Annotated in this window: 52 protein-coding genes, 2 tRNA genes and 1 pseudogene (2 of these 55 only partly in view); 34 read left to right on the top strand and 21 right to left on the bottom strand. The window is 62.3% G+C overall.

Features of this window, described 5'->3' with window-relative positions:
* Positions 1–118 carry the 3' portion of a LysR family transcriptional regulator gene (locus NKI41_RS06260; protein ID WP_352682001.1) on the top strand. It extends 797 nt beyond the left edge of the window, so the window shows 118 of its 915 coding nt (coding positions 798–915); its start codon lies beyond the left edge, outside the window; the stop codon is at positions 116–118.
* Between the two features lie 160 nt (positions 119–278).
* Here the strand turns inward: NKI41_RS06260 and NKI41_RS06255 are convergent, their stop codons facing one another.
* Positions 279–1,526: a cytochrome P450 gene (locus NKI41_RS06255; protein WP_352681999.1), complete on the bottom strand. Its 1,248-nt coding sequence runs from the start codon at positions 1,524–1,526 to the stop codon at positions 279–281.
* Positions 1,527–1,623: 97 nt separating this feature from the next.
* On the opposite strand from NKI41_RS06255, the gene NKI41_RS06250 reads away from it, so the two are divergent.
* On the top strand, positions 1,624–2,727 hold the full coding sequence (locus tag NKI41_RS06250; protein ID WP_352614130.1) for an NAD(P)/FAD-dependent oxidoreductase: 1,104 nt from the start codon (positions 1,624–1,626) through the stop codon (positions 2,725–2,727).
* 7 nt (positions 2,728–2,734) lie between these two features.
* On the opposite strand, the gene NKI41_RS06245 is transcribed toward NKI41_RS06250, so the two are convergent.
* Positions 2,735–3,325, bottom strand: a complete 591-nt coding sequence (locus NKI41_RS06245; RefSeq protein WP_352542611.1) for a hypothetical protein — start codon at positions 3,323–3,325, stop codon at positions 2,735–2,737.
* Positions 3,326–3,711: 386 nt separating this feature from the next.
* Here NKI41_RS06245 and NKI41_RS06240 point away from each other — a divergent pair, with 386 nt between their 5' ends.
* The 7 genes from NKI41_RS06240 to NKI41_RS06210 all read left to right on the top strand — a co-directional run bounded on the left by NKI41_RS06240 (position 3,712) and on the right by NKI41_RS06210 (position 13,105).
* Complete coding sequence (locus tag NKI41_RS06240; RefSeq protein WP_352681997.1) at positions 3,712–5,094, top strand: TackOD1 domain-containing metal-binding protein; 1,383 nt, start codon at positions 3,712–3,714, stop codon at positions 5,092–5,094.
* A complete protein-coding gene (locus NKI41_RS06235; protein WP_352681995.1) occupies positions 5,091–6,365 on the top strand; it encodes a glycosyltransferase family 2 protein in 1,275 nt (424 codons plus the stop codon). The genes NKI41_RS06240 and NKI41_RS06235 overlap by 4 nt, the downstream gene beginning before the upstream one ends.
* A 14-nt stretch (positions 6,366–6,379) precedes the next feature.
* Positions 6,380–7,390: an HlyD family secretion protein gene (locus NKI41_RS06230; protein ID WP_352681993.1), complete on the top strand. Its 1,011-nt coding sequence runs from the start codon at positions 6,380–6,382 to the stop codon at positions 7,388–7,390.
* 345 nt (positions 7,391–7,735) lie between these two features.
* The gene (locus NKI41_RS06225; protein ID WP_023674655.1) at positions 7,736–8,365 is read left to right on the top strand and encodes an ATP-dependent Clp protease proteolytic subunit; all 630 of its coding nucleotides are present in this window, start codon (positions 7,736–7,738) and stop codon (positions 8,363–8,365) included.
* Between the two features lie 304 nt (positions 8,366–8,669).
* Positions 8,670–9,944: an ATP-dependent Clp protease ATP-binding subunit ClpX gene (gene clpX / locus NKI41_RS06220; protein WP_006332719.1), complete on the top strand. Its 1,275-nt coding sequence runs from the start codon at positions 8,670–8,672 to the stop codon at positions 9,942–9,944.
* 280 nt (positions 9,945–10,224) lie between these two features.
* Positions 10,225–12,636: an endopeptidase La gene (lon, locus tag NKI41_RS06215; protein WP_352501552.1), complete on the top strand. Its 2,412-nt coding sequence runs from the start codon at positions 10,225–10,227 to the stop codon at positions 12,634–12,636.
* Positions 12,637–12,832: 196 nt separating this feature from the next.
* Entirely contained in the window at positions 12,833–13,105 is a 273-nt protein-coding gene (locus tag NKI41_RS06210) for an HU family DNA-binding protein (protein ID WP_006201846.1), read from the top strand.
* Between the two features lie 74 nt (positions 13,106–13,179).
* Here NKI41_RS06210 and NKI41_RS06205 read toward each other — a convergent pair whose 3' ends face one another.
* The gene (locus NKI41_RS06205) at positions 13,180–14,202 is read right to left on the bottom strand and encodes an aldo/keto reductase (RefSeq protein ID WP_352681991.1); all 1,023 of its coding nucleotides are present in this window, start codon (positions 14,200–14,202) and stop codon (positions 13,180–13,182) included.
* Between the two features lie 184 nt (positions 14,203–14,386).
* Here NKI41_RS06205 and hxlB point away from each other — a divergent pair, with 184 nt between their 5' ends.
* Both hxlB and NKI41_RS06195 read left to right on the top strand, forming a co-directional pair.
* Positions 14,387–14,953, top strand: a complete 567-nt coding sequence (gene hxlB / locus NKI41_RS06200; protein WP_352449352.1) for a 6-phospho-3-hexuloisomerase — start codon at positions 14,387–14,389, stop codon at positions 14,951–14,953.
* Positions 14,954–14,958: 5 nt separating this feature from the next.
* Entirely contained in the window at positions 14,959–15,702 is a 744-nt protein-coding gene (locus NKI41_RS06195; protein ID WP_352681989.1) for a creatininase family protein, read from the top strand.
* 48 nt (positions 15,703–15,750) lie between these two features.
* On the opposite strand, the gene NKI41_RS06190 is transcribed toward NKI41_RS06195, so the two are convergent.
* From NKI41_RS06190 to NKI41_RS06180, 3 genes are all read right to left on the bottom strand, one after another.
* Positions 15,751–16,668 carry a carbohydrate ABC transporter permease gene (locus NKI41_RS06190; protein WP_352614125.1) on the bottom strand — a complete coding sequence of 306 codons (918 nt, stop codon included), beginning with the start codon at positions 16,666–16,668 and terminating at the stop codon, positions 15,751–15,753.
* A 13-nt stretch (positions 16,669–16,681) separates the two neighbouring features.
* The gene (locus NKI41_RS06185; protein WP_352456633.1) at positions 16,682–17,803 is read right to left on the bottom strand and encodes a carbohydrate ABC transporter permease; all 1,122 of its coding nucleotides are present in this window, start codon (positions 17,801–17,803) and stop codon (positions 16,682–16,684) included.
* Positions 17,804–17,931: 128 nt separating this feature from the next.
* On the bottom strand, positions 17,932–19,596 hold the full coding sequence (locus NKI41_RS06180; RefSeq protein WP_023674663.1) for an ABC transporter substrate-binding protein: 1,665 nt from the start codon (positions 19,594–19,596) through the stop codon (positions 17,932–17,934).
* A gap of 293 nt (positions 19,597–19,889) precedes the next feature.
* On the opposite strand from NKI41_RS06180, the gene NKI41_RS06175 reads away from it, so the two are divergent.
* From NKI41_RS06175 to rbsK, 3 genes are read left to right on the top strand one after another with little or no spacing between them, the layout of a single operon-like run.
* Positions 19,890–20,948 (top strand): ABC transporter ATP-binding protein, encoded by a 1,059-nt coding sequence (locus tag NKI41_RS06175; RefSeq protein ID WP_352449436.1) that lies wholly within the window; start codon positions 19,890–19,892, stop codon positions 20,946–20,948.
* A gap of 31 nt (positions 20,949–20,979) precedes the next feature.
* The gene (locus tag NKI41_RS06170) at positions 20,980–21,432 is read left to right on the top strand and encodes an RbsD/FucU family protein (RefSeq protein WP_352471958.1); all 453 of its coding nucleotides are present in this window, start codon (positions 20,980–20,982) and stop codon (positions 21,430–21,432) included.
* A 4-nt stretch (positions 21,433–21,436) separates the two neighbouring features.
* A complete protein-coding gene (gene rbsK / locus NKI41_RS06165) occupies positions 21,437–22,378 on the top strand; it encodes a ribokinase (RefSeq protein ID WP_352681987.1) in 942 nt (313 codons plus the stop codon).
* A 93-nt stretch (positions 22,379–22,471) separates the two neighbouring features.
* Here rbsK and NKI41_RS06160 read toward each other — a convergent pair.
* Positions 22,472–22,548 (bottom strand) — tRNA-Asp (locus NKI41_RS06160).
* 217 nt (positions 22,549–22,765) lie between these two features.
* Here NKI41_RS06160 and NKI41_RS06155 point away from each other — a divergent pair.
* Both NKI41_RS06155 and NKI41_RS06150 read left to right on the top strand, forming a co-directional pair.
* Positions 22,766–22,841, top strand: a tRNA-Val gene (locus tag NKI41_RS06155).
* 20 nt (positions 22,842–22,861) lie between these two features.
* Positions 22,862–23,365 carry a hypothetical protein gene (locus tag NKI41_RS06150; RefSeq protein WP_352471956.1) on the top strand — a complete coding sequence of 168 codons (504 nt, stop codon included), beginning with the start codon at positions 22,862–22,864 and terminating at the stop codon, positions 23,363–23,365.
* Between the two features lie 198 nt (positions 23,366–23,563).
* Here the strand turns inward: NKI41_RS06150 and NKI41_RS06145 are convergent, their stop codons facing one another.
* The 6 genes from NKI41_RS06145 to NKI41_RS06120 form a co-directional block, all read right to left on the bottom strand.
* Positions 23,564–24,220, bottom strand: coding sequence for a GNAT family N-acetyltransferase (locus NKI41_RS06145; RefSeq protein WP_352681985.1), 657 nt, complete (start codon positions 24,218–24,220; stop codon positions 23,564–23,566).
* Positions 24,217–24,996 carry an SDR family NAD(P)-dependent oxidoreductase gene (locus tag NKI41_RS06140; protein WP_352542604.1) on the bottom strand — a complete coding sequence of 260 codons (780 nt, stop codon included), beginning with the start codon at positions 24,994–24,996 and terminating at the stop codon, positions 24,217–24,219. The genes NKI41_RS06145 and NKI41_RS06140 overlap by 4 nt, the downstream gene beginning before the upstream one ends.
* On the bottom strand, positions 24,993–25,988 hold the full coding sequence (locus tag NKI41_RS06135) for an ABC transporter permease (protein WP_352542603.1): 996 nt from the start codon (positions 25,986–25,988) through the stop codon (positions 24,993–24,995). The genes NKI41_RS06140 and NKI41_RS06135 overlap by 4 nt, the downstream gene beginning before the upstream one ends.
* Before the next feature lie 162 nt (positions 25,989–26,150).
* The gene (locus tag NKI41_RS06130) at positions 26,151–27,191 is read right to left on the bottom strand and encodes a sugar ABC transporter substrate-binding protein (protein WP_352681983.1); all 1,041 of its coding nucleotides are present in this window, start codon (positions 27,189–27,191) and stop codon (positions 26,151–26,153) included.
* A 39-nt stretch (positions 27,192–27,230) separates the two neighbouring features.
* Positions 27,231–27,995: an ATP-binding cassette domain-containing protein gene (locus NKI41_RS06125; protein WP_352681981.1), complete on the bottom strand. Its 765-nt coding sequence runs from the start codon at positions 27,993–27,995 to the stop codon at positions 27,231–27,233.
* The gene (locus tag NKI41_RS06120) at positions 27,992–29,158 is read right to left on the bottom strand and encodes an ROK family transcriptional regulator (protein ID WP_352471948.1); all 1,167 of its coding nucleotides are present in this window, start codon (positions 29,156–29,158) and stop codon (positions 27,992–27,994) included. Before NKI41_RS06120 ends, NKI41_RS06125 begins: the two co-directional genes overlap by 4 nt.
* Before the next feature lie 323 nt (positions 29,159–29,481).
* On the opposite strand from NKI41_RS06120, the gene NKI41_RS06115 reads away from it, so the two are divergent.
* A complete protein-coding gene (locus NKI41_RS06115; protein ID WP_352681979.1) occupies positions 29,482–30,273 on the top strand; it encodes an alpha/beta fold hydrolase in 792 nt (263 codons plus the stop codon).
* Between the two features lie 74 nt (positions 30,274–30,347).
* Here the strand turns inward: NKI41_RS06115 and NKI41_RS06110 are convergent, their stop codons facing one another.
* Positions 30,348–31,628 carry a M23 family metallopeptidase gene (locus tag NKI41_RS06110; RefSeq protein ID WP_352681977.1) on the bottom strand — a complete coding sequence of 427 codons (1,281 nt, stop codon included), beginning with the start codon at positions 31,626–31,628 and terminating at the stop codon, positions 30,348–30,350.
* A 137-nt stretch (positions 31,629–31,765) separates the two neighbouring features.
* Positions 31,766–32,233, bottom strand: a complete 468-nt coding sequence (locus NKI41_RS06105) for a peroxiredoxin (protein WP_352681975.1) — start codon at positions 32,231–32,233, stop codon at positions 31,766–31,768.
* Between the two features lie 96 nt (positions 32,234–32,329).
* Between NKI41_RS06105 and NKI41_RS06100 the strand changes: the two genes are divergently transcribed.
* Entirely contained in the window at positions 32,330–35,707 is a 3,378-nt protein-coding gene (locus tag NKI41_RS06100; protein ID WP_352681973.1) for a hypothetical protein, read from the top strand.
* A 428-nt stretch (positions 35,708–36,135) separates the two neighbouring features.
* On the opposite strand, the gene NKI41_RS06095 is transcribed toward NKI41_RS06100, so the two are convergent.
* On the bottom strand, positions 36,136–36,699 hold the full coding sequence (locus NKI41_RS06095; RefSeq protein WP_023674676.1) for a TetR/AcrR family transcriptional regulator: 564 nt from the start codon (positions 36,697–36,699) through the stop codon (positions 36,136–36,138).
* A gap of 111 nt (positions 36,700–36,810) precedes the next feature.
* Here NKI41_RS06095 and NKI41_RS06090 point away from each other — a divergent pair.
* Together NKI41_RS06090 and NKI41_RS06085 are read left to right on the top strand one after the other, a co-directional pair.
* Positions 36,811–37,598, top strand: a pseudogene (locus tag NKI41_RS06090) (SDR family NAD(P)-dependent oxidoreductase).
* A 58-nt stretch (positions 37,599–37,656) separates the two neighbouring features.
* Complete coding sequence (locus NKI41_RS06085) at positions 37,657–38,751, top strand: alkene reductase (RefSeq protein ID WP_352681971.1); 1,095 nt, start codon at positions 37,657–37,659, stop codon at positions 38,749–38,751.
* A gap of 547 nt (positions 38,752–39,298) precedes the next feature.
* Here NKI41_RS06085 and tyrS read toward each other — a convergent pair.
* Positions 39,299–40,552: a tyrosine--tRNA ligase gene (gene tyrS / locus NKI41_RS06080; RefSeq protein WP_352681969.1), complete on the bottom strand. Its 1,254-nt coding sequence runs from the start codon at positions 40,550–40,552 to the stop codon at positions 39,299–39,301.
* 380 nt (positions 40,553–40,932) lie between these two features.
* Here tyrS and NKI41_RS06075 point away from each other — a divergent pair, with 380 nt between their 5' ends.
* On the top strand, positions 40,933–41,661 hold the full coding sequence (locus NKI41_RS06075) for a glycosyltransferase family 2 protein (protein ID WP_352474713.1): 729 nt from the start codon (positions 40,933–40,935) through the stop codon (positions 41,659–41,661).
* Positions 41,654–41,986: a lipid-A-disaccharide synthase N-terminal domain-containing protein gene (locus NKI41_RS06070; RefSeq protein ID WP_023674681.1), complete on the top strand. Its 333-nt coding sequence runs from the start codon at positions 41,654–41,656 to the stop codon at positions 41,984–41,986. Before NKI41_RS06075 ends, NKI41_RS06070 begins: the two co-directional genes overlap by 8 nt.
* Positions 41,987–42,026: 40 nt before the next feature.
* Here NKI41_RS06070 and NKI41_RS06065 read toward each other — a convergent pair whose 3' ends face one another.
* Positions 42,027–42,677 (bottom strand): FMN-binding negative transcriptional regulator, encoded by a 651-nt coding sequence (locus NKI41_RS06065; protein WP_352614115.1) that lies wholly within the window; start codon positions 42,675–42,677, stop codon positions 42,027–42,029.
* 6 nt (positions 42,678–42,683) lie between these two features.
* Positions 42,684–43,358 (bottom strand): alpha/beta hydrolase, encoded by a 675-nt coding sequence (locus NKI41_RS06060; protein WP_023674683.1) that lies wholly within the window; start codon positions 43,356–43,358, stop codon positions 42,684–42,686.
* A 238-nt stretch (positions 43,359–43,596) separates the two neighbouring features.
* Here NKI41_RS06060 and NKI41_RS06055 point away from each other — a divergent pair, with 238 nt between their 5' ends.
* The 9 genes from NKI41_RS06055 to NKI41_RS06015 all read left to right on the top strand — a co-directional run bounded on the left by NKI41_RS06055 (position 43,597) and on the right by NKI41_RS06015 (position 51,822).
* Complete coding sequence (locus tag NKI41_RS06055; protein WP_352614114.1) at positions 43,597–44,775, top strand: cysteine desulfurase family protein; 1,179 nt, start codon at positions 43,597–43,599, stop codon at positions 44,773–44,775.
* Between the two features lie 188 nt (positions 44,776–44,963).
* Positions 44,964–46,481: a Fe-S cluster assembly protein SufB gene (gene sufB / locus NKI41_RS06050; protein ID WP_352681967.1), complete on the top strand. Its 1,518-nt coding sequence runs from the start codon at positions 44,964–44,966 to the stop codon at positions 46,479–46,481.
* Between the two features lie 10 nt (positions 46,482–46,491).
* Entirely contained in the window at positions 46,492–46,809 is a 318-nt protein-coding gene (locus NKI41_RS06045; RefSeq protein ID WP_352681965.1) for a hypothetical protein, read from the top strand.
* Positions 46,810–46,881: 72 nt separating this feature from the next.
* Positions 46,882–47,637, top strand: coding sequence for a Fe-S cluster assembly ATPase SufC (gene sufC / locus NKI41_RS06040; protein ID WP_352681963.1), 756 nt, complete (start codon positions 46,882–46,884; stop codon positions 47,635–47,637).
* A gap of 43 nt (positions 47,638–47,680) precedes the next feature.
* Positions 47,681–48,949, top strand: a complete 1,269-nt coding sequence (gene sufD, locus NKI41_RS06035) for a Fe-S cluster assembly protein SufD (protein WP_352681961.1) — start codon at positions 47,681–47,683, stop codon at positions 48,947–48,949.
* Between the two features lie 190 nt (positions 48,950–49,139).
* Positions 49,140–50,381 carry a cysteine desulfurase gene (locus NKI41_RS06030; RefSeq protein ID WP_352682159.1) on the top strand — a complete coding sequence of 414 codons (1,242 nt, stop codon included), beginning with the start codon at positions 49,140–49,142 and terminating at the stop codon, positions 50,379–50,381.
* A 5-nt stretch (positions 50,382–50,386) separates the two neighbouring features.
* Positions 50,387–50,779 carry an SUF system Fe-S cluster assembly protein gene (locus NKI41_RS06025; protein WP_352681959.1) on the top strand — a complete coding sequence of 131 codons (393 nt, stop codon included), beginning with the start codon at positions 50,387–50,389 and terminating at the stop codon, positions 50,777–50,779.
* Between the two features lie 111 nt (positions 50,780–50,890).
* On the top strand, positions 50,891–51,277 hold the full coding sequence (gene sufA, locus NKI41_RS06020; RefSeq protein WP_352681957.1) for a Fe-S cluster assembly scaffold SufA: 387 nt from the start codon (positions 50,891–50,893) through the stop codon (positions 51,275–51,277).
* An 11-nt stretch (positions 51,278–51,288) separates the two neighbouring features.
* A complete protein-coding gene (locus tag NKI41_RS06015; RefSeq protein ID WP_352681955.1) occupies positions 51,289–51,822 on the top strand; it encodes a DUF2199 domain-containing protein in 534 nt (177 codons plus the stop codon).
* Here the strand turns inward: NKI41_RS06015 and NKI41_RS06010 are convergent.
* Entirely contained in the window at positions 51,819–52,316 is a 498-nt protein-coding gene (locus NKI41_RS06010) for a GFA family protein (RefSeq protein ID WP_352458423.1), read from the bottom strand. The two genes, NKI41_RS06015 and NKI41_RS06010, sit on opposite strands and share 4 nt — an antisense overlap.
* 90 nt (positions 52,317–52,406) lie before the next feature.
* Between NKI41_RS06010 and NKI41_RS06005 the strand changes: the two genes are divergently transcribed.
* Complete coding sequence (locus NKI41_RS06005; protein WP_352681953.1) at positions 52,407–52,730, top strand: TfoX/Sxy family protein; 324 nt, start codon at positions 52,407–52,409, stop codon at positions 52,728–52,730.
* 34 nt (positions 52,731–52,764) lie between these two features.
* Here NKI41_RS06005 and NKI41_RS06000 read toward each other — a convergent pair whose 3' ends face one another.
* The gene (locus tag NKI41_RS06000; RefSeq protein WP_352681951.1) at positions 52,765–53,688 is read right to left on the bottom strand and encodes a PfkB family carbohydrate kinase; all 924 of its coding nucleotides are present in this window, start codon (positions 53,686–53,688) and stop codon (positions 52,765–52,767) included.
* Positions 53,689–53,964: 276 nt separating this feature from the next.
* On the opposite strand from NKI41_RS06000, the gene recA reads away from it, so the two are divergent.
* Together recA and alaS are read left to right on the top strand one after the other, a co-directional pair.
* Positions 53,965–55,062 carry a recombinase RecA gene (recA, locus tag NKI41_RS05995; protein ID WP_023674696.1) on the top strand — a complete coding sequence of 366 codons (1,098 nt, stop codon included), beginning with the start codon at positions 53,965–53,967 and terminating at the stop codon, positions 55,060–55,062.
* A gap of 259 nt (positions 55,063–55,321) precedes the next feature.
* On the top strand, positions 55,322–55,981 hold the start of the coding sequence (alaS, locus tag NKI41_RS05990; RefSeq protein ID WP_352681949.1) for an alanine--tRNA ligase. It continues 2,007 nt past the right edge of the window; 660 of the gene's 2,667 nt are visible here — the first part of the coding sequence; the start codon lies at positions 55,322–55,324; the stop codon falls past the right edge of the window.

Below are 55,981 nucleotides of genomic sequence, written 5' to 3'. Positions count from 1 at the left end.
CGACACTTCAATCATCTACCGGCATGAACAACCCTCGCCGGTGCTGAAGGCCTTCCTCGACATCGTCCGCGAGACGACGCAAAAAGATTCAAATCCCGTCTCTCTTCAAGCTTCATGACCGAATTTCTATAGGCATCCGGGATTGTTAGTGTGAGGTCCTGCTTCCGGTAGCTTCATCGTTCGATCAGCGATTATTTGGCACTCGCGGCCTTGAGATGTTACCTATTTGACCGGAATTCGCCGGAGCCGGCTTCGAAGCCTGTCGTCGGAAGCCGTCCTCAGATTCTGACGGCAAGCGTTTCCAGCCCGTGGAAATGATACGTGTCACGGAAGCGCGGCTGTTCGGCCATTTGGAGCCGCGGCAGGCGTTCGAACAAGGTTTTCAGCGACACCTGCAATTCGAGCCGAGCGAGCGGCGCGCCGATGCAGAAATGGATGCCGGCGCCGAACGATACGTTCTTCTGGTCGGCGCGGTCCGGCCTGAAGGCGAGGGGCTCGGCAAACGCAGTAGGGTCGCGATTGGCCATGCCGAGCAGCAGACCGATCGTTTCTGCCGGCTGGACGATGATCCCCGGCCCGGCCTCGACCTCCTGATAGGCGTAGCGCGTGAACATGTGCAGCGGCGCGTCGAAGCGCAGGCACTCTTCGACCGTCGCGGCTGTTGCTTCCGGTGAGGCGAAGAAGCGGCGCGGGTCGCCGCCTTGCGCAAGGATCGAGCGCACCGCATTGCCGGTCTGGTGGACAGTTGCTTCATGGCCGGCATTGAGCAAAAGGATGGCCGAGGATACCAGCTCGTCCTCCGACAGTTTCTGGCCGTCCTCCTGTGCCGCAATCAGCAGCGACAGAAGATCCTCGCCCGGCCTCTTTCGCCGCTCGGCGACGTAGCCGCGCAGAAAATCGGAAAAGTCGCGCGCGGCGCGATTGGCCGTGTCCTCCGTCCCGCGGGTGCGGCCATGCATGTACATGGCGACCATCCGATGCGACCAGTCGAGGAGCTGCGGCCCCATGTCGACCGGCACGCCGAGCATTTCCGCAATGATGGTGATCGGCAAGGGAGCTGCGAATGCCGGCAGCAGGTCGACTCCTCCTGGTTCGAAACGGTCGATCAGTTCGTTGGCCAGCGCCTCGACACGTGGCCTGAGCCGCTCGACCTGGCGCGAGACGAAGGCGCGGTTGACCAGCGTTCTGAGCCGTGTGTGGACAGGCGGCTCCAGCTCCAGCATCGAATTGGCCTCGATGCCGTCGAACGCGCTGAGGTGCGTGCGGTCCTGACCGATGCCTCGGCTGTCCGGAATGCCGGCCGGGTTCTGCCGGCCGAAGCGGCGATCGCGCAGCAGCCGGTTGACGTCGTCGAAGCCGCCAAAGCACCAGAAACCAAACTCCTCCCAGAAGAAGGCGTTCGATGCGCCATGCAGGAAGGCGTAGGCTTCGTACGGATTCTGGAAGAACGCCGGCTCGTGCGGATCGAGCCGCAGGCGACGCGTGGCTGGATCAAAAGCAAGGTAGGGCGGCTTCAATTCGGTCATGCCAGATCATTAGCGCGGCTTGCCAGTCTGGTGCCAGACCGTATGTTGGCCCTCCAGTGAGGTGAGCCGCCGAAGCGGTTGCGGAAGGACGGTTTTCATGAATGTGATCGTGGTCGGTGCAGGCATTGCCGGGCTATCCACGGCGTGGTCACTGGTCAGGGCCGGGCACCTCGTCTCGATCGTCGAGCAGGGACCGATCCCCAATCCGCTCGCCGCCTCGGGCGATCATCACCGCATCATCCGCCGCGCCTACCGGGCCGGAACGGGCTACGGCCGGCTGATCACCGAAGCCTATGAAGCCTGGGATGAGATGTGGGCCGATCTCGGCGAAAGCCATCTCGATCCGCGCGGCTTCATCTGCATTTCGCGCCAGCCGGGAGATGAGGCCGAGGAATACCGAGAAGGCATGGAAGCCGGGAACTACCCGTTCGAATTGTTCGAGCCGGATGCCGCGGTCGAACGCTGGCCGTTCCTGGAACCTGGTTCATTCCGCTATGCGTATTTTTCGCCGGACGGCGGCGCGCTGCACTGCCGCAAGATCGCCGCCGGCCTCGCCAGGTGGCTGCGCGCGAACGGCGCCAATGTCTACGAGAACAGCAAGGTGGTCGAGATCGACGCCGAGGCCGGGCATATCGTGCTGGCAGGCGGCGAAACGATGCAGGCCGACCGGATCGTCGTCGCTGCCGGCGCCTGGGTGCTGAAACTGTTCCCGGAGCTGGACGGCGAGCTGAAAACCTGGCGCACCGCGCTCGCCTATGTCGAACCGCCGGCGGATCTGCAGGCAGCCTGGCAGGCAGCGCCGGTTGTCCTCGACATTGGCGGCACTGTCGACGGCTACGCAATCCCGCCGACAGGCGGCGCCGGCATGAAATTCGGCTCGGGCCTGCACAGGGTGCCGACCAGCGATGCCGACTGGAACCGTCAGCCGGTGCCGGGCGAGGGTGAGGCGATCCGCAACCTGTTTTCGCCGCCGCTTGCCCGTATCGAGGAGTATAAGGTCACCGAGGTGGTCACCTGCGCCTACACATTCACCGCCGACGAGAAATTTCTGGCACACCAGAAAGGCAGATGCCTGGTCGTCTCGGCCTGCTCCGGCCACGGCTACAAGTTCGGCGCGGCAGTCGGCAGAAGGGTTGCGGCCTGCGTCGGCAATGGCGATGTCGACGGCCTGAAGAAATGGCTCAGGGCAGAGGTGGCCTGAGCGGCTGCTAGTACCGGCAGTGGCGTGGGATGTGCACGCGCCGCCAGCTGGATGAGCCCTCCCTGACCACCACGCGGCGAGCCACTGTCTGATAAGACGCCGGAATGTCGACGATGCGCTGTTGCTCCGGCCGCACGAGAACCTCTTCGGCGACGCTCTCGTATTCGGCGGGCAGGACAACGCGCCGCCGGCGTTCCGGCTCAATCACGACGATCTCGGCCACGCGTTCATAGCGCGCCTTGTGCCTGACCTTGCACAGCACCTTGCGGCCATTGATGATGCGCCATTCCCAGGAATAGCCGCCGTCATCGACCCTCACGGACCGGTAGATGGTGCGGGTGATGGCGGGCACGATCTCGTAGCTGACGCGCGCCGGCGCGATCTGCACCACGCGCTCGCGCGTCCCGTAGATTGGCGCCTCGTATTCCACCTGCTGGCCGGCTGGGCTGACGAGCACATCCTCGTAGACGGTGTCGTAGACGGCCGGCCGATTGACCTGCTCGTAGCATTCGACCGCGCGTCCGCCGGCCGCCGTTTCCGACATTGTGCCGAGCATGGTCAGGCCGGCAATGGCGAAGGAAGAAGCTTTCCTGGTCATGGAACTCCCCCTGTTCGAACCGCATGAAGCGGGTTCAACGTTGAACTGTAGGGAAAGCCATGTCGTGGAAAAGGCGATTCATCAAACTTCGTTAATTCGACTACCTGAGTCCGACAGACAAATTCTTGCTGCCAATTAAGCATCCGCTAACAATCAACGAATAACATTTGACGTATTCGAGTTGATTGACTTGGTCGCTGGTCAGGAACGTCGTGGGGGGACGTAGCTGGCCATCCGGTGTCGCATGCGATCCCGCGTTTTCCGCATATCTCGTCCTGCAATAATCCTTTCAGTAAATGTGACGTTGCCCTTGGATCCTCCACCCAGGCTGCAAGTCGTACCTGTGGCGGCGTTCCTTTGCGAGCGCCGGGCAAATGGAGGCCGACATGCCCGCAGAACTTGTTGCGAAATCCGTTGTGCAACTGCCGGCACCGACGGCTTCCACCGCAAGCCATGAACTCACCGACCTTTGCCTGGCACTCTGGGCCAGAATGGGATTGTCCTGGAAGCCTGCCGTCGAATGGTTCCCACGCGTGGTCGTTCTGCATTCGGCGATCTACCGCACGATGTTCGACTCCTCGTCGGAAGGGGACATCGATGCCGTTCTTCTGGCCGATGAGCGGCGTAACTCGCCGCTGGACAACCTGCGTGACCACATTCCGCTGGCGATGGTGCCTGTCATCGATCTGGGCGGCCGTGCCGGCCGGTTCGCGGATGTACATTTCGATCTGATGCAGCAAACGACTTGGGCGGAGACGGCAAAATGCATACTCGATTTTCGCCGCCGCCGCGAACAGCTTGCCGCGCACATCCGTTCGACAAATACGCCCGAAACGCGCTTTCTTGCGCATGCCTTCGTCGCCGGCAGAAGCATCGAAGCCAAGCGCTATCCGATGACGTCGGCCTCCATAAGCTATCCGGGCTTTCCGTCGGCGGCCAAGACGATCCCGATCGCCGAAGATCTCTCCCATCGCGGACTTCTGCTTAAGACCTTCTTCGACCGCGTGCATGAGTGCGGCGCCTGCGGGTCGCGGCGGCTTACCGTTCGCGAGGAATGTCCCTCCTGCCGTTCGGCCGATATGTTCGAGGCCGAGCTTATTCATCATTATCGTTGCGCGGCTCTTCGTCCTGAAGGCGATTTTCGGCAGGGAAGCGCACTGGTCTGCCCCAAATGCAGCCAGCAATTGCGTCACTATGGAAAGGACTATGACAAGCCCGGCCACTCGCAAATCTGCAGGAGGTGCAAGGATTCGACATCGGAGCCGGCTGTTGGATTCGTCTGCCAGGATTGTGATGCGCGGGCTGATGGCGACAGCGTTAAACGTATCGACTTTTTTTCCTACGCACTCACGGATCAGGCGCTGTCTCTGCTCACCAGTCCGGAGAAAAAGCTGCCAACGTCCTTGTTGGGGTTGCCGCCATCCCTGGTTCAGGAACTCGACCGCGCACGCATGACCGGAGCGAAGGGCCCGCCGTTGGCGGTCACGGAATTGCGTTACGGAGCACGAGAGTCGCTCATAAAATCAAAGGGCCAGGACGTCTTTGAGAAACTGCGCCGTCTCTTCATCGAAAACCTGAGCAATTACCTTGCGGAGACAGGATCGGTGCACAAAGGCGCCGCCGCCGACTATTTCATCATGACGGCGAAGGGCGACGAAACATTGTCGGAGCAGATATCGGCAATGCTTTCAATCTGCGAGGCGTCTTTGGGCGAAAAGCTTGATCCTCGCCCTCGGGTGGCGACCAAAACGGGGCAAGCCTCGCGTTGAATGATCTCGAACTCGGATTTGCGTTCCTGCTAGCTCAATCGACGGCGAGCCTGGCCTCCGTTTTCTGGTACACGCTGGTCTTTGAGTTCCCCCGCTACATCATTCCGTTCGTCGCGGCCGCTGTGACCATGCGTTCGGGTGATGCCGCGGGTTCGATTGACCATGAGCGTCCATTACGGCCCAATGTAAGCATCATTCTGGTTGGCCATAATGAGGCTGAGTCCATCGAAACCTGCGTCCGCTCGTTGCGGGAACAGTCTTTCAATGACTTCGAAGTTGTCATTGTCAGTGATGGTTCGACCGATCGGATGAGCAGGGTCTCGCAAGCTCTGGTCAAGAGAGGTTATGCCTCGCGCATCATTTCGACGGATCTGAGGGGCGGCAAGGCGAGCGGGATCAATCTGGCGTGCCGCGTAGCCAAAGGCGACATACTGATCAATGTCGATTGCGACTGTTCGTTTGATCGGTACGCGATCGAGAATATTCTCGGTCCCTTTTCGGATCCAGCGGTTGGAGCGGCATGCGGCGATATTGCACCGCGCAACGGCCACGCGAGTATCGTCGCCCAGTTTCAGGAGATCGAATATTTACAGTCGATTTCGGTCGGAAAGCGTATTGCTGGAGCTCTCGATCAGGTCGTTTGCATTTCGGGAGCGTTCAGCGCCTTCAGGCGCAAAGCCCTTTTGGGGGTTGGGGGATTCGACGTAGGCGGTGGCGAGGATCTGGATGTCACGCTGAGATTGCGGCGGGCGGGCTGGCGCATGGCCTATGTCCCGGATGCGATCTGCTATACGGACGTCCCGATAACCGCATACCAATATATCCGCCAGCGATTGCGCTGGGAGCGCGATGCCATTTGGCTACGCTTTCGCAAACACTACCGCCTGTTTCGTGTCTCGGACTCGGGTTTCCGGCTTCCGGAGGCCCTACACCAATGGGATTTCCTCCTTTTCAACGTCGTTGGTGCCGCGATATTCCCGCTCTATCTCGTCTGGCTTGCCCTCCAGTACGGCTCTTTCACGCCCGCGATCCTCATCGGCATGCAGTGCGGCCTCCTGGTTCTCGACGTGTTTGTGCTGGCGCTGGCCAGTTGGACCACCGAGCGACGGGGGTTCTGGCGAAGCATATGGTTCCTGCCCGGCTACTCCCTGTTCATGACCTATGTGATGAGACCCGTTCGATTGATCGCCTATATCGATGAATGGGTGTTCTCAGGTTCACATCGCGACAACTACACGCCGATCAAAGTTCGGCTAGAGCGGCCCTGGTAGAGAACGAGTTTCAGATGAAACACATTCGAAAACATGTCCGAGTGGACAATCTGGGAAAACAGCAGCGCGCGAGTGTGGGAAGTTGGGGTCGCATCGTTTACCTCGCTCTCCTCGGTTTGTTTTCCTCTTCGATCGTCTACTACCTCATTGGTGATGCGGTCGTCTTGTCAGCGGACGGTATTGTCCTGAAGGATCGGTATGCCGTCGATGCCGCCTATCCGGCCAAGGTAACGCATGTCTTTGTCAAGGCGGGAGACAAGGTCGAGCCCGGTACATTGCTCGTCGAGCTTCAATCGTTCGACATGGTCAAGGAGATCGCGGAGCTGCTGTTGCGACAGGGTGAACTCGCCGTTCGCGAGGGCCAGCTCCACAGCCGACACGAAGCGATCCAGTCCGTGATGCCGCTGGCCGAGCGGACAGCGCGTGAAACCAGGACGACACTTGCGAGAATCGACACCATCGTCACGGCAGGCATCGTCTCGACTTCGACGAAGGACGAAGCCGTTCGTGGCAGCTTCCAGGCCGCCGAACATCTGGCTGATCTGACCGGTCAATTGCAAGCGACCAAATCCGAACTCGCCCTGGTGGCGCAATTCCGTGCGAGATCGGGCGAGGCTATGGATGAGGTAAAGGCCATATATGACGGCGGGAACATCCGCTCGGTCACGGAGGGGGTCGTTGGCGCGAAGGTGCCGGTCCCTGGCCAGGTGCTGCGGTTCGGCGATCCGCTTCTACAGATCGACGGCGGCAAGTCCTACGTCCTCGCCTATCTGCCGGACAACTATCTGTTTTCGCTGCGCGAAGGAATGGCGGTCGACGTGGGTAACGGAACCGAGCGTGCAAGAGGAACAGTCGAAAAGATTCTGTCGGTCGCCGACGCGTTGCCGGACGAGTTTCAGAACATGTTCCGGCCCCGCGAGAGGTCAAGGCTGATCCGTATCGCACTCGATGAGGCGAATTCCTTCGCGGTCTCGCAAAAAGTATCAGTGAGTGGTTGCGCGTTCGGCTTCTGTTGGGCCAGGTAATGCCTGCTTAATCCTGCGGAGGCAGCTACTTAGCCGTCCCGGGAACGCAGTCAATCTTCCTCGCCCGATACGACGTTCCAGGCCCTTCGCGTTGCCAGCAACGCCAGTGCCACCATGGCCGCGCGAAACCGTGGGATCAAAGAGGTGAAGTCAATCCACCAGGATCCGTGCCGCGTCCTCCGGGCACCGTCCGGCAAGCTTGATTCGTTTTAACCAAGTGGCTAGGAGAGGCGGCCTTGCGCTAGGGTGAGCCGGCATCCTATTTACACAATAACGATCCAGAACCGATTCTGCCCGATTGCAAATCTCCGGCGCCGGAATCCCATCCTCAAAAAGGGATAGTCCATGAAGAACCCCGTCGAAACCTACATGAACCTCGTTCCGATGGTGGTCGAACAGACCAATCGCGGCGAGCGGGCCTACGACATTTTCTCGCGGCTCCTCAAGGAGCGCATCATTTTCATCACCGGCCCGGTCGAGGATGGCATGGCGACGCTGGTCTGCGCGCAGCTGCTGTTCCTCGAGGCGGAGAATCCGAAGAAGGAAATCAACCTCTATATCAACTCGCCCGGCGGCGTCGTCACCTCCGGCATGGCGATCTACGACACGATGCAGTTCATCAAGCCTGCGGTGTCGACGCTCTGCATCGGTCAGGCCGCCTCGATGGGCTCGCTGCTCTTGACGGCGGGCCACAAGGACATGCGCTTTGCCACCCCGAACGCCCGCATCATGGTCCACCAGCCTTCCGGCGGCTTCCAGGGCCAGGCTTCCGACATCGAGCGCCACGCCCAGGACATCATCAAGCTGAAGCGCCGCCTCAACGAGGTCTACGTCAAGCACACCGGCAAGAGTTATGATGAGATTGAAAAAACGCTCGACCGTGACCATTTCATGACTGCCGACGAGGCCAGGGATTTCGGCCTCATCGACAAGGTCATTTCGTCACGTGAGCCGGTCGAAGGTATTGCCTTATAGGCCCGCGGTGGCCCCGCGGTGGCAATGAGTGGCGGGATCACGCGCTTTTGGCGCGGCTTGCGGCATTTCGGCCACAATTGGCTGTTCCCTCGACGGGTGCAATTGCCTACGTTAAGGCTATGTTGATTTTCGACGGCTTAGCTTTGCGTGGGGTTGTTCGAATCATTGCCCCGTTTTCCGATTTGTGTTTCGTACGGAATGCGTTGCGGGAGCCGGGGCACTGGCGGCGGCGGATTCCCGCGATAGATTGAATATGCGCCCTTTCAACCAGACCATCGGCGGGCGGCCATGAAAGGACATGAAAATGAGCAAGGTCGGCAACAACAGCGGTGATTCCAAGAACACGCTTTATTGCTCGTTTTGCGGCAAAAGCCAGCACGAAGTGCGCAAGCTGATCGCCGGGCCGACGGTGTTCATCTGCGACGAATGCGTCGAACTGTGCATGGACATCATCCGCGAGGAGAACAAGACCTCGATGGTGAAGTCGCGCGAGGGCGTGCCGACCCCGCAGGAAATCCTCAAGGTTCTCGACGACTACGTCATCGGCCAGCCTTACGCCAAGCGCGTGCTGTCGGTGGCCGTCCACAACCACTACAAGCGCCTCGCCCATGCCGGCAAGAACAACGACGTCGAGCTGGCGAAGTCGAACATCCTGCTGATCGGCCCGACCGGCTGCGGCAAGACGTTGCTGGCGCAGACGCTGGCCCGCATCATCGACGTCCCCTTCACCATGGCCGACGCGACGACGTTGACCGAGGCCGGCTATGTCGGCGAGGACGTCGAAAACATCATCCTGAAGCTGTTGCAGTCGGCCGACTACAATGTCGAGCGCGCCCAGCGCGGCATCGTCTATATCGACGAGATCGACAAGATCTCGCGCAAGTCGGACAATCCCTCGATCACCCGCGACGTGTCGGGCGAGGGCGTGCAGCAGGCACTTTTGAAGATTATGGAAGGCACTGTCGCCTCCGTGCCGCCGCAGGGCGGCAGGAAGCATCCGCAGCAGGAATTCCTGCAGGTCGACACCGCCAACATCCTGTTCATCTGCGGCGGCGCTTTCGCCGGCCTGGACAAGATCATCTCGGATCGCGGCAGGAAGACCTCGATCGGATTCGGCGCCATCGTCGCTTCGCCCGAGGATCGCCGCACCGGCGATGTTTTCCGCCTGGTCGAGCCTGAGGATCTGTTGAAGTTCGGCCTCATTCCCGAGTTCGTCGGCCGTCTGCCTGTCCTGGCGACGCTGGAGGATCTCGACGAGCCGGCGCTGATCCAGATCCTGACCGAACCGAAGAACGCGCTGGTCAAGCAGTATCAGCGGCTGTTCGAGATGGAGAATGTCGACCTGACCTTCCATGAGAACGCGCTGTCGGCGATCGCCAAGCGCGCCATCGAGCGCAAGACCGGCGCACGCGGCCTGCGTTCGATCATGGAAGCGATCCTGCTCGACACCATGTTCGAGCTGCCGGCACTGGAAGGCGTGCGCGAAGTGGTTATTTCGGAAGAGGTGGTGTCAGGCAACGCCAGGCCGCTCTACATCTATTCCGAGCAGAAGGAAAAGAAGGGCAACGTCAGCGCCTGACGTGAGCCGGCAATGGATTTTTCTGAAACGGCGCCGCAGGGCGCCGTTTTGCTGTCGCACACCGCGTATGGCGCCGCGTAGTGGCTGCGGATTGGAGGGACGGACCGTGTTGACCCTTGATCTTTACCCCCCGGGCCTCCAACTAAAGGCGGAAGGCCGTGGTGCCGAATTCTGTGCTGTAAAACTCCCGTCACAAACGGTGGTAGGCGGAACGATCCCCGGTCGTTAATATGAGATTCGCGGTTGGCCGATTGGCGGCCGCGACATGAAAGGTTGGACAATGGCCAAATTATCCAAGGCTCCCAGCGACGGCGTCTTCGCAGTCCTCCCACTGCGCGACATCGTGGTGTTCCCGCACATGATCGTTCCGCTCTTCGTCGGGCGCGAAAAGTCGATCAAGGCGCTGGAAGAAGTGATGGGTCAGGAAAAGCAGATCCTGCTCGCGACCCAGATGAATGCCGCCGACGACGATCCGGAGCCCGATGCCATCTTTGACATCGGCACGCTCGCCAATGTGCTGCAATTGCTGAAACTGCCGGACGGCACCGTGAAGGTGCTGGTCGAAGGTGCCTCGCGCGCGAAAATCGTCGCGTTCACCGACCGTCCCGACTTCCACGAGGCCCGTGCTGCGGCGCTGGTCGAACCGGAGGAGGAAGAGGTCGAAGTCGAGGCGCTGGCACGTTCCGTGGTCACCGACTTCGAGAACTACGTCAAGCTGAACAAGAAGATCTCGCCCGAAGTGGTGGGTGCTGCCAGCCAGATCGACGACTATTCCAAGCTCGCCGACACGGTCGCTTCGCACCTTGCCATCAAGATCCCCGAGAAGCAGGAGATGCTCGCCACGCTGTCCGTCAAGGAACGGCTGGAAAAGGCGATGGGCTTCATGGAAGCCGAAATCTCGGTGCTCCAGGTGGAGAAGCGCATCCGCTCGCGCGTCAAGCGCCAGATGGAGAAGACGCAGCGCGAATACTACCTCAACGAGCAGATGAAGGCGATCCAGAAGGAGCTCGGCGAGGGCGAGGACGGCCGCGACGAGGCCGCCGAGATCGAGGCGCGGATCAAGAAGACCAAGCTCTCCAAGGAGGCCCGCGAAAAGGCGGAAGCCGAGCTGAAGAAGCTGCGGACGATGTCGCCGATGTCGGCTGAATCGACCGTCGTGCGCAACTATCTCGACTGGCTGCTGTCGATCCCGTGGGGCAGGAACTCCAAGGTCAAGCAGGACCTGGCCTTTGCCCAGAATGTGCTCGATACCGATCATTTCGGCCTCGACAAGGTCAAGGACCGCATCGTCGAATACCTCGCTGTGCAGAGCCGCCAGAAGAAGCTGAAGGGGCCGATCCTGTGCCTCGTCGGACCTCCCGGCGTGGGCAAGACCTCGCTCGGCAAGTCGATCGCCAAGGCGACCGGCCGTGAGTTCATCCGCATGGCGCTGGGCGGCGTGCGTGACGAGGCCGAGATCCGTGGTCACCGGCGCACCTACATCGGCTCGATGCCTGGCAAGGTCATTCAGTCGATGAAGAAGGCGAAGAAATCCAACCCGCTCTTCCTGCTCGACGAGATCGACAAGATGGGCCAGGATTTCCGCGGCGATCCGTCATCGGCTTTGCTCGAGGTGCTCGATCCCGAGCAGAACTCGACGTTCATGGACCATTACCTCGAGGTCGAATACGACCTGTCGAGCGTGATGTTCGTGACGACGGCGAACACGCTGAACATCCCTGCGCCCTTGATGGACCGTATGGAGATCATCCGTATCGCCGGCTACACCGAGGACGAGAAGATCGAGATCGCCAAGCGTCACCTGATGCCCAAGGTGATCCGCGACCACGCGTTGCAGCCGAAGGAGTTCTCCGTCGGCGAGGACGCGATCCGCGGCATCATCCAGACCTACACCCGTGAAGCGGGCGTCAGAAGCCTGGAGCGCGAGCTGATGAAGCTCGGGCGCAAGGCGGTGACCGAGATCCTGAAGACGAAGAAGAAGACGATCAACATCACGGCGGACAATCTTGCCGATTACCTTGGTGTTCCGCGCTTCCGCTTCGGCCAGGTCGAGAGCGACGATCAGGTCGGCGTGGTCACTGGGCTCGCCTGGACGGAAGTCGGCGGCGAGCTGTTGACGGTGGAAGGCGTCATGATGCCCGGCAAAGGCCGCATGACCGTGACCGGCAATCTGCGCGATGTGATGAAGGAATCGATCTCGGCGGCGGCCTCTTACGTCCGCTCGCGGGCCATCGATTTCGGCGTCGAGCCGCCGCTGTTCGACAAGCGCGATATCCACGTCCACGTGCCAGAGGGTGCAACCCCGAAGGACGGACCGTCGGCTGGCGTGGCGATGGCGACGGCGATCGTCTCGGTGCTGACCGGTATCCCGGTCAGGGCCGATGTGGCGATGACCGGCGAGATCACGCTGCGCGGCAGGGTGCTGCCGATCGGCGGCCTTAAGGAAAAGCTGCTTGCCGCACTCCGCGGCGGCATCAAGAAGGTGCTGATCCCGGAAGAGAACGCCAAGGATCTGGCGGAGATTCCGGAGAACGTGAAGAGCGGCATGGAGATCATTCCGGTCTCACGGGTTGGCGAAGTGTTGCGCCATGCGCTGGTGCGCATGCCGGAACCGATCCAGTGGGTCGAACCCGTCAATGCGCCGGCCGTGGTCGATGTCGGAGACGAGGCTGGTAAATCGCTGGCGCATTAGTGCTTGCTAAAGTTGCAATGCACAAAGAGAGAGCCGGGCCTTGAGCCCGGCTTTTTCATGTGAAGAACCGCGGATTTCCGGGCTTTTTTCGACTTTCCTGGCGCTTTTCGACTTGGTTGCCGGAGCGCTTCTTTCTAAAGTCCGTTTCCTGCCGGATGAGTCGAGTGTTCCGGTTTTCTCATGGAAGGGAATTTTTATGAACAAGAACGAACTGGTGTCCGCTGTCGCCGATGCCGCGAGTATTTCGAAGGGTGACGCGCAGTCGGCGGTTGATGCGGTGTTTTCCGTGATCACCGGCGAACTGAAAAAGGGCGGCGATGTCCGGCTTGTCGGCTTCGGAAATTTCACCGTGTCAAAACGCGCCGCGTCGACCGGCCGCAATCCGCAGACCGGTGCGGAAGTGAAGATCCCGGCGCGCACCGTGCCGAAGTTCTCGGCCGGCAAGGGCCTCAAGGACGCGGTCAACTAGGCGCCTCCTTAAGTCTTTCAGAGAAAAGAAAAGCCGGCATATCCGGTTTTTCTTTTCTGTTGGAAAAGGCGGCGCTATGCCGTCGGCGCGTCGGTGCGCATCAAGCCTTCTTTCTTGAGATCGGTCCACAGCGCCGATGGCAGCTTTGCGTCGAGCAGCGAGCGATTGCTTTCGACTTCGCCCGGCCGCTGGCCGCCGGGGATTACCGAGACGACGGAAGGATGCAGCAGCGGGAACTGCAGCGCCGCCTCGATCAGGCGCACGCCGTGGCGTTTGCAGACGGCCTCGATGCGGGTGACGCGGTCGATGATGTCCTGCGGCGCCTCCGAATAATTGTAGTAGGCGCCGGGGTTCGGCCCGGTTGCCAGGATGCCGGAATTGTAAGGCCCGCCGAGAACGATGCCGATGCCGCGTTGCTGGCATAGCGGCAGGAAAGACTGCAGCGCTTCCTGCTCCAGCAGCGTGTAACGCCCGGCAAGCAGGAACAGATCGAAATCGCCGCGCTCGGCCAGCGTCTGGGCAACCTGCCACTCGTTGATGCCGCCGCCGAATGCCTTGATCACGCCCTGGTCGCGCAATGCCAGCAATCCGTAGTAGCCGGAGCTCATGAATTCCTGGATGCGCTGGTCCGAGGCTTCCTTGCTGCCATGGGTGAAGATGTCGACATCGTGCACGAAGAGGATGTCGATGCGGTCGACGCCGAGCCGTTCCAGCGAGGCCTCGAAGGAGCGCATGACGCCGTCATAGCTGTAATCGTAGACCTCTCGGCGCGATGGCGTGTCGAAGAATTTGCCGATGCCGGTGCGCTGTTCCGGCGGGCAGGCGCGCATTATGCGCCCGACTTTGCTGGACAGCACGTAGTCGTCGCGCTTCTTCGAACGCAGGAACGGATTGAGCCGCGTTTCGGCTAGGCCTAGCCCATAAAGCGGCGCGGTGTCGAAGTAGCGGCAGCCGACCCGCCATGCCGCCTCCAGCGTAGCATTGGCATCCTCGTCGGAGACGGCGCGGTAAAGATTGCCGAGCGGTGCGGTGCCGAAGCCGAGCTCGGTGAAGGTGATGCCGCCATTGCCGATGCGGTCGAAATGCCGTGTCTTCATATGTCGTCGTTTCCTCATTCACGATTTGCCGTGACACTATCACGGCTGTAGCGCATCAAAAGCACTGCGTGTCGTTGGACACCGATTTTCGCGGTGATAGCATGAATGAAAACAAGCTGTTCGGGGCAAAGGTGACTAAGATATTCAAATGGTTCTCCGGCACCGGCAGGCTGGTGCAAATGTCATGACGGACGCCGGCGAAAACCTGTTTGGGATTGCGCTGAACGAGCTTGGCACCGTGCTGGAGCGTATCGACGCAAGCCGCATCGACGCCGCTTGCGCCATCTTGGCCGGTGCGAAAAAGATCGTCACCTATGGCTGCGGCCGCGAGGCGCTGCAGGTCAAGGGTTTTGCCATGCGGCTCTATCATCTCGGTCTGCCGGTGTCGGTCGTCGGCGACATGACCACGCCGCCGCTGGGCGAGGGCGATGTCTTCCTCGCCAGTTCCGGCCCGGGTGAGACGTCGACGGTGCTGACCTTGATGCAGGTCGCGCGCGAGGCCGGTGCCACAGTCCTGCTGCTCACCGCGCAAGCCGACAGCACTGCCGCAAAGCTGGCCGACTTCACACTGCTTATCCCGGCTCAGACCATGGCCGACGACCAGGGTCCCGAAAAGACATCCGTCCTGCCGATGGGCTCGGTCTTCGAAGGCGCGCTGTTCGTCCTCTTCGAAGTGATGGTGCTGAAGCTCAGGGACCTGACCGGCGTCTCGGCGGAAGCGATGCGCGCCCGCCACACCAATATGGAGTAGGTGTCATGCGCTACGAATTGATGCTGCCGCATCAGATACGCAAGGTGATCGCCGAAAACCGGCCGGTCGTGTTGCCGCTCGGTGTGCTTGCATATCACGGCGAGCACATGGCCGTCGGCATGGACACGCTGGCGGTGGTCAAGAGCCTGGAACTGTTCGAAAAAGAAGCCGAAATCGTCATTCTGCCACCCTTCTATTACGGCGCGGCGAGCTATGCCGTTGCAGCACCGGAGGGCAGTGGTTCGCTGCAGGTCGGCGGCAATGTGCTGGCGCCATTCGCGGAAGAACTGTTCTATAGCCTGCTGCGCATCGGCTTCCGCAACATCCACGCCATCATTCACCACCAGACCGAAAATTTTGCCGCCGGCATGCCAACCGATCTCGCCTTCAAGGCCGCCGGTCGGCAGGCGATCTTCCGCTTCCTGGAGAAAGAACGTGGCGAAGGCTGGTGGGGCTCTGCGGCGATGGCCGACTATTATGCCGAGCACGCCGAGGGCAGCAATTTCTTCAACTGGGTGCAGGTGCATCCCCTAATGCCGGCTTCAATGCACAGCCGGTACCCGTTCGACCATGCCGGCACCGGCGAGACGTCGCTGATGCTGGCGCTGTACCCGGAAGCGGTGGATGCCGGCCGCTTCGCCGACAACACCGGCTGGTACACGGCAAGTGCGCCCGAAGCCTCGGCGGAATTGGGGCAAAAAGGGGTTGCCATGATCCTCGAGCATTTGCGGGCAACGCTTTCGGGTTAGCGCTTTTCCCTTCTCCCACAACAAGGGGAGAAGAGAGAGCCGGCGCAGTTATTTCACCGCGCCCGCTGTCATGCCCATGATCAGGTAACGCTCGAGCGCGATGCCGATGACGGCGAGCGGTGTGATGGCGGCGGTGGCAAGCGCCGCCATCGACCACCAGTTGATGCCTTGTGAGCCGGTCTGGCTGGCCACCATGACAGGAATGGTCTTTGCGTCGGTCGAGGTCAAAAGCGCGGCGAAGAAATACTCGTTCCAGCACAGCACCATCGCCAGGATGAAGGCGGCGACCATGCCCGGCAGCGCGATCGGCATGACGATGCGCAAGAAGGCGCCCCAGATCGACAGGCCGTCGACGAGTGCTGCCTCCTCCAGCTCCACCGGGATGGAGTTGAACTGGTCGCGCATGATCCAGATGACGATCGGCAGCACCATCAGCGTATAGAGCAGGATCAGCCCGACGCGTGTGTCGAGCAGGCCGACCTCCCGGTAAAGCACGAGGAAGGGCAAGGCCAAAACCACCGGCGGCAGGATCAGCTGAGACAGGAAGAAGAAGGAAATATCCTCGTTCCTGAACCAGGCGAACTTGTAACGATAGCGGGTCAGCCCGTAGGCGGCGAGGCTGCCGATGACGATGGCGAGGCTCGACGCGCCGACCGAAGTGATGACCGAATTCATGAAGCGCTTGATGAATTCGTCGCGCACCGTCGACGTCCGAAAGATCGAGTCCGGCGACAGGCCGAGCGAACGCCAGCCTTTCCAGTCGGGCCGGAAGTCGACGAACGGGATCAGATGGCCCTGGGTGACGTCGACCGCGGTCTTGAACGAAGTGGTTATCGTCCAATAGATCGGGAACAGGCAGATGAAAGCCCAGAAGATGAGCGCGCCGTAGATGAAGACGCGGTTGGCGACGAAGCTCGCCGGCGAGCGGATTTCGGAAGCGGCATAGTCGGTGGTCTGAACGCTCATCTTGCCGGCCCGATCAGTTGACGTTGCGCACGAAGCGGCTGGCGAACTTCAGCAGCCAGGTCACGAACACGATGATGATGATCAAATAGGCCATCGCCAGCATCGTGCCGTAGCCGACGTTCGAACGGTCGCGATATTCGCGGTAGATGAAACTGGACACCGAATCGGTCGCGCCGCCCGGCCCGCCGGAGGTGACGGTGATGATGATATCGGCGAGCTTCAGCTTGAAGATGATGCGCAGGATGACCGCTGTCACCGACACCGGCAGCATCAGCGGGAAGGTGACCTGCCAGAAGGTCTGCCAGGCGGTGGCGCCATCGACACGCGCTGCCTCGAGCACCTCGCGCGACATTGCCTGCAGGCCGGCGAGCAGCATGATCATCATGAACGGGATGAACGTCCACGCGTCGAGCACCATGATCGAGATGCGGGCGGTGATCGGGTTGGAGAAGAAGGCCGGGTTTTCCCAGCCGAGATGCCGCGCCAGCGTCGCGGCGGGCCCGAAGCGGTATTCCATCAGCGACTTGCCGATCATCCACGACACCGCCACCGGCGACAGCATCAGCGGCATGAGAAACACGACGCGGAAGAATTTTCGTGCCCTAATCTGCGCGTTGAGCAGCAGCGCCAGGCCGAAGGCGATGACATATTCGACGAACACCGCCAGCACGTAGAGCACCATGTTGAACAGCGCGTTGCGATAATAGGCGTCGTTCAGCATCTGCCAGAAATTGTCGAGCCCGTTGAACTGCCGTCCGCTGAAGGAACTGAGGTTCCAGTCGGTCAGCGCGATGTAGAAGCCGAACAGCGTCGGGAAGATCACCATGGCAATGGTAAACAGCAGCGCCGGCAGCAGGAACAGCGCGCGCTGGCCGTCCTCGCCGCGCGTCAGCACCTGGCCGATGCCGAGCGCGACACCCCACAGCACGTAGGCGTAGACCACCGGCCGCCAGGTGTCGAAGCCGATGGTGTCGACCTCGCTCTTGTAGAGGATTTGCAGCGCGATCACCGCCAGAAGGCCGAGCGTCGCAGCAGCCATCAGCGCCCAGCCAAGCCGTTTGCGGCTCCGCGGAATCAGGTCGGATGGCACGGCGCCTGCCGGCCATTCACTTGTCGACAAAGTCTGGTCAGCCAGGGTCCGGTCAGCCACGCGTCTTGCCTGTTCACAGGAGGCTCGATGACCGGCCGAGCCGATCGAGGCCGGGCCGGTAAAGCGGATGTCCGGCGGCTGTGCGCCGCCGGACCAGGTTTAACGATCTCAGCCTACATGCCGAGCGATGCCTTGTAGAGCTTGACCTGTTTGTCGCGGCCGATCTGGTCGGTCAGCTTCTCCCAGGCGGCTGCGATGGCGTCGGCGCCTTCCTGCGCCTTCATCTTGCCGGCAAAGGTGTTGGCCAAAATGTCCTCGGCGGCGCTGTAGTACTGGAAGATGCCGGGGATGCGCGGCTCGATCGCCGCGTTTGGATGGTTGTAGCTGTCGGCTTCCGACTTCAGATACGAGGTGATGAACGCCTCGTCGTAGCCCGCCGCCACCCATTCCGGAATGTTGAAATGCGAGTTGCGATAGGGCTGGAAACCCGACGGATAGGCCGCGCACCAGAGCGACAGGTCCTTGCCGCCGAGGTGGGCAGCGGCAGACCATGCCGCCTTCTTCTTCTTTTCGTCGCTGTCGACGCGGGCCATGACGTAAACGCCCCAGCCGAGATAGGCGCAGTTCGGCGCATGGTTCGGGCCGCTGGCGAGCTTGTCCCACTGGCCGGTCTTGGAGTTGTAGACATCGTCCGAGCCCGGCAGGATCGAGAAGCCGGTGATGTCGCCGACGACCGAGGAATCGTTGGTCTTGACGTTCGAACCGACGTCGCCCCACCAGGTAACCATCGAACCGGTGCCTGCCAGGAATTGCTGGAAGGCGGTGGTGTTCGGGTCGGCGTTGATCTGGTCGGCAGGTTCGGAGGGCAGGGCATCGATGACGTCCTGGATCGCCCGCACCCATGCCGGATTGTTAACGCGCGGCTTCATCGTGTCGGCATCAAACAGCCAGGCCTTGTCATCGGGATGCTTGGCGTAGGCGCTGGCGCGGCTGCCGAGGAAATAAAAGCCGAAACCGCCCCAGGGCTTGGGCGCATCGAGATAGCCAAAGACGTCCTGGCCCTTCACCTGCTTGCCCTTGAGGAACTTCGTCACCGCCTGCACCTGCTGCCAGGTCTTCGGCACGCCCCATTCGCCTTCTCCGCCGCCGTCCTTCCAGGCCTTGGCGAGGTCGGCATCGGCAAACACGTCGGTGCGGTAGTTGAAATTATGTGCGTCGCCGTCAACGGTCACGCGATATTGCTTGCCGTCCCATGTGCCCACCGGCGGCTGCAGATAGGCCACGACATCCTTCATGTCGATCTGGTCCTTGACCCAGTCCGGCATCTCGGAGGTGAGACCCTTGCCGCAGACGTCGCCTTCGAACGGTGCCCCCATTTCGATGATGTCGAAATCGACGGTGCCGGTCGCGATCGACTGCTGCAGGCGGGCGTTGTAGTCAGCCTGCGCCAGGTCGATCCAGTTGATCTTGGCGCCGGTATAGGTCTCCCACGGCTTCAGGAAGCCGCGAAACAGCACATTGTGCAGGTTCTGGTTGTTGAGGCCCATGAAGGTGAGTTCGACACCGGCGAATTCGCCTTCCTTGACATTGGCCTTGGTGGCGCCAAGGCAAAGCTCGCCGACCTGCTGGAAGTCGGCATCGGTCGGCTGACCCTTGCCGACACCCGGAATCTGCAGGATCTGCGCGCGCAGGTCGTCGGCGGCCGCAGCCGTGCGCGTCAGCGCACCAAGTCCGGCGCTTGAGGCCGCCGCGAGGGCGGCCATGCTGGCCGCTCCCTTCAGCACGTCGCGGCGGGTGGCCCCGGCGCGGACAAGTTGGTTATAAAGGCTGACTTTCATTTCGTTCCTCCCAGAAGGTCAATTGTGAATTGGTTCAGATGGTGGAGCGCCGATTATGTTCCCCAACGACAGCGACTCCGGTAAATAGCGGCCCGAATTCTCCCTCCCGCGACGCTTGGCATTCAGTGCCGGACAAGCGTACCGGTGCGCCCGGAACAGGGTCATAAGCCGGACACTGTCACTATTCGCACAACGAAGTGCGGTGTCAACGTGAATGGGTTTTTTATCTATAAGAGACTGACTTGCCCTCGCCGTTTGCGTTGTTTAGCTTCACGGCAACTGAAGGGGGAATGATGGCTCAAGTCGCGATCCGCAATGTGGCCAAGGCGTTCGGAACCGTCAAGGTTCTGCACGATGTCAGCGTCGACATCGCCGACGGGCAGTTCGTGGTGCTGGTCGGGCCTTCCGGCTGCGGCAAGTCCACGCTGCTGAGGATGGTGGCCGGGCTGGAGACGGTCTCCGGCGGCACCATCGCCATCGGCGAGCGCATCGTCAACCATCTGCCGCCGGCCAAGCGCGACATCGCCATGGTGTTCCAGAACTACGCGCTCTATCCGCACAAGACGGTCGAGCAGAACATGGCCTTTGCTCTCAAGCTGCGCAAAACCGACCCGGCGGTGGTCACTGAGCGGGTCAAGCGCGCCGCCGACATCCTCGACCTCAATCCCTACCTCAAGCGCTATCCGCGCCAGCTCTCTGGCGGCCAGCGCCAGCGCGTCGCCATGGGCCGCGCCATCGTGCGCAACCCGCAGGTGTTCCTCTTCGACGAGCCGCTCTCCAATCTCGACGCCAAGCTGCGTGTCCAGATGCGCACCGAGATCAAGGAACTGCACCAGCGGCTGAAGACCACCACCATCTACGTCACCCACGACCAGATCGAGGCGATGACCATGGCCGACAAGATCGTGGTGATGCGCGACGGTCGCATCGAACAGGTCGGCGCGCCGCTGGAATTATTCGACCGGCCGGCCAACCTGTTTGTCGCCGGCTTCATCGGCTCACCCTCGATGAACCTGCTCAAGGGCGTCGTGCGCAAGGGCGACAAGCCTGTCGTCGAGATCGCCGGGACGCCGTTCCCGATTGCGGCGACCAGTGCCGTCGAGGATGGCCGTAATGTCGTCTACGGCGTGCGGCCCGAGCATCTCGAAATCCATCCCGATGGTGTTCCGGCGAAGATTTCGGTGGTCGAGCCGACCGGTTCCGAGACTTTGGTGTTCCTGCGCTTCGGCGAGGGCGAGATGGTGGCGCTGTTCCGTGAGCGCCACGACTTCAAGCCGGGCGACACACTGCACCTGAAACCGCGGCTCGACCAGGTGCATCTCTTCGACGCAGAGACCGGCAAGCGTCTCTGATTTCGCCCCAGCAAACTTCGCGAGGAATACCATGCTCAAAGGAATCAATCCGCTGCTCAATGCCGATGTGCTGCAGGCGCTGCGGGCGATGGGCCACGGTGACGATCTGATTATCGCCGACACCAATTTCCCGTCCGATTCGGTGGCGCGCCAGACCGTGCTTGGCCGGCTACTGCGCATCGATGCGTCGGCGGCCGACGTGGTCAAGGCGGTACTGTCGCTCTATCCGCTGGACACCTTCGTCGACGATGCCGCCGCGCGCATGGAGATCGTCGGCAAGCCGGACGACATTCCCGCCGTGCAGAAGGAAGTGCAAAAAGAGATCGATGCCGCCGAGGGCAAGGCCTGGCCGATGATCTCGGTCGAGCGCTACGCCTTCTACGAACGCGCCAAGAAGGCCTATTGCGTCATCCAGACCGGCGAGCGCCGCTTCTATGGCTGTTTTGCGTTCCGCAAGGGCGTCGTGCCACCGGATGCGGAGTAGCGGGATGCCGGCGAATCCGATCGTCATGAAGCCGGTTGTCATATTGGGCGTCTTCGTCGCCGATACGGCCTACCGCGCCGCCCGCCAGCCGCGCATGGGCGAGACGATCCTGGGCACGTCCTTCACGCTCGGCCCCGGCGGCAAGGGCTCGAACCAGGCGGTGGCGGCCGGCCGGCTCGGCGCCGATGTCACCTTCCTTACCCGCCTCGGCGTCGATCCCTTTGCCGACATGGCGAGACAGACCTGGTCGCACGCCGGCGTGAAGAGCGCCGTCATCGACACGCCGGAAAGCTACACCGGTGCCGCCTATATCTTCATCCAGGAGACGAGCGGCAACAACGCCATCATCGTCAGTCCCGGTGCGGCCATGCTGATCTCGCCCGCCGATATCGAGGCAAATGCCGGCCTGATCCGCGCGGCCGGCGTTTTCGTCACCCAGCTCGAACAGCCGATCGAGGCGGCGCTGCGGGCGCTGGAGATCGCGCGCGGGGCAGGGGTGACCACCATCCTCAACCCGGCGCCCGCGGCCAGGCTTCCGGACCGCATCTACACGCTTTGCGACTATGTCACGCCGAACGAAACCGAGGCCGAGGAACTGACCGGCATCAAGGTGTCCTCGATCGACGACGCCCGCCGTGCCGCCGACAGCCTGCTTGAGAAGGGCGTTGGGGCAGTCATCGTGACGCTTGGCGAAAACGGTGCGCTGCTGCACACGGCCGATCGTTCCGAGCATGTCGCAGCGGTCGCCGCCGGCCCGGTGGTCGAGACCACAGGCGCGGGCGACGCCTTCAACGGCGGCCTGGCTGCCGCGCTGTCGAGGGGGATCGAACCTCTGGAAGCGGTGCGCTTCGCCTGCGCCGTCGCCGGCATCTCGGTGACGCGCCCAGGCACCGCGCCGTCCATGCCGACGCTGCAGGAAGTCGAGGCGCTGCTCGCCAAGAGGTGAGACCGTATGGATTACATCATGAACGACGACGGTTTTTGACAAATCAACGTCGACATTTCTCCGACACCAGGGGACGTGACCCCAAAGGAGAAATGGCGCGAGTGACGGGGCTCGAACCCGCGACCTCCGGCGTGACAGGCCGGCACTCTAACCAACTGAGCTACACCCGCGCATGGACGAGCACGTGTCAGCCGTGTTCGTCGTTGGGGCGGTGGATAAGGGGTAAGCCACCGGGTGTCAAGCGGACCCGGACAGCATAACAGCAAACAGCAGAAGGTTTTTTGACAAGCCGAACTTTGTTGCCGAAACCGGCTCCCGGCCAAGCCACTGGCCGCTCATTTGGCCTTGCGAAGCCGGTCCTAACTGCTTAAAGGTCCGGCCCGGAGCGGGCGATTAGCTCAGTTGGTAGAGCGCTTCGTTTACACCGAAGATGTCGGCGGTTCGAGCCCGTCATCGCCCACCATTTTCCTCGATGTGTTCAGTTTGGGCTACACCGCTCAAGCTGATCGCCAGGTGAGACGCATCCGACCACTGTGCTACTCGGACTTTGGTCTGATTCAAACTGTCTTTCCGCAGGGACTTAAGTCTGATCTGCTTGCCTCTCATGAGGGAAACGATTGCCGAAAGCTACAACTTGCAGTATCTCAATTGCGTATGGGCATGGGCGGGAGCGAAAATATTCCTGGATGGCTTGCGAGTCATCTTCCGGACGATCCCGTGATCGCAGGAGATCTCGCGGATAAGATATCGAAGGAAGCTGAAAAAAACCGGCTTCCAGGCGATCGGGTTGTGAAGACAACCCGTAACGAAGAAGACACCTTCAAGAAAGAACAAGTCGAAGCTTATCCCGACGCCGCGGTTGCAGGAGTCTTTGCCAGCGGTTCATTCCTCGCCCTGTTGGTATTAGCCATTTATCTGCTTTATGTGCTCTCGATTGTGGCCGGGGGAACGGTCGCGGATGTTCCCCTGCCGCCCATACTGCACTAGTAGACGCTCCGCCAACACTCTGATTAGCCCCGCACCGTGATGCTGGTGACTTTCGTGTCTGCGGTGGAGCACGCGACGAAGGTTTCGTTCCCGCGGCAAAGGTGTTCACGCGGGGCGACTGGCTGCTGCAGAACGGCAGCATTGTACTTCCATAGGCCTCCCGGTTCTTTGCAACTTGGGCGATTGGCTTGTCGCAGATCAGCCTGCAATCGCCGGAGCGTGAGCAATCCGTTTCGCTACATAAACACAACGCTTCGATGAATCAGCGTCCTGCACCACCGCAAATCCAATCGCCTTGTAGAACCTTAGCGCACCATCGTTCTCCGGCATGACTTCGAGGTGGATGCCGGTCGAGCCGCTCGCGGCAAGGCGCTGCTCGAGGAAGGCCATCGCGCGCCTGCCGATGCCTTTCCCGCGCGCTTGCGGCAACAGGTCGATATGGCCATGCGACGGGTAGGCCGCCAGCGCAGGCGGAACAGCGAAATCGGGGTGGTGGATCCGGTACCGCGCCCAGTCGCTGCCGCGCCAGCGCGAACTGTCGGGTCCCGGGTCTGCCACGCGCCGCTGCAGGTCCGGATACCAGTCTGATGCCAGGCTGGCATTGAAAGCGCCCGTATCGGCTGCGCCAAGCAGATAGCCGGCCGCACCTGTGGGGCTATCGATAATAAAGGCCAGATCGGGTTCGAGCACCTGGTAGGGAATAGTGTAGAGGAGGCCGAGCAGGTCCGGGTCGTCCTCGCGGCCGCTGGCATCCTTGCCGGCATCGCCGGTCTTGAGACAGATCATCGCAAGCGCTGCATGATCGGCGGTGGTCGCCCGGCGCAGGAAGAAACCGCCGCCGAAATCGAGGATCATGGCGGCAGCAGCCGGAAATCCTTGCCCTCGGGCAAAAGCTGCCCGCCGTCGACGATGATGGTCGTGCCCGTGATGTAGCTGGCGTCGTCCGAGGCCAGAAACAGGAAGGCGTTGGCCACGTCGCGCGGGCTGCCGAGCCGGCCGAGCGGAATGGCGTCTTCCATGTTCTTGATGAAGGCCGCACCGCGATGCTGCTCTATGCCTTCGGTGAGGATGTTGCCGGGCTCGACGCCGTTGACCGTAATGCCGTAGCCAGAGAATTCGAGCGCAGCCGAACGGATCAGCCCATTGATGCCGGCCTTGGTCGCTGAATAATGGCCGTGGCCGGGGCTGGTGACATGCGGGCCGGTGATCGAGGAGGTGAACAGCATGCGGCCAAAATGCTGCGCCTTCATCGGCACCAGCGCCGCGCGTGCGGCGATGAAGCTGCCGCGCAAGTTCACCGCCATGACCCGGTCCCAGTCGTCGGAACTGGTGTTTTCCAGCAATTGCCAGGGATAGATGCCGGCATTCTGCACCATGATGTCGAGTCGGCCGTGACGGTCGAGGGCCAGCGCCACGGCGGCTTCCGCATCGGCCATCTGCGAAATGTCGGTATGAATGAAGTGGGCGCCGACCTCATCTGCCGTTGCTCGTCCGGCTTCGGTCTCGGTATCGGCCAGCACGAGCTTTGCGCCTTCCTCGGCAAAGCGCTGCGCGATCGCCTTGCCAATGCCGCGGGCAGCACCGATGACCAGCGCCACCTTGCCGACAAGCCTTCCGAGATCGCTAGTCATGCCAGCCTCTGGCGGATTGTCTGCCTGAATGCGTCGAGCAGCACGGCGGCAAGCACCAGCAGGCCGTGTATCACCAGGGTGAAATTGGCCGGCAGGCCCATCAAATTGATCGCCGTGTTGATCGCCGAGAGCAGCAGCACGCCGGCATAGACGCCGGGCAGGGTGCCGACACCGCCTTTCAGGCTGACGCCGCCGATGACGACGGCGGCAAAGGCGTTGAACAAGAATCCCGCACCGAGATTGGCACTGGCTCCGGAGGTGCGAATCGCCAGCAGCCAGCCGGCAAGGCCGGCGATGGCGCCGGCGAGAACGAAGGCTATGACGAGGTTGCGGTTGACGCGGATGCCGGCGCGGAAGGTCGCCGTCTCGTTGCCACCGATCATGACCAGATGGCGGCCGAAGGGCGTCTTGGCCATGACCAGCGAAGAGATGACGAAACAGGCAATCGCGATCCAGGCGGTGAGCGGCAGGCCGAGCAGGCGCTGGATGGCGAACCAGCGGATCGCCGGCGCAAGGTCCTGCGCCGAGCGGCCGCCGGAAATGACCAGCACCAGGCCGCGCACCCAGATGTAAGAAGCCAGCGTGATTATGAAGGCGCTCATCTTGACCCTGACCACCAGATAGCCGTTGAAGGCGCCAATGAGGCCGCCGATGGCAAGCGCGATGAGCAGCGAAACCGGAACCATGAGCCATTGCGGCTGCAACTGGATGCCAAGGCCGATGCCGGACGAGCAGAACAGGATGCCGACCGCCATGGCGCTGAGCGCCGCGACCGATTCGACCGACAGGTCCATGTGACCGGCGATGATGACCAGCGCCAGGCCGATCGACATCACGCCGAGCACGCTCGACGCCTCGATGATGTTGGCGAAGATACCGAGTTGGAAGTAGTTCGGGATAAGGATGGAAAAGACCACCAGCACGAAGACCAGCATGAACCAGACAAGATTGTCGAGGATGAGCTCGAGGGTTTGGCGCGTGCGGGGGTTCATCTCAGGATCCGGTTGGCGCCGACCCCGAAAAACCACTCGGTTTTCGGACTATCAGGCGTGGTTGAAAATTGCTGCAGCATTCCCGCGCGCGTTCGTTCGAACGCACCCGGGCTGCAGGGCTGGGCTCCGGGCCGGCATGGCCCGGAGCTTCTGGCGAGTTCGCTATTCGACCGGCTTTATGGTTTCGGTCGGCGGCTTCATGTTGCCCCAGAAGGCCGGGTTATCGACATTTTCCTTGGTGATCGCAGCGCCGGGGATCTTGATGTTCGGTCCCCACGCTTCCTTGGTCAGGGTTGATTTCAGGCCAAGCACATCATATTCGCCGGGCTTGATCTCCTGCTTGTTGACCACCTTGTCCATGAACATCGCGACCGCCGCGGCCTGCGCGTAGAGCGGCTGCTCGACTTCGACGTTGAGCCAGCCCTTGCGGATCAGGTCGAGGCCGACCGGAGCGCCGTTCGAGCTCATCAGCATGACGTCGCCCGGCTTCTTGCCGGCGGCCTCGAGCGAGGCGACGGCAGCGACCGAAAGATGCGCGGCATGGCTGAAGATCAGGTCGATGTCGGGGTTGGCGAGCATCTGGTCGGCGACGATGGTGCCGGCGTTGCTGGCCTCCCATTGCATGGCCGGCAGCGAGATGATCTTGACGTCCGGGAACGCCTCCATTTTCTCCTCGAAACCCTTCTGGATGTCGAGCGTGTAGGGATCGCCCGGATCGCCGAGCACCTGCAGGATCTTGCCCTTCACCGAGCCGTTCTTCGCGGTCAGGAGCTTTTGTGCCTGGTCGGCGGCGACGTAGCCGATCTCGACGGTTCCGGCCACCGAGGTGAAGTCGGACGGGGTCGAGGTTATCTGGCGGTCGAACTCGACGACCGGGATGCCGGCGGCACGGGCCGCCTCGATCGACGGTTTCAGCGCATTGAAATCGACGGCGGCAAGGATGATCGCCGCCGGCTTCAGCGCGATGACGTCGTTCATCTGCGATTGCTGAGCGTCGGTCTTGTTGTCGGCGTTCAACGTCTTCATCTCGTAGCCGACCTGCTTCAGGAACAGTTCCAGCGCGCTCACCGAGCCGGTCTGGAACTCATCGAGCAATGTCGGCACCATGTAGTAGACGGTGCCCTTGGACTGGGCGAATGCCGGCGTGAGCGTGGCAAAGGCCAGTGCCAGGATACCGAAGACGGAAAGAAGTATTTTCTTCATGTCGTTCGCTCCTCTTGCGCCGGACCCCTCATTTGTCCCTCAGCTCGCCGGTCCGGCACCGGCGAGCGTCTCTCCGGTGATCATGTTGATCACCGCGTCGGGACTTGTTTTGTTGCGTGCGACGTCGCCCGCCACGACGCCTTGCCGGATCACCACGATCCGGTCGGCGACCTGGAAGGCCTGTTGCATGATATGGGTGATGATGACGACGCCGATGCCCTGGCTCGCCACCTGGCGGATCATGTCGAGGCCGCGCCGCGTCTGCTCGACACCGAGCGCCGCGAACGGCTCGTCGAGAAGCACCAGCTTGCCGCCAAAATGCACGAACCGGTTGAGCTCGATGGCCTGCCGCTGGCCGCCGGAAAGATGCTCGACATTGGTGCGAAGCGAGGGAATGCGGGTGCCGGCGCTGGCCAGCGCATTTTGCACCACCTGCTCCATGGCGCGCTCGTCGAGCACCGGAATGCCGAGAACCTTCCTGGTGATCTCGCGGCCCATGAAGAAATTGGCGACCACGTCGACATTGGTGCAAAGCGACAGGTCCTGGTAGACCGTCTCGATCCCCGCGGCCTTGGCCTCGGCGGGAGATTTGGCCAGGAATTCCTTGCCTTCGAACAGCATGCGGCCGGAGGTCGGCTCGAGGCCGCCGGCAATGATCTTGACCAGCGTCGATTTGCCGGCGCCGTTGTCGCCCAGAAGCGCCACCACTTCGCCCTTGTCGATCGAAAAGCTGATGCCTTTCAGCGCTTCGATGGCGCCGTAATTCTTGGCTACGTTGTCGAGCACCAGCAGCGGTTCGCTCATGCCGCGATCCCCTTGTTATGCAAGAGATCTCGCCCGCGTTCGCGCTCGGCGGTGAAGATCTGGCCGAAGCGCGGCGAAAGCACCCCGGAAACGGCAAGCGCGGCGGCGCCGCGCAACACCGCATGCTGGCCGCCGCGCGCGACGCTGACGCGGGGCGTCGTGCGATCGCTTCGCGCCGAGACCGAATTGGGCAGGTGCGCGGCCGCGCCGGCAAGCCTTTCGAGCAGCTCGGTGGACGCCAGCCCGCCGAGGATGATGGTTTCGGGATCGAACAGGTTTTCGATGATGGTGACGGCGTTGCGGAAGATCGGCGCAATCTCGCTCACCCACTCGGCGTCGGCGATGTTGCGGCGCCGCAGCGCCTCGAGCGAGAGATACCGTTCGAGGCAGCCGCGATTGCCGCACGGGCAGGGCTCCCCGCCCGGCACTGCGGGAATGTGGCCGATTTCACCGGCGTTTCCCCAGGCGCCGCGCAATGCCGCCCCGTCATGCACCATGACGCCGCCGAGACCGACGCCGAAATAAAGATAGTAATACTCGGAATACGCCGTTCCGAGGCCGTAGAGGCGCTCGCCGATAGCAGCCGCCGCCATATCGGTTTCGAAAAAGGCCGGCAGTCCGGTCGAGGCGGCCAGCCGCTCGCGCAGCGCCACATCCTTCCAGCCGGTCATGGTGGTCGGCCCGACAAAGCTCATGGACTCCACGCCGAACGGTCCGGGCAGCGCCATGCCAATGCCGAGAACGCGGCCCCCGGGCCGCAATGCCGTCAATTCGAGCACCATGGCGCCGATCAGCTCGAAAGCGTGGTCGGGCGTTGCATTTGGGGCTTCGCGGTAGGTGCTCTCGATAACATCGCCGCTTAGGTTGATCAGGGCGGCATTGATGCCCAGCGGGGTGACGTGGATGCCGACGGCATAGCCGCCTTCCGGATTGATGCGCAGCGTTGCCGGTGGCAGGCCGCGCCCCTTGGGCTCTTCGCGCAACGACAGCACGTAACCGTGCTCTTCCAACTCGCGAACGATGGTTGACACCGTCTGCACGGTGAGTCCGACCCGCCTGGCAATATCGCCGCGAGCGATTGGCCCGTGAAGGCGGATGGATTCGAGCACGATGCGCCGGTTATACGGCCGCCCGAACTCCTGATTGGTCCCGCGCAATGCCATGTCTGGCGCCCTCTCGAGAGAGCAGAGGTTCGCACCGAATATTTATTCAGTCAAATGGAATTCAAAAATAATTCGCCTGCGGCCAAGGCCTTCTAACGCCGGCGAATTCGCGCCCGCCGACGGATGGGCCAACCCTGGCAATTTTCCAGTATGAAGCGCCACCGGCTGGACGGGACGCCAGGCATGACCTTGACCGGCATTCCGATCAGCGCCCTGAAGCCCATTTCGGAACCCGGCAGTGAGCCGGCCAGGGATCGGAGTTCGTTGCGCCTTTCCGTTGCGGGGAGCATACTTGCTCTCGCCGGTCTGCGGGAGGAGATGCGATGCCGAAGCTGACCCTCGACGGGATTGATCTCGGCTATGAGGTGCGGGGCGACGGGCCGCCGGTTCTGTTCGTCCACGGCAGCGTCACGAACGGCATGATGACATGGTCCGCGCAGCTACCGCTTGCGGAGCGCTGGAAGCTGGTTGTGGTCGACCGGCCCGGATACGGATCAAGTTCCCCTGCCGAACGCGAGGATTTCGTCGTCGACGCCAGACTGGTTGCCGGATTCCTCGATCGGACGCATGACCTCTGGGACGAAAGCCGCGTCCATCTGGTCGGGCATTCCTATGGCGGCGTCATCTCTCTTCTTGCAGCAGCGATGCGCCCGCGAGCAATCCGTTCGCTCACGGTGATCGAGCCGCCGGCCTTTGACCTTGCGCGCGGGGATGTTGCCGTCAATGAACTCGTGACGCGCCTGAAGGCCCACTGGCAAAGCGGACCTCGCGACGATCCCGCGCTTCTCTTGCGCCAATTCCTCCATCTGGTCGGCTCGGCGACACAATTGCCAGACCCGCTGCCGCCCCCGCTCGCGCAAGGCGCGGCCATGCTCGTCGTCGAACGCGGGCCATGGGAGGCCGAAATTCCGCTTCGGCAACTTGCCGATGCGCCGTTCCCGAAACTGGTGGTATCCGGCGGGCACAGCGCAGCATTCGACGCCGTCTGCGACGTGCTCGAAAACGTGCTTGGTGCCGATCGTGCCGTGATCGCCGGCGCGGGGCACAGCGTTCAGCAGACCGGTGAGCCGTTCAACCGGCGGCTCGGCGCGTTCATGGCTGCTGCTGAGGGCTGAAGGCGATCTATCTTTGATATTGCCTGGCGGGCGGTTGGCCGCGCGCCCGCTTCACGCCGAATGAATCGCCGGCTCTACAGATACTGCGCGACCTTCTTGCCGACGGTCAGGAAGCGCAGCGGATCGATCGCCTCGCCATTGTGGCGAACCTCGTAGTGCAGATGCGGGCCGGTCGAGCGGCCGCTGTTGCCGGTCTTGCCGATGACGTCTCCGGCATTGAGCTTCTGGCCGACGGCGACGTCGATTTCGCTGAGATGCCCGTAACGCGTCACAAAACCGTTGCCGTGGTCGACCTCGATCATGCGGCCGTAGCCGCCGTTCCAGCCGGCCTTGACGACGACACCGCCGGCCGTGACCTTGGCCGGCATACCGACCGGCGCCCTGAAATCCATGCCGGAATGCAAGGCGGCCGTGCCGAGGATGGGGTCGGTGCGCACGCCGAACGGGCTGGTGACGCTGCGGCCGGGGGCGGGGTTGGCGAGCGGCAGCCGGCGCGCTTCCTTTTTAAGATGATCCAGCGCGTCAAGAGCCTCGTCCAACTCCTTGACCTTGCTGTCGAAGACCAACGAGCTGTCGAGTGGTATCAGCGGGCCACCAACGTCGCTCTTTTCGAATTCGGTATCAACGGGCAGGCCGGCGGCCTCGAGCGCCTGCGAGATCGCGTCGGCGCTCTTGTAGGCATTGTCGGCAAGTGTGGCGATGCGGGTGAGCTGCTGGCTCTCGATGGCCTTCAGCGAGTTGTTGATCGAAACGAAGAGCTTGTCTGCCCGGTCGGCCGCGCTTTCGCTCGGCAGCGGATCGGCGCGGGTCGACCACAGCGAGAACGGCCTGGTGTCGTCAACGCCCACAGGAGCGGCAAGGCTGGCGACGGAATAGGCCGTCGGCTGGATGCTGCCGGCCGCGTCGGCATGTTCGTCCGGCTTTGCCGCCGGCACCGGCGGCGTTGCGACCTCGTTTTCGGCTCGTTCGAGGATCGGGCCGAGACGGCCGTGACGCAGGCTGAGCTGGCTCTGCCGTTCCAGCAGCTCGCTGACCTTGGTTTCCATCAGCTGCTGATCGAGTAACTGGCGGCTGGTGATGCGGTCGACCTGGCTGCGCAGTGCCGAGATGCGGTCTTCGTAGGTCTGCTGCATGCGCGCCTGCCGCGCCGTCGTGGCGCCGATTAGATCGTCGCGCAGCACCAGATAGGAGGTCGCCAGCAGGTAGCCGATGACGACCGCCGCCAGCGCCGAGCCGCAAAATGCAGCCAGCCACGGGCGTATGGTGAAATGCCTTATCTGGTCGCCCCGGGCGATGATGACCGTGTGGGGCTCTCTGCGTCTGCCGAAGACCGCTGACTGACTGGCTACGTTCACGGGACCAAGCTTTCGTTACGACACCAACGACAAGCCTGATTACACATTATTAGGGTTAACAAAGTTTTGCCGATCGAACGACAGGCAAAGGTCTTCGCGCAAAACGGGTATCGAATTACAGCGGCCTGGCGCAGCTCTCAAAGGGCGTGAACCGCCTCCAGCACCTCTTCGGCGTGCCCCTTGACGCGGACGTTGCGCCAGATCCTGGCGATGCGTCCGTCGCGGCCGATCAGGAACGTCGCCCGCTCGACGCCCATATAGGTGCGACCGTAGAGCTTCTTTTCCACCCACAAATGGTAAGCCTCGATCACTTTGCGCTCTTCGTCGGCGACAAGGTCGACGCTCAGATCGTATTTCGCCTTGAATTTGTCGTGTTTCTTGACGCTGTCCGGCGAGAGCCCGATGACGACGGCGCCAGCCTTTTCGAACTCCGGCTTCAACTGCGAAAAGCCGATCGCCTCGTTGGTGCAGCTTGTGGTGTCGTCCTGTGGGTAGAAATAGAGTACGATGGGTTTTCCCAGCAATGCGGCGAGGCTGAGTGAACCGCCGCCGTCGCGCGGAAGATCGAACTGCGGCGCAACATCGCCCACGTCGAGGTCAGCCATACCGATGCCCTTGTTTGAAGTTACGCGCCAGGCTGCATCGATATAATGTCGAGCGGGGATTCGTCCACGATCGAATTCGTTTCAACGGAAGATTGCGTGGATCAGGAGCTACCGCAGCACGAGAAGATCAGGTTCAGGCGTGACGAGATCACCGACCTGGGAACCTTTCCGTCCGCGTGCCGCGTCCCGCCGCTCGGCCAGGCGTCGATCGGTCGCGGCGTCCGTTTGATGGCGCGGCTGTTTGCCGGCCTTGTCGCCCTTGTGCTGCTGGCTGCCGCCGGCGTCTACGCGATCGGCGTGTCCGGCTTCGGCTCGGAGCGGCTTCGCGCGGAAGCCGAAGCGGCAATCGAGAAATTGGCCGGCTTTGATGTCGACGTTGCCGTCGGGCCGGCACGGCTGACGCTTGACGGGTCGAGCTTCATTGCGCTGCAGGTCAGCGACGTCAGCCTCAAGACCGCCGACGGAAAACCGATGGCCGATGCAGGCCGGGTCCGCTTCGGCATCCGGCTGATCCCGTTGCTTTCGGGCGAGGTACGGCTGACCAGCGCCCGGATTTCCGACGCGCACATCGTCATGGCGGCAATGCCGTCCGGCGGCGACTGGACGGCCGAGCTGCGCAACCAGGACGGCCTCATCGATCCGGAAAAACTTTCCGCCGCCGTCTTCGCCAACCTCAACCGCGCGCTCGACGCGGTGCGCGAGGATTCGATGCGCCAGATCGATCTGCGCAACGTCGAACTGGCATTGCCCGAGACCGGATCGGTCAAGTCGGTCACCATCGCCGACGCTTCCGTGTCGCAGTCGGGACCGGGAAGCATGGAGTTTTCATCCGACGCGGATGTCGACGGCAGGGCGCTTACCATCGCCGCTTCCGCCACCCGCGATCCGGCGACGCGACGCATCACCACGCTGGACGCCAGCATCCAGGCGGCGGACGCCGACGCTGCGGCGGCAGGCGGCAAATTGGGTGCGATCGCCTTGAAGCTGGCGGGGTCGGAAGGGACCGGCGACAACGGTTCGCGGCTGACCGCTGCCCTGTCACTGACCGGATCGGTGCTCGATCTCGGTTCGCGCGGCCTGCTTCCGGCCGACATCGATCTCGATGCAACACTCGTCGCCGGGTCGAACAAGATCCAGGTCGACAGTTTGCTGGTGAAAACCGGCCGCTCGACCTTCGATTTCGCCGGTTCGATCGGGCCGAAGCCGGCTACCGGCGCAGCGGGCGAGGAGCCATCCTATCGTTACGACCTGACCAGCGACGGTTCGACCCTGGCGCCTTCGGATTCGCCGGAGCCGGCGCTAAGCTTCATTGCCCGTATTGCCGGCGTCTACCAGCCGACGAGCCAAAAGCTGGTCGCCGAGCAGATCGGCGTCCGGTCCGGACCGGGCAGCGAAGTGCTGGGCACGGCTTCGGTTTCATTCGTCGCCAACCAGGCGCCGGGCATATCGGTGGCGCTCAATCTCCACGACATGCCGGTCTCGCACGTCAAGCAATTATGGCCCTGGTTTTCGGCGCGCAATGCCAGGCTGTGGGTGCTTAAGAACCTGTTCGGCGGCCGCGTGGTCGATGGCAGCCTGCAGTTCCAGGTCGTGCCCGGACGGCTCGGCAACGGCGTGCCGCTTTCCGCCGATGAAGTGTTCGGCCGATTCCAGGTCGAAGGATCGCGCTTCGACACGGCCGGCCGCATTCCGCCGATCCGCGATGCCGTCGGCGTCGTCGGCTTCCACGGCAATGACGTCGACGTCGCGCTGTCGTCGGGCAGCGTCTATATGCCGAGCGGCCGCACGGTGGCGGCGAGCAACGGCACGCTCACCGTCAAGGCGGCGAACCATCCGCCGGTGATCGGCGCGCTCGACATCGATGTCGCAGGCGAGGCGCCGGCAATCGCCGAGCTGGCATCCTTTGACCCGATCAACGCTATGCGCCATGTCGGCCTGCTGCCGGACGACCTGTCCGGCACGGTGACCGGCCACGTCAAGGCCGATATTCCGCTGCAGTCCGGTGTCGACTCTTCCAAACTCGATTGGCTGGTGGCGCTCGACTACAAGGACCTGTCGCTGGGCAAGCCGTTCGAGGGGCAGACGGTCAGCCATGCCGACGGCTCGATCACGGTCGCGCCCGACCGGGCGGTGATCTCGGCCAAGGCGCTGCTCAACGGCATTCCGGCCGAGCTCGACCTGATCGAGCCGCTCAGGGATGGCGGCCCGCCGCGCAGTCGTAAAGTGGAGCTGGTGCTCGACGACAAGACGCGCGCCACCGCCATGCCTGGCCTGTCGACGCTGCTTTCCGGAACCATCAAGGTGGCGATCGACAAGAGTGGCACCGGCAACCAGAACGTGTCGGCCGACCTGACCAATGCCAGGCTGGACATTCCCTGGGCCGGCTGGAGCAAGAGCCCCGGCATTCCCGCCAAGGTGGTCTTCGCCATGGCGAAGACCGGCGACACCACGACGCTGTCCAATTTCGAACTCGACGGCAAGACCTTCTCCATCGACGGCAGCGCCGTGCTGGTCAACGGCGCCTTGTCCTCGGCCCGGTTCAGCAAGGTCACGTTGAACAGGGGCGACGACGTCGCCGTCTCGGTGAAGCGGTCGGGCAAGGCCTATGCGGTCGAGGTCAGCGGCAGCGCGCTGGACGCACGCTCGCTGATCAAGCAATTCACGTCCGATGTCGACACCGCCACCAAGACCACTGGCGTCGATGCGATCTCGGTCAGCGCCGACGTCAGCTCCCTGACCGGCTTCCACGACGAGGTGCTGTCGAATCTGAAGCTCGACTACAGCGCCGCAGGCTCCCGGGTGAACGGGCTCAAGGTGAGCGCCACGGCAAGTTCGGGAGCCGCCATCACCATCAGCAACACGACCGGCGGCGGCCTGCGCACGCTCAACATGAAGTCGGCCGACGCCGGCGCCATACTGCGCTTCCTCAACATCTACGAGCATATGGAAGGCGGCTCGATCACGCTCGCGCTCACCGGGGCCGGCGACGGGCCGATGAAAGGCCAGGTCGACGCCAAGAACTTCTATATCGTCAATGAGCCGAAGCTCGCCTCGATCGTGTCGACGACGCCGGCCGGCGACAACCGCAGCCTCAACGAGGCGGTCAAAGGCAATCTCGACACGTCGAGGGTGAAGTTCGAGCGCGGTTTCAGCGAGATCGATAAGGGCAGCGGCTATCTCAAGCTGCGCAACGGCGTGCTGCGCGGCTCGCGCATCGGCACAACCTTCCAGGGCACGCTCTACGACCAGAACAACAATATGGACATGACCGGCACGTTCATGCCGGCCTACGGCGTAAACCGCATCTTCGGCGAACTGCCGCTGATCGGCGCACTGCTCGGCAACGGCCGCGACCGCGGCCTGATCGGCGTCACCTACAGGCTCAAGGGCAACGCCAACAAGCCGAGCCTGGAGGTCAATCCGCTATCGGTGATAGCGCCCGGGATTTTCAGGTCGATCTTCGAGTATCGCTGAGGTCAAAACCCAATTACCTCGAGCGACCGAGTTTTGATCTTAAGCGGCCGCTCGTCCGCCCCGCGAATTCACGCCCATGATCCAAAGGCGACTGACGTCCGCCCGGGCCTAAATGGCCGCTTTGCGCCTAATGTCGGCCGTTAAAGTTAGTTGTGCCACCGCCTTACAGCGGACGTCACCGGCGACCGCGCTTGAGGGCGTAGTTGCGCCAGGAGCGGTCATTCGATGTTCTGCCGTTGAACGGCTTCATTCGCCAGTTTAGCGGAAATTGGGCGACAGCATGGTTGCCTGAACAGGGAAGTTCGAAACCCTCTTGGTCCGCGAATCCCGCTGATTGCACGCTGCGGTGCGATATTCTGTAAGATAGCCACCCAACCAACGCCGATAGCCGCATTGCTCTCGACAAGAGCACTCCTGCCGCAGACCACCTAGCTGGCAGACACTTGGCTGATCCCGGCATCGACCCAGGCACGCGTCTGCTCAAGCACTTCATCCGAGAGCGCGGGATCGTCGATCGCCCGGGCGAGGATTACTGCCCCCACCATCGCTGCCCAGCTTCCGATCGCCGCGCGGCGTCTGTCTGCCGGATCCAACTCCGGGAGCGCCTTGCCGATACGGTCGATCTGCGATCGTAGGCCTTCCGTCATGGCCGAGCGTGCAGCCGGGGTCTGATGGCGGATGGCTGCGGCAAGGCCCGCCGTCGGGCAACCGCCGGCGCAGTTGTCGCGATGCCGGGGCGAAAGATAGGAACCTACATAAGCGCGAAGATCGCCCCCTCCGCCTGAGTCCGCGGCGAGGACGTGGGCAAGGGTCTGCGCGATCAGGTCGTCCTTCGAACTGAAATGGCCATAGAAGCCGCCATGGGTGAGCCCGGCGGCCTTCATCACTTCCGCCACGCTGACCGCGTCGAACCCCTTCTCGCGAAACAGCCGGCTGGCCGCATCCAATATCCGGTGACGGTTCTCCGCCATCTGCTCTCGACTGACCTTCATTTTCAAAATTCTCCGTCGGCCCGGTTGACATTTACATGATGCCCATCATATTTAGCCGCAATCATGATGATCGTCATGAATATAGGTTCCATCAGAGAAAAGAGCAATGCCATGACCACCATTCCATCAGTCCTCATCACCGGCGCCTCCACGGGCATCGGAGCTTCCTATGCCGAACGGTTCGCCCGCCGCGGACACGACCTCGTGCTCGTTGCCCGTGACGTGGCACGAATGGAGGCACTGGGAGCCCGGCTCCGTCAGGAAACTGGCGTTGCGATCGACATCATCCAGGCTGATCTTACGCAGCCTGCCGAGCTTGCAACGGTAGAGACGAGGCTGCGCGATGACGCCCGCATCGGGATTCTCGTCAACAATGCCGGAACAGCCATCGGCGGAAGCTTCATCGAGCAGAGTACCAATGACGTCGCCCGGCTGGTTGCGCTCAACACGACCGCGCTTCTGCGACTTGCCAGCGCCATCGCCCCACGTCTTGCGAAAGCTGGCGAAGGGTCGATCGTCAACATCGGCTCCGTGGTCGGCCTGGCGCCGGAGTTCGGCATGACGGTCTACGGCGCAACCAAAGCCTTCGTGCTGTTTCTGTCGCAGGGGCTCAGCCTCGAGCTCGCACCGAAGGGTGTCTACGTCCAGGCCGTGCTGCCCGCCACGACGCGTACGGAGATCTGGGACCACGTCGGCGCCGACATCAACACGCTCTCCAACGTGATGGAGGTGGACGATCTGGTTGATGCGGCGCTGGTCGGCTTCGACCGCCGCGAACCGGTGACCTCCCGCCGCTTCCCGATGCCGGGCAGTGGGATGCGCTTCAGGCCGCGCGCCAGGCCATGCTTCCGAACTATCGGAACGAACATCCCGCCGAGCGGTACCGCAAGGTCGCCTGAGCACCAACGAATCCATTTGATAACGACCTCGTCGCGGCGGGGACAAACAAGGTGACCTATGACCAACAAAGCACTTTTTGAGCCTTATTCTCTCGGCTCGCTGACGCTCTCCAATCGTATCGTCATGGCGCCCCTCACGCGCAATCGCGCTGGCCCGGGCTTCGTTCCGGGCGACCTTGCCGCCGAGTATTACGGCCAGCGGGCCTCCGCCGGCCTGCTGATCTCCGAGGCCACGCAGATCTCGCGGCAGGGACAAGGTTACCAGGACACGCCCGGCATCTATTCTCAGGCTCAGATCGACGGCTGGCGAAAGGTCACGACCGCGGTGCACGCCAAGGACGCGCGGATTTTCCTGCAGCTCTGGCAAGTCGGCCGCGTCTCGCACGTCGATCTGCAGGAGAACGGCGCCGCGCCCGTCGCGCCCTCGGCAATCCGGGCCGCGACCAAGACGTTCGTGAACAACGGCTTTGTCGAGGTTTCGGAGCCCCGCGCGCTGGCGCTCGACGAGCTTGCGGGGATCGTCAACGATTTCCGGCAAGCAGCCGCGAACGCCATTGAGGCCGGCTTCGATGGCGTCGAGATTCATGGCGCCAACGGCTATCTGCTGGACCAGTTCGCCAAGGACGGTGCCAATGTCCGCACGGATGCTTATGGCGGATCGGTCGAGAACCGCGCCCGGCTGATGCTGGAGGTTGCGACTGCGGTGGTCGAGGAGATCGGCGCAGAGCGCACCGGCATCCGGATTTCGCCCGTCTCGCCCGCCAACGGCGTCTCGAGCAGCGCCCCCCAGGCGCAGTTCGACTATATCGTCGATCAACTCGATGCTTTGGGCATCGTCTATATCCATGTCGTCGAGGGCGCCACGGGCGGATCGCGCGAAGTCGCGCCGTTCGACTTCGGATCGCTCCGCCGCCGCTTCAACAATACCTATATCGCCAATAACGGCTATGACCTCAACCTCGCGGCGTCGCGGCTCGCCGAGGGCAAGGCGGACCTCTTCGCCTTCGGGCGCCCGTTCATCGCCAATCCCGACCTTGTGGAACGGCTGAAGACGCGCACGCCGCTGACGGAGTTCAACTCGGCGACGCTCTATGGCGGCGGCTCCGCTGGCTATACCGACTATCCCGCGATCGCCGCCTCAAGCCGCCCATGAGCTATCGGAGGGCGGCGCCTGCGAGGCAGCCATCCCACGTGACAGCAGCGCCTCAGGGCATCTCTCTGGCGTTCCGCTCGAACTGGTGTCCAAACCCAGGGATTCAGGAGGGCCATGGAGGGCTATAGCATAGACGTTAGCTCCTCTGGTCCGCCCAGGACCAGCCAGGCGAGATTCGTAGCACGTCGTACGTTCGCTTTACCGGCGCAAGCGGACCCGTTCACCGTGATTTCGACTGTCGTGAATGGGTCAGATCGCGTCGATGCATGGGGGCGCCTGAACGTCCGCTTCTCACATTCCAAGCCTCCAAGCCTCCAAGCCTCCAAGCCGCAAGTCCGCTTCCGTGCCTCGAACAAGACGTTCATCGAAGCGCCGCAGAACGTCCGCTATTTGCGCTACCTGCTCGATCCGATCGATGAGACGAATGGCACCTCAGCCATTCTCGGGAGCTAGCTGATTAACCTCGGCGGTGATTCCGAACCGAAGGTAAGCGCCGCAAGATGAAACCGGTTTCGGAAAAGATCTAACAGGAAGTACCGGGCCCTGGTCAGACCGGCCGCACCAGAACGTGTTTCTTCTTGCCGAGCGACAGCTTCGCGACGTTTTCCGGGCCAAGGTCCTGCAGCGTCACCATCCTGCGATCGTCGGCCACGAGCTGGTCGTTGAGGCGCACGGCGCCGCCCTGGATATGCCGCCGTGCCTCGCCGTTGGACCCGGCCAGCCCGGCGGTGACGAACAGCGACAATATGCCGACGCCGGCTTCAAGATCGGTCCTGCCCACCTCGACGGTTGGCAGTGTTTCGGCGAGCGCCCCTTCTTCGAACGTCTTACGCGCCGTTTCGCTGGCCTCCTCCGCCGCCTCGCGGCCATGCAGCATGGCGGTGATTTCGGTGGCGAGGATCTTCTTGGCTTCGTTGATCTCCGAGCCGCCGAGCCGTTCGAGGCGTGCGACCTCGGCGAGTGGCAGGGTCGTGTAGAGCTTCAGGAAACGGCCGACATCGGCATCCTCGGTGTTGCGCCAGTATTGCCAGAACTCGTACGGGCTCAGCATCTCCGCATCGAGCCAGACCGCGCCCGAGGCCGACTTGCCCATCTTGGCGCCGGACGAGGTGGTGAGCAGCGGCGTCGTCAGCGCATAGAGCTGCGCGCCTTCCATACGATGGCCGAGATCGATGCCGTTGACGATGTTGCCCCACTGGTCGGAGCCGCCCATCTGCAGCCGGCAGCCGAGGCGCTTGTAGAGCTCGACGAAGTCGTAGGCCTGCAGGATCATGTAGTTGAATTCGAGGAACGACAGCGACTGCTCGCGATCCAGCCGGAGCTTGACCGAATCAAAGGCCAGCATGCGGTTGACCGAAAAATGCCGGCCGACATCGCGCAGGAAATTGACGTAGTTGATGTCCATCAGCCAGTCGGCATTGTTGATCATGACGGCGTCGTTGGGGCCGCCGCCAAATTTGAGGTAGGGCGTGAAGTTGCGGCGGATGCCGGCGAGATTGTCCTCGATGTCCTGCGGCGTCAAAAGCTTGCGCGCCTCGTCCTTGAACGACGGATCGCCGATCATCGAGGTGCCGCCGCCCATCAGCGCGATCGGCCGGTGGCCGGTCTGCTGCAGCCAGTAAAGCATCATGATCTGGATCAGCGACCCGGCATGCAGGCTCCTGGCGGTGGCGTCGAAGCCGATATAGGCGCTCACCGTTTCCGTGGCGAAAAGCTGGTCGAGGCCGGCATCGTCCGAGGTCTGGTGGATGAAACCGCGCTCGCTCATCGTGCGCAGGAAATCGGATTTGAAGGCGGACATTTTCTTTCCCGAAAAGCTTCCGGCCTAACGCGGCTCGGCTATGCATGAAGGCGGGCGTTTAGCACTCAAGCGCGATCAGCAAAAGTGGAATCCGGTTTTGCGACACCCTCTTGCCTTCTCCCCTTGGGGTGGATTGGCGCGCAGCGCCAAGACGGTTGAGGGGTGTTGGACGGAGTGCCGTCGTTGCCAAGCTGGAACGCCCCTCATCCGACCGCGCTTCGCGCGGCCACCTTCTCCCACAAGGGGAGAAGGGAGAACCCCAAGCGTGCGGCCTGCTTGCGTCATTGTTTCGGCTGGCGTAATGAGGCGCCGCGCCAGCGGGGCTCTTCCACTGGACCGCGCGGCATCGATCGAATGCCATATCCTGTGACAGAGTCGAGATGCCGGAGATATCCATCGTCATTCCTTGCCGGAACGAGGCGGCGAACCTGCCGCTTCTGCTCGACGAGATCGGCACTGCCATGGCCGGGCGGGACTTCGAGGTCATTGTCGTCGACGACGGCTCGACAGACGATACACCTTCGGTGCTTGCCGCAGAGGCAGCGCTTCGCCGGTTTCCGCTGCGCCATCTCAGGCATGAAAAATCCGCCGGCCAGTCGCTCTCGGTGCGCTCAGGCGCCTGGGCGGCGCGCGGCGATATCGTCGCCACCATCGATGGCGACGGCCAGAACGACCCCGGCTACATCCCGGTTTTGATCGACGCGCTGCGGCAGGCTGGTCCCGAAGTCGGGGCCGCGCAGGGACAGCGTCTGAAGCGCCGCGACAGCAAGATCAAGCAACTGGCGTCGCGTTTCGCCAACGGGCTGAGAAAAGCCATCCTGCACGACGAGACGCGGGATACCGGCTGCGGCCTCAAGGCGATCTACACCGACATTTTGCGGAAATTGCCGTTCTTCGACGGCACCCACCGCTTTGTTCCGGCGCTGGTCATCCAGGAGGGCTACCGCGTCGTCCATTGCGATGTCGTCGACCGCTCCCGCCGTCACGGCAAATCGAATTACGGCATCTTCGATCGCGGCCTGCAGGGCGTGCTCGATCTTGCCGGCGTCTGGTGGCTGCGCCGCAGGCGCCGCAGAATGCCCAAAGTAGAGGAAATCAGGCATGGGTAACGTGCTTCAGGAATTGGCGACCTGGCTTCACGATGTTTTCGTCAAGCAATTCGATGCCTGGGTTCTGCTCGGCTTCGTCGCCCAGTTCTTCTTCACCATGCGCTTTCTGGTGCAGTGGGTGGCGTCGGAAAAGGCCAAGCGCAGCGTCGTGCCGATCGCCTTCTGGTTCTTTTCGCTGTTCGGCGGCGGCCTGCTGCTGATCTACGCCATCCAGCGTCAGGATCCGGTGTTCATCGCCGGCCAGGCCATGGGCCTGTTGATCTATATCCGCAATCTCTGGCTGATCGCCAACGAGCGCAAGGCGGCGATGACCAAGGTCGATTGAACCCGCCACCGGCCTGAACCGGTCGAGCAAGCAATCCGGATTACTTGCCGTCCAGCCCGCCGTAAGACTTTACCAGCCGGACCATGTCGGCCGAATCGGCAGTCTCGCTCTCGAGCCCCTCGGCGACACCGACGCGGTCGGCGGCCGGGCGGTTCTGGCTGACTTTCCATTTGCCGCTGATTTCGGTGATTTCGATCTCCAGGCCGACGATGCCCTTGATCTGTGACTGGATGAAGGGCGCCGGCGCGTCGGTCACCGCCCACGGCGCCGAGCGGCTGCCCTCCTGCGACATCGTCAGATCGGAAATCTGCTCGGCCAGCCAATCCTGGTCTTCGATCACCGTGACGCTGCCGCGCACCTGGACGATGGCGTAGTTCCAGGTCGGTACCACCTTGCCGGTTTCACGCTTGGTCTCGTACCAGGACGGCGTCACATAGGCATCGGCGCCCTGGAAGACGACCAGCACCGGCGCCGGGGGATTGTCGGCCAAAAGCCGCCATTGCGGATTGGCTTTGGCCAAATGGGCGCGCAGCCTGCCGTTCGGGGGCACATCCGCGTCAAGAAGAAAGGGAATCGCGTTGGCGACCGGCCCCTCGACGCCGTTCGACACCAGCAGGCCAAGCGGATGCGCCCGGATCAGCCCGTGCAGGACGTCCGGCCGTGTTTCCTGGAAGTGAGGCGGTTGGTACATCGCCGATTATCTCAGCCGCTTCGGCCGTGGGTCGGACAGTTCCCCGGCCAGCCGGCGATCCAGATAGTCCGCGCATTCCTCGATCAGAAGCTCCGCATGGTTGGCAAAGAAATGGTTGGCGCCGGGCAGGGTCTTCTGGGTGATGGTAATGCCCTTTTGCGTGTGCAGCTTGTCGACCAGGCCCTGCACGTCCTTGGGCGGCGCGACCTTGTCGGCGTCGCCGTGGATGATCAGGCCGGACGACGGGCATGGCGCCAGGAACGAGAAATCATAGGTATTGGGCTGCGGCGCGACCGAGATGAAGCCCTCGATCTCCGGCCGGCGCATCAGAAGCTGCATGCCGATCCACGAGCCGAACGAATAGCCGGCAACCCAGCAGCTCTTGGAATCCGGATGCAGCGACTGCACCCAGTCGAGCGCCGCGGCGGCGTCGGACAATTCGCCGGTGCCGTGGTCGAACTCGCCCTGGCTGCGGCCGATGCCGCGGAAATTGAAGCGCAGCGTGGTGAAATTGCGCTTCTGGAACATGTAGAAGAGGTCATAGACGATCTTGTTGTTCATCGTCCCGCCGAACTGGGGGTGCGGGTGCAGGACGATGGCAATCGGCGCGCTCTTTTCCTTCGAGGGCTGATAGCGACCCTCCAGACGGCCGGCCGGACCGGTGAAAATGACCTCAGGCATGAAATACTCCACTTGGCATAAATTGCGCGGCGCCCGGAACAACTTTTCCTCTGGCCTTGACGCAGGGCGAGCGTCTTTCTAGAAGCTAGTTTAGAATTGTTCAAAACTGGGCGGCCAAAAATTGTGGCTCGGCCACCCGCGCCGCAAGCCGCGTAAATAGGACGTCTTGCCTTGCAATTTCAAGGAAATAACGCGCTATCTTCGCGGAACGGCTTTTGAAGGGACCAGTTGGACGGAAATGGCCGGAGCACGTGCCTACCTCGACTACAACGCCAGCGCGCCGCTACTTGCCTCGGCGCGCGCGGCGGTGGTGGCTGCGCTCGACGTTGCCGCCAACCCGTCCTCGGTTCATGCCGAGGGCCGCGCTGCACGGCGGCTGATCGAGGACGCCAGGCGCGACGTGGCGCGACTGGTCAACGCCAGGGCCGAGCATGTCGTATTCACCTCCGGCGCGACGGAAGCGGCCTCGACGCTGCTGACGCCGGACTGGCAGATGGGGCGCGGCGCTGTCCGTATGAGCCGGCTCTATGTGTCCGAGGCCGATCATCCTTGCCTGCTGAACGGCGGGCGTTTCCCAGCGGCGCAGGTGACACGGATCGGCGTCGACACCGACGGCGTCGTCAGGCTTGACGTTTTGGCCGAGGCTCTCGCCCAGCATGACAAGGCCGAAGGCTTGCCGCTGGTGGCGATACACGCCGCCAACAACGAGACCGGCGTGATCCAGCCGGTTGGCCGCATTGCCGAAATCGTCAAGGCGGCGGGTGGCATCCTGGTTGTCGATGCGGTGCAGGCGGCCGGCCGCATTCCGCTCGATATGTCAGCGGGTTACGCAGATTATCTGATTCTCTCGTCGCACAAGATCGGCGGACCCAAGGGCGTCGGCGCCATGGTCGCGGCGTCGGACCTGATGATGCCAAAGCCGCTGGTCAGCGGCGGTGGCCAGGAAAAAGGCCATCGCGGCGGCACCGAAAACCTGGCGGCGATTGCCGGGTTTGGCGCGGCGGCGCGAGAGGCGTCTGCCGGCTTGCAAACGATCGAAACGGTGCGGCAGCGTCGCGACGAAATCGAGGCGATCGTGAAAACGCTTGTTCCGGACGCCGAAATCTTCGGGACCGGCGCGCCAAGGCTTGCCAATACGACATTCTTCGCTATTGCCGGCATCAAGGCCGAGACGGCGCAGATTGCCTTCGACCTGGCCGGTGTGGCGCTGTCGGCGGGATCGGCCTGTTCGTCGGGCAAGGTCGGCCCGAGCCATGTGCTGAAAGCGATGGGTTACGGTGACGGCCTCGGCGCGTTGCGCGTGTCCATCGGCCACGCGACCAGCGCCGAAGACATTGAGCTGTTCCGTTCGGCGCTGGCGACGATCGTCGCGCGGCAAGCCGGCAAGGAAAAGGCAAGCAGGGAACGAGCCGCCTGAGCGCGGCAGACGAAATGTAGGGCCTTGCGGCCTGGTAGAGCCGAGCGTTCGAATTTGGCCGGGTGAATTTCCGGCATGAACGCACTATATGAAACTTACGCCGCCTCGGGTGCCTGATGGGTGCTCGTTTGCGGTGCCATAGTTTGAAAACTGCCGGGCCTTGACCCCGGCGTGGATGGAGAACGCTGATGCCTGCTGTGCAGGAGACGATCGATCGAGTTCGAAAGATCGATGTCGACCAGTATAAATACGGATTCCAGACCGAAATCGCGATGGACAAGGCCCCCAAGGGCCTGAGCGAAGACATTATCCGCTTCATTTCGGCGAAGAAGGACGAGCCATCCTGGATGCTGGAATGGCGCCTGGAAGCCTATCGCCGCTGGGTGACGCTGGACGAGCCGAAATGGGCGCGCGTCCACTATCCTAAAATCGATTTCCAGGACCTCCACTATTACGCCGCGCCCAAGAGCACGCCGGGGCCGACTTCGCTCAGCGAGGTCGATCCCGAACTGCTGAAGGTTTATGAGAAGCTCGGCATTCCGCTCAGGGAACAGGAAATCCTCGCCGGCGTGCAGAAGACCGATGCGTCGGAGCTCGAGGAAGCCAGCGACAACGTCTACAAGTCGGGCCGCGTCGCCGTCGATGCGGTGTTCGATTCCGTCTCTGTCGTCACCACTTTCAAGAAGGAACTGGCGCAGGCCGGCGTCATCTTCTGCTCGATCTCGGAAGCCATCCGCGAGCATCCGGAACTGGTGAAGAAATATCTCGGCTCAGTCGTGCCGACCTCCGACAATTTCTACGCAACGCTGAATTCGGCCGTGTTCACCGACGGCTCCTTCGTCTTCGTGCCCAAGGGCGTGCGCTGCCCGATGGAACTGTCGACCTATTTCCGCATGAACGAGAAGAACACCGGCCAGTTCGAGCGCACGCTGATCATCGCCGAGGAGGGGGCTTACGTCTCGTATCTGGAAGGCTGCACGGCGCCGCAGCGCGACGAGAACCAGCTTCATGCCGCGGTGGTCGAGCTGATCGCGCTCGATGACGCCGAAATCAAATATTCGACGGTGCAGAACTGGTATCCCGGCGACGCCGAAGGCAAGGGCGGTATCTATAATTTCGTCACCAAGCGCGGCGACTGCCGCGGCCATCGCTCGAAGATTTCGTGGACGCAGGTCGAGACCGGCTCGGCCATCACCTGGAAATATCCGAGCTGCATCCTGCGCGGCGACGATTCCAGCGGTGAGTTCTATTCGATCGCCGTCTCGAACGGCTACCAGCAGGTCGACAGCGGCACCAAGATGATCCATTTGGGCAAGAACACGTCGAGCCGCATCATCTCCAAGGGCATCGCTGCCGGCTATTCCCAGAACACCTATCGCGGCCAGGTCTCGGCGCACCGCAAGGCGACCAACGCCCGCAACTTCACCAATTGCGATTCCCTGCTGATCGGCGATCAGTGCGGCGCACACACCGTGCCCTACATGGAAGCCAAGAATTCGACCGCGCAGTTCGAGCACGAGGCCACCACCTCGAAGATTTCAGAGGACCAGAAGTTCTACGTCATGCAGCGCGGCATCCCCGAAGAAGAGGCGATCGCGCTGATCGTCAACGGCTTCGTCAAGGACGTCATCCAGCAGCTGCCGATGGAATTCGCCGTCGAGGCGCAGAAGCTGATCGGGATCAGCCTTGAAGGGAGCGTAGGGTAGTAACGTCGCCATGAACCTTGTTGACAGAGACGTATCCCCACATACCGACGCGCAGGAGTTTGTGCGCGAACAGAATGCTCGTGGGGAAGACCCGATTAAGACGATCAAGGAGATTCGCGGACGGTATGGGCTCGAACTCCAGCCGGCTCGTGATTTGGTCGTGACATCTGACGAAGTTGAAAAATTTCTTAGCAGTCAGCGGGCGTCGGGCGTTTCGCGTTTGGACGCGCGGCGTTCGGTAAAACGTCGGTTCGGCTGCGGCGGGAAGGAAGCGCTCGGCTTTATTGACGGGTCCGGCCTCTGGTCTGAGGAGGGCACGAGTCCATGAAGGCGAGATTGACGTAACACATTCATTCAGCGGCTAACGCCACGATCCAATACGACTGAAAGACTGCAAAAAATGCTTGAGATAAAAAACCTCCATGCCCGTATCGTCGACGACGGCACCGAGATCATTCGCGGCCTGAACCTGACGGTCAGAGCCGGCGAGGTCGCCGCGATCATGGGGCCGAACGGCTCGGGGAAATCGACGCTGTCCTATATCCTCGCCGGGCGCGAGGATTATGAGGTCACCGAGGGCGACATCCTCTATAACGGCCAGTCGATCCTCGAAATGGATCCAGCCGAGCGCGCAACCGCCGGCATCTTTCTCGCTTTCCAGTATCCGATGGAGATACCGGGGGTGGCGACGATGGAATTCCTGAAAGTGGCGATGAACGAGCAGCGCAAGGCGCGTGGCCAGGAACCGCTGAAGATCCCGGAATTTCTCAAGCGCGTAAAGGAAGCTGCCGCCTCGCTCAACATGGACATGGCGATGCTGAAGCGGCCGCTCAATGTCGGCTTTTCCGGCGGCGAGAAGAAGCGCGCCGAGATCCTGCAGATGAAGCTGCTCGAGCCGAAGCTGTGTGTCCTCGACGAGACCGATTCCGGTCTCGATATCGACGCGCTGAAGATCGTCGCGGACGGCGTCAACACGCTGCGCTCGCCGGATAGGGCCATTGTCGTCATAACCCACTACCAGCGCCTGCTCCAATACATCGTCCCGGATACGGTGCACGTGCTCTACAGGGGCCAGGTGATCAAGTCGGGCGACAAGTCGCTGGCGCTCGACCTCGAGGCCAATGGCTATGCCGGCGTGATCGGGCAAGCCGCGTGAGATGCAAGCGGGCCCGGAAGGCAAGCCAAACAAGGCGATACTGATGAATATGCACACGACACCCCAGCGGACATTAGCCGAAACGGCGCTGATCGACGCCTTTGGCGAGCGGCTGTCGCTGCTGCCTGGCGACGGCGCGGTGATGCTGAAGCGCGACGACGCCATTGAGGCGATCAAGGGCGGCCTGCCGACGCGGCGCATCGAATCCTGGCACTATACGGACCTGCGCCGGCTGCTGATCTCGGTGCCGGACTTCGATCCGGCAGCGGTTGCGAAAGCCATTGCGCCGATCGTCGAAGGCTCCAGCGTTTTGCCGGTGCTGAACGGCGTGTCGAGTACGAAACTGCCCGGTATCAAAGGCGTTGCCGTGCAGCGCCTGTCGGAGAAGCTGACCGACGGCAGCATCGCCCCGGGGCTGGATTCCTATGGCAGCGACGATGCCATCGGCGCGCTCAACACCGCCTTTGTCGCCGACGGCTATTTCGTCGACATCGCCGACGGTGCCCAACTGGAAAAGCCGATCGAATTGCAGAATTTGCAGGCCGGTGGACAGACGCATGTACGCCTGGCCGTCCGTGTCGGTGCCGGCGCCAAAGCTGTCGTCGTCGAGCGCCAGGCAGGCGAGGGGGCGGCGCTGGTCAGTTCGGTCAGCCAGCTTGTGCTTGGCGAGGGCGCCGAAGTGACATGGCTGGTCGTGCAGGAGCAGCCGGATACGGCGACGCATCTCGCCCAGTTCAAGGCGCATCTCGGCAAGCATTCGAAACTGACGCTGTTCGTCATGAATGCCGGCGGCAAGCTTGTCCGCCAGGAGGTCGTTGTGAAGACGACCGGCGAGGGCGCCGAATTCACCTTGCGCGGCATCAATCTGCTCGCCGGCGATACCCATACCGACGTTACTATGGTGCTCGACCACGCCGTACCGCATACCGCCTCGACCGAAGTCATCCGCAATGTGGTGACCGGCAAGGCGCGCGGCGTCTTCCAGGGCCGCATCAACGTCCACCAATATGCGCAGAAGACCAACGCCAAGATGGCCTGCAACACGCTGCTTCTGTCGGATGACGGCGAGTTCTCGACCAAGCCGGAACTCGAAATCTTCGCCGACGACGTCGTCTGCGGCCATGGCGCGACCGTCACCGAGATCGACCACAGCCATCTGTTCTACCTGATGGCGCGCGGCATCGACGAGAAGACCGCGCGCGGCCTGCTGGTCAAGGCCTTCGTCGCCGAGGTGATCGAGGAACTGGACGACGAGGCCATCGTCGAGGCGCTGGAAGCGAGACTCGACAACTGGTTCGTGGCGCACGGGTAAAGTGGATGAGGGCCGGCGCTTCGGCCAGCACCCCTCATCCGACCGAGCTTCGCTCGGCCACCTTCTCCCACAAGGGGAGAAGGAAATGCGCCTCTCCTTCTCCCCTTGTGGGAGAAGGTGGATTGGCGCGAAGCGCCAAGACGGATGAGGGGTGTTGGAAGGAACGCGGCAGCGCGGCAAGGACTTCGAGATGGACCAGAAAGTCGAAAACATCCCCTACGACGTCGAGGCGATCCGCCGCGACTTCCCGATCCTGTCGCGGCAAGTCTACGGCAAACCGCTGGTCTATCTCGACAATGGCGCCTCGGCGCAGAAGCCACAGGCGGTGCTCGACGCTATCCAGCACGCCTATTCCCAGGAATATGCCAACGTCCATCGTGGCCTGCATTTCCTGTCGAATGCCGCGACCGACGCCTATGAGAAGGCTCGCGAGACGGTGCGCCGATTCCTCAACGCACCGAGCACCGACAACATCGTCTTCACCTCGAATACCACGGCGGCGATCAACACGGTCGCCTATGGTTTCGGCATGCCGAACATCGGCGAAGGCGACGAGATCGTGCTGTCGATCATGGAGCATCATTCCAACATCGTGCCGTGGCATTTCATCCGCGAGCGGCAGGGCGCGAAGCTGGTCTGGGTACCGGTCGACGATCTCGGCGTTTTTCACATCGAGGAATTCGAAAAGCGGCTGACCGACCGGACAAAACTGGTCGCCATAACCCACATGTCGAATGCGCTGGGCACGGTGACGCCGATGAAGGAGATCGTGCGCATCGCGCACGCGCGCGGCATTCCGGTGCTGGTCGACGGCAGCCAGAGCGCCGTGCATATGCCGATCGACGTGCAGGATCTCGACTGCGATTTCTTCGTCTTCACCGGCCACAAGGTCTATGGCCCGTCGGGCATCGGCGTGCTCTATGGCAAGAAGGATATTCTGGAGCGCATGCGCCCGTTCATGGGCGGCGGCGAGATGATCGAGGAGGTGACGCAAGACATCGTCACCTACAACGATCCGCCGCACCGTTTCGAGGCCGGCACGCCGCCGATCGTGCAGGCAATCGGGCTTGGTGCCGCGCTCGAATACATGGAAAAGATCGGCCGCGAGCGCATCGCCGCGCACGAGGCCGATCTGAAGGACTATGCGCATCAGCGGTTGCGCGCCATCAACTCGCTGCGCATCTTCGGCGATGCGCCCGGCAAGGGCGCCATCATCTCGTTCGAGCTGCAGGGCATCCATGCCCATGACGTGTCGATGGTCATCGACCGGCAGGGCGTGGCGGTCCGCGCCGGCACGCATTGCGCCCAGCCGCTGTTGAAACGCTTCGGCGTAACATCCACATGCAGGGCGTCGTTCGGCATGTATAATACCAGGGCCGAAGTCGATGCTTTGGCCGATGCGCTGGAAAAAGCGCGAAAATTCTTCGGGTGACGATCATGGATGATGCCAGCCACACCGCCGAGACCAATTCGGAAGCGATGACCGATGCGGCGGTTTCCGGATCGACAATCCCCGCCGACGAACTGGCGCGGCTGACCGACGACATCGTCTCGGCGTTGAAGACGGTCTACGACCCGGAAATCCCGGCCGACATCTACGAGCTCGGCCTGGTCTACAAGATCGACATCGAGGACGACCGCTCGGTCAAGATCGACATGACGCTGACCGCGCCGGGCTGCCCGGTGGCCGGCGAAATGCCGGGCTGGGTCGAAAACGCCGTCGGCGCCGTCGAAGGCGTCTCCGGCGTCGAGGTCAACATGACCTTCGATCCGCCCTGGTCGCCCGACCGCATGTCGGAAGAGGCGCAGGTGGCGGTTGGGTGGTACTAGCATCCGAACCAGCCAGAGGCTGGCGCACTTGCGCCGGGTACAAAACTTCACCATTTTAGGTGAGGAATCATTCGGCAGGCCTTGAACCTGCGCGCAATGGAGAAGGAAAATATGGGACGCTTTGCCGTCATCACGATGACCGAAAAGGCCGCCGACCGGGTGCGCGAGATCGTTGCGACCCGTGAGAATGCGCATGGCATTCGCCTTGGCATCAAGAAGGGCGGCTGCGCCGGCATGGAATATACGGTCGACCTAGTGACCGAGCCCAACGCCAAGGACGACCATATCGAGCGCGACGGCGCCCATGTCTATGTCGCGCCGGAGGCGGCACTTTTCCTGTTCGGCACCGAGATGGACTTCGAGCAGACGACGCTGCGCACCGGCTTCACCTTCCGCAATCCGAACCAGAGTTCGGCCTGCGGCTGCGGCGAATCGGTCGAATTGAAGCCGGCCGATCTGAAGGCACTGGCCGAGGCGCGCGAAGCAAGCGCGGCTTAGCGTCTCTGGTGATGAGTGCCGAGGCATATCGCTGGCGGTGTGCCTGTTGCGGTCAGGAATATACCGGGCTTCCAACAGATATGGCGTTCGGTGCGCCCGTGGACACGGACACGCTTGACGATGCCGCTCGAGCGACCTTTCGCAAGAATGAAGATTTCTGCGAGGTGCGCCGTGCGTCGGGGGTAACAGATCGGTTTGTTCGTTGCTTGCTGCCTCTGCCAGTGCCTCAGCTATCCAGCGAGTTCTGTTTCGGCGTATGGATGTCGGTCTCGGAAAAAAGCTGGAATCTATACCGAGATGGATACGACAGTGGCCAGTATGAAGAAGAACTCTGTTTTGGATATCTGATGCACAACATTCCTGAGTATCCCGGCTCGTTGCATCTGCATGCCAATGTTGTATTTCAGCCCGGTGATCAGCGTCCGAAGGTGTTTCTGCTTGATGCAGATCATCCCTTGGTTGCGGCCCAACGCAGTGGGGTGGATGTGGCGCAGATAGAGCGCTGGGTGGCTCTCACGCACCGACCTAAGGCCGGGAGCAACTAATCCACCCACATCCCTGTTCGCTTGTGCCAGTCTGCGATCGACTCCTCCGGGTAGACATCGAAAACCTTGTCGCCCTTGCCGATATCCGGCTCGACCCAGTTCGCTTTGTATTTCAGCATCAGATGCACCTTCTCCGGTGGCTTTGGCAGGTCTGTGTCGATCGCTGAGGCAAACGGATGCACCAGCTCCGGCCAGGTCGGATCGTAGAGCCAGAGTGCCGTCCCGCATTTCGTGCAGAAGTTCCGCTCGCCCGTCGAGGTCTCGCGTTGCGGGTGCTCGTCGTCCTCGATCTCGGCGCGGTAGACGCCGAGATGGCGCTTGCCCTGGATTTTCAGCGTCTCGTAATCGGCGCCGAGATTGATGGCAAAACCGCCGCCGCCCTGCTGCTTGCGGCAGATCGAGCAGTAGCACAGCATGAACGGCACCGGCGTGTGGCTTTCCACCTCGAAACGCACGGCATTGCACCGGCAGGACCCTTTGAGCAGAAGCGGCATGAGAAACTCCGACGAAAGTGATTTGCACTTTGTCAGGATGGCGCCGGTTGCGGCGATGACAAGGGGAAATCCGGGTGACATGATCGCCGCATGGACAACGAGCGCATAGAAGAGCTTTTCGAAGGCCTCGGCCCGGTCAGTATCCGCAAGCTGTTCGGCGGCAAGGGCATCTATTTCGACGGCGTCATCGTCGCCATCGTCATCGGTGGCGAATTGATGCTGAAGGCCGACGCCGAAAGCGCCCCGGAATTCGAAGCGGCCGGCTGCCGGCAATGGACCTATACCGGCTCGCGCCACGGCAAGCTCGTGTCGATGCCCTATTGGAGCGTTCCCGACAGCGCGCTCGACGATCCCGACGAGATGGCGATCTGGGCGCGCCGCGCCTACGAGGCAGGACGGCGCGCCGGCAAATAGGCTGCGTCATGCTTCGGCAATTCCGGGCCGCACTTCATGCCAGCTCCCGCGCGTCAGGCACGAGCGCCAGCGCTTCGGCAAAGCTGGCGCTGGTGAAGGCGGCGCGCTCGTCGGCGAGCATCGCGGCGGCAACGCCTTCGCGCAGCGCTGCGCGCAGCGTCAGGCCGCGCAGCAGGGCAGCGATCGTGGCGCCTGCCAATGCGTCGCCGGCGCCGGCAGCATCGGTCCGCTTTTGCAGCGGCGGTGGCGAGATCGAGAACGCGCTCAATTCGTCGAAACCGAGCACTGGTTCGTCGCCGGCGGTGATCACGCCGCTTTTCAGCCCGGCGCGTCTCAGGCCGTCGACGATGCCTTGATCGATTTGGACGCCGGCGAGCACGCCGGCCTCGGGCCGGTTCATGAAGGCCATCGCCAGACGGTCGAGCACCGGCGTCAGCCGCGCCGCTTTGTTGGGCGAGACCGCAAGCGCAAACACCGGCTTGCCGGCGGCGAGTGCCGCCAGCCGCTCCAGCGCGGTCGACGGCAGGTTGGCGTCGCACAGCACCGCGTCGGCCGAACCGATCGCTTCCCGCACCTTGGCGCGGCGGATCTGCTTGGGAAGCGCCAGCTCGTAGAGCACCATGTCGGCAAGGCCGGCGATCAGCCCGCCGTCGCTGTCGATCAGCATCGTATGGCTTGGCGTTGCTCGGTCGAGGAACACCGCCGACAGGTCGGTAATGCCGGCCTCGGTGACGGCGCGTAAGACCGTGTCGCCCAGGGCATCGCCGCCGCGTACCGAAAGCAGCGAGGCCGAGGCGCCGCGTCGCACCGCACAGCGCAAGGCGTTAAAGACGGCGCCGCCGACATGCTCGCGCATCGTGCCGGGATTAGACGCTGCTGGCACGAAGGCGCCGGCAACCCGGCCGCGCCGCTCGATATAGGCGCCGCCCACGGCCAGGATCGTCGAGGATTTGATCATGCCGTCAAAATGCCCTTTAGCTGTTGCCCGGAGAGACTAGGTCGCCGGGCGGAACCCCGCAATCGCGGGTCCGATTCGGTTGGTGACGGCAACGGCGCCGCATGCGAGGCGAGACACATCGGAAGCGATAATTGCGAAACAAAAATAGAACAAATAGCGATATACGTTATTTTTCAAATCCTTGGTGCTCATTGACAAATGAGAACAAATGAGGTACATTCTTTTAAGGATTGCGGGATTGTCCGGCCTCCATTGACGACCACGGGGTGATGTATCATGGCTCAGAATTCTTTGCGGCTTGTAGAGGACAAAGCGGTGGATAAATCAAAGGCTCTGGATGCGGCGCTGTCGCAAATCGAGCGTGCCTTCGGCAAGGGCTCGATCATGCGGCTCGGCGCGAACGAGCAGGTCGTCGAGATCGAAACGGTGCCGACCGGCTCGCTTGGGCTGGACATCGCGCTTGGCGTCGGCGGCCTGCCACGCGGCCGCATCGTCGAGATCTACGGGCCGGAAAGCTCGGGCAAGACGACGCTGGCGCTGCACACGGTGGCCGAAGCCCAGAAGAAGGGCGGCATCTGCGCCTTCGTCGATGCCGAGCACGCGCTCGACCCGGTCTATGCCCGCAAGCTCGGCGTCGATCTCGAAAACCTGCTGATCTCGCAGCCCGATACCGGCGAGCAGGCGCTGGAGATCTGCGACACGCTGGTGCGCTCCGGCGCCATCGACGTGCTGGTGGTCGATTCGGTGGCGGCGTTGACGCCGCGGGCGGAAATCGAAGGCGAGATGGGCGATTCGCTGCCCGGCCTGCAGGCCCGCCTGATGAGCCAGGCACTGCGCAAGCTCACCGCCTCGATCTCGCGCTCCAACACCATGGTCATCTTCATCAACCAGATCCGCATGAAGATCGGCGTCATGTTCGGTTCGCCCGAGACGACGACCGGCGGCAATGCGTTGAAATTCTATGCCTCGGTCCGCCTCGACATCCGCCGCATCGGCTCGGTCAAGGATCGCGACGAGGTCGTCGGCAACCAGACCCGCGTCAAGGTCGTCAAGAACAAGCTGGCGCCGCCCTTCAAGGTGGTCGAGTTCGACATCATGTATGGCGAGGGCGTCTCGAAGACCGGCGAGCTGGTCGATCTCGGCGTCAAGGCGGGCGTGGTCGAAAAGTCGGGCGCCTGGTTCTCCTACAATTCGCAGCGTCTTGGCCAGGGCCGCGAAAACGCAAAACTGTTCCTGCGCGACAATCCCGACACGGCGCGCGAGATCGAGCTGGCGCTACGGCAGAATGCCGGGCTGATTGCTGAGAAATTCCTTGAGAACGGCGGCTCCGAAAGCAGCGACGACGGTTTCGAGGACGACGCTGGGGTGATGTAGGGCAAGCGACGCCTCGCTGAGCCTCAGCCAGGTTTCGATTTGATGTTTTGATTTTGAGTTTGCGTAATCGATGCGTTTCGAACCGCCGGCCCATGGCCGGCGGTTCGCGTTTGACGGCGAGGCAGACGCATTTCAAGGCGCTGGTGAAAGCCGGGATTTGAGACCATTTGGTGTTTCTGGACAGGCTGCGGTGCGACCGCTAAAAGGCCATGTCTATTTTCCGCCGGCAGCCGGCGGTTCTCTCGAAAAGGCAGTATTCATGAGTGGCGTCAACGAGATCCGGTCGGCATTTCTCGACTATTTTCGCAAGGAAGGTCACGAGGTCGTCGCGTCAAGCCCGCTGGTGCCGCGCAACGACCCGACGCTGATGTTCACCAATGCCGGCATGGTGCAGTTCAAGAACGTTTTCACCGGTCTGGAGAAGCGGCCGTATTCGCGCGCCACGACTGCCCAGAAGAGTGTTCGCGCCGGCGGCAAGCACAACGACCTCGACAATGTCGGCTACACCGCGCGCCACCTGACCTTCTTCGAGATGCTCGGCAATTTCTCCTTCGGCGACTATTTCAAGGAGCGGGCCATAGAGCTTGCCTGGAACCTGATCACCAGGGAGTTCGGGCTGAAGAAGGACAAGCTGCTGGTCACCGTCTACCACACCGACGACGAGGCGGCCTCGTACTGGAAGAAGATCGCCGGCCTTTCGGACGATCGCATCATCCGCATCGCGACTTCGGACAATTTCTGGGCAATGGGCGACACTGGACCTTGCGGGCCGTGTTCGGAGATATTCATCGACCGTGGCGAGCATATCTGGGGCGGCCCTCCTGGCAGCCCCGAGGAGGATGGCGACCGTTTCCTTGAATTCTGGAACCTGGTGTTCATGCAGTACGAACAGGTGACGAAGGACGAGCGCGTCGACCTG

This window comes from Mesorhizobium sp. M0601, assembly GCF_040320845.1.
Taxonomy (GTDB): domain Bacteria; phylum Pseudomonadota; class Alphaproteobacteria; order Rhizobiales; family Rhizobiaceae; genus Mesorhizobium.
This window is presented reverse-complemented; position numbering and strand designations above follow the sequence as displayed.

What these genes read in the sequence shown, in the direction of transcription:
- sufC (WP_352681963.1), top strand. Translation starts at nt 46,882, where the DNA reads ATGCTTGAGATAAAAAACCTCCATGCCCGTATCGTCGACGACGGCACC.
- sufA (WP_352681957.1), top strand. Translation starts at nt 50,891, where the DNA reads ATGGGACGCTTTGCCGTCATCACGATGACCGAAAAGGCCGCCGACCGG.
- NKI41_RS06010 (WP_352458423.1), bottom strand. Translation starts at nt 52,316, where the DNA reads ATGCCGCTTCTGCTCAAAGGGTCCTGCCGGTGCAATGCCGTGCGTTTC.
- NKI41_RS06075 (WP_352474713.1), top strand. Translation starts at nt 40,933, where the DNA reads ATGCCGGAGATATCCATCGTCATTCCTTGCCGGAACGAGGCGGCGAAC.
- NKI41_RS06000 (WP_352681951.1), bottom strand. Translation starts at nt 53,688, where the DNA reads ATGATCAAATCCTCGACGATCCTGGCCGTGGGCGGCGCCTATATCGAG.
- NKI41_RS06180 (WP_023674663.1), bottom strand. Translation starts at nt 19,596, where the DNA reads ATGAAAGTCAGCCTTTATAACCAACTTGTCCGCGCCGGGGCCACCCGC.
- NKI41_RS06060 (WP_023674683.1), bottom strand. Translation starts at nt 43,358, where the DNA reads ATGCCTGAGGTCATTTTCACCGGTCCGGCCGGCCGTCTGGAGGGTCGC.
- tyrS (WP_352681969.1), bottom strand. Translation starts at nt 40,552, where the DNA reads ATGTCCGCCTTCAAATCCGATTTCCTGCGCACGATGAGCGAGCGCGGT.
- lon (WP_352501552.1), top strand. Translation starts at nt 10,225, where the DNA reads ATGGCCAAATTATCCAAGGCTCCCAGCGACGGCGTCTTCGCAGTCCTC.
- NKI41_RS06140 (WP_352542604.1), bottom strand. Translation starts at nt 24,996, where the DNA reads ATGACTAGCGATCTCGGAAGGCTTGTCGGCAAGGTGGCGCTGGTCATC.
- NKI41_RS06240 (WP_352681997.1), top strand. Translation starts at nt 3,712, where the DNA reads ATGCCCGCAGAACTTGTTGCGAAATCCGTTGTGCAACTGCCGGCACCG.
- recA (WP_023674696.1), top strand. Translation starts at nt 53,965, where the DNA reads ATGGCTCAGAATTCTTTGCGGCTTGTAGAGGACAAAGCGGTGGATAAA.
- NKI41_RS06055 (WP_352614114.1), top strand. Translation starts at nt 43,597, where the DNA reads ATGGCCGGAGCACGTGCCTACCTCGACTACAACGCCAGCGCGCCGCTA.
- NKI41_RS06070 (WP_023674681.1), top strand. Translation starts at nt 41,654, where the DNA reads ATGGGTAACGTGCTTCAGGAATTGGCGACCTGGCTTCACGATGTTTTC.
- NKI41_RS06195 (WP_352681989.1), top strand. Translation starts at nt 14,959, where the DNA reads ATGCGCTACGAATTGATGCTGCCGCATCAGATACGCAAGGTGATCGCC.
- NKI41_RS06025 (WP_352681959.1), top strand. Translation starts at nt 50,387, where the DNA reads ATGGATGATGCCAGCCACACCGCCGAGACCAATTCGGAAGCGATGACC.
- NKI41_RS06130 (WP_352681983.1), bottom strand. Translation starts at nt 27,191, where the DNA reads ATGAAGAAAATACTTCTTTCCGTCTTCGGTATCCTGGCACTGGCCTTT.
- NKI41_RS06135 (WP_352542603.1), bottom strand. Translation starts at nt 25,988, where the DNA reads ATGAACCCCCGCACGCGCCAAACCCTCGAGCTCATCCTCGACAATCTT.
- NKI41_RS06170 (WP_352471958.1), top strand. Translation starts at nt 20,980, where the DNA reads ATGCTCAAAGGAATCAATCCGCTGCTCAATGCCGATGTGCTGCAGGCG.
- NKI41_RS06095 (WP_023674676.1), bottom strand. Translation starts at nt 36,699, where the DNA reads ATGAAGGTCAGTCGAGAGCAGATGGCGGAGAACCGTCACCGGATATTG.
- NKI41_RS06015 (WP_352681955.1), top strand. Translation starts at nt 51,289, where the DNA reads ATGAGTGCCGAGGCATATCGCTGGCGGTGTGCCTGTTGCGGTCAGGAA.
- NKI41_RS06225 (WP_023674655.1), top strand. Translation starts at nt 7,736, where the DNA reads ATGAAGAACCCCGTCGAAACCTACATGAACCTCGTTCCGATGGTGGTC.
- NKI41_RS06255 (WP_352681999.1), bottom strand. Translation starts at nt 1,526, where the DNA reads ATGACCGAATTGAAGCCGCCCTACCTTGCTTTTGATCCAGCCACGCGT.
- NKI41_RS06175 (WP_352449436.1), top strand. Translation starts at nt 19,890, where the DNA reads ATGGCTCAAGTCGCGATCCGCAATGTGGCCAAGGCGTTCGGAACCGTC.
- NKI41_RS06125 (WP_352681981.1), bottom strand. Translation starts at nt 27,995, where the DNA reads ATGAGCGAACCGCTGCTGGTGCTCGACAACGTAGCCAAGAATTACGGC.
- sufB (WP_352681967.1), top strand. Translation starts at nt 44,964, where the DNA reads ATGCCTGCTGTGCAGGAGACGATCGATCGAGTTCGAAAGATCGATGTC.
- NKI41_RS06245 (WP_352542611.1), bottom strand. Translation starts at nt 3,325, where the DNA reads ATGACCAGGAAAGCTTCTTCCTTCGCCATTGCCGGCCTGACCATGCTC.
- NKI41_RS06250 (WP_352614130.1), top strand. Translation starts at nt 1,624, where the DNA reads ATGAATGTGATCGTGGTCGGTGCAGGCATTGCCGGGCTATCCACGGCG.
- NKI41_RS06085 (WP_352681971.1), top strand. Translation starts at nt 37,657, where the DNA reads ATGACCAACAAAGCACTTTTTGAGCCTTATTCTCTCGGCTCGCTGACG.
- sufD (WP_352681961.1), top strand. Translation starts at nt 47,681, where the DNA reads ATGAATATGCACACGACACCCCAGCGGACATTAGCCGAAACGGCGCTG.
- NKI41_RS06210 (WP_006201846.1), top strand. Translation starts at nt 12,833, where the DNA reads ATGAACAAGAACGAACTGGTGTCCGCTGTCGCCGATGCCGCGAGTATT.
- clpX (WP_006332719.1), top strand. Translation starts at nt 8,670, where the DNA reads ATGAGCAAGGTCGGCAACAACAGCGGTGATTCCAAGAACACGCTTTAT.
- rbsK (WP_352681987.1), top strand. Translation starts at nt 21,437, where the DNA reads ATGCCGGCGAATCCGATCGTCATGAAGCCGGTTGTCATATTGGGCGTC.
- NKI41_RS06005 (WP_352681953.1), top strand. Translation starts at nt 52,407, where the DNA reads ATGGACAACGAGCGCATAGAAGAGCTTTTCGAAGGCCTCGGCCCGGTC.
- NKI41_RS06190 (WP_352614125.1), bottom strand. Translation starts at nt 16,668, where the DNA reads ATGAGCGTTCAGACCACCGACTATGCCGCTTCCGAAATCCGCTCGCCG.
- NKI41_RS06205 (WP_352681991.1), bottom strand. Translation starts at nt 14,202, where the DNA reads ATGAAGACACGGCATTTCGACCGCATCGGCAATGGCGGCATCACCTTC.
- NKI41_RS06120 (WP_352471948.1), bottom strand. Translation starts at nt 29,158, where the DNA reads ATGGCATTGCGCGGGACCAATCAGGAGTTCGGGCGGCCGTATAACCGG.
- NKI41_RS06065 (WP_352614115.1), bottom strand. Translation starts at nt 42,677, where the DNA reads ATGTACCAACCGCCTCACTTCCAGGAAACACGGCCGGACGTCCTGCAC.
- NKI41_RS06230 (WP_352681993.1), top strand. Translation starts at nt 6,380, where the DNA reads ATGAAACACATTCGAAAACATGTCCGAGTGGACAATCTGGGAAAACAG.
- hxlB (WP_352449352.1), top strand. Translation starts at nt 14,387, where the DNA reads ATGACGGACGCCGGCGAAAACCTGTTTGGGATTGCGCTGAACGAGCTT.
- NKI41_RS06145 (WP_352681985.1), bottom strand. Translation starts at nt 24,220, where the DNA reads ATGATCCTCGATTTCGGCGGCGGTTTCTTCCTGCGCCGGGCGACCACC.
- NKI41_RS06115 (WP_352681979.1), top strand. Translation starts at nt 29,482, where the DNA reads ATGCCGAAGCTGACCCTCGACGGGATTGATCTCGGCTATGAGGTGCGG.
- NKI41_RS06030 (WP_352682159.1), top strand. Translation starts at nt 49,140, where the DNA reads ATGGACCAGAAAGTCGAAAACATCCCCTACGACGTCGAGGCGATCCGC.
- NKI41_RS06045 (WP_352681965.1), top strand. Translation starts at nt 46,492, where the DNA reads ATGAACCTTGTTGACAGAGACGTATCCCCACATACCGACGCGCAGGAG.
- NKI41_RS06105 (WP_352681975.1), bottom strand. Translation starts at nt 32,233, where the DNA reads ATGGCTGACCTCGACGTGGGCGATGTTGCGCCGCAGTTCGATCTTCCG.